Raw genomic sequence first — 57,671 nt, forward strand, 5'->3', positions numbered from 1 at the left:
TTAACGCATTGACGGTGGCGGCATTTAGGCGCGCTTCTTCGATTCTATGAGGCTGAGGGGTTAAGTCGTTAACTGGGTGAAAAAGCTGACTCTTGGAGTCAAGGTAATTCGCCAGTTGAAGAAAGACGGTTGCCAGACTTTGTTGGACAGGCTGCATTGGCCAAAACGCCGACCAGATCATCGACATAAAGAAATACCATGCGGCACCAGACAGCAACATCAATGGTTGAAACCAAAGGTTAGTGCTTTCGTGAGCGCCAAGCATTGCGTAGATGGCAATCAGCAATGAACCAAATGCGATGCTGGCATAGCGAGGGCCAATGGCGCCCAGCATAATAAAGCCGAAGGTTGAGGTAAATAAGCCGATCGCAAAGAAAACAGGCGTATTGAACAGCAGTTCAATCGAGAAAGCGGCGATGGCGAAACAAATCAGTGTGAGCGTGATCGACTTAATCCTGCCCGTGAACTTATCATCACTCTCTGCAAGCGCCGCGGCAATGATCCCGAGAATCAGAGGAATGATGAGGGAGTTCAGCTCATAATACCAAGTTGGAATGACGACACCTAACAGCGTCACAAGGATAAGTAAGCTATAGTTAACGGTTTTGTTGGCCCAGTACAGGCGTAACTGACTAAATAATTGCACGTCTCATCTACTTGTAAGTTTTGATGCAGGCAGTATAGCCTGTTCGTCAATGGTAAACTTCTGATACAGAATAAGAAACCGGTTCGTTTGTTTATTGATTGCTCAACGTGAACTTGACGGCGGATATTGACAGGATCTTTTCAAACTCAATGCGTGTTGAGTTATCATACCCGCCATGAAAAACATGGATACGGCACAATGCAGCTAATTGCAAACAAGACTGCACAGTTTTTGGTTCAAAACGAATATCATCGAGTCACTCTAGAGTCCGACTATCTCGTTCTCGCGTCTGAACGAAGCGAAGAGCGCATTCCTTTCAATGTTTGGAGCGGAAAAATAAAACTCAAGCGAGGCCTCTTCTGGGGTGGTTTGCAGTTTTTCGCTCATCAAGAAGAAGGCGTTGAAAAATCTTGGCTAGTGCAAGGACTCGATTGGGAGCGTTGCCGTGAGTTTGCTCGATTTGCGGTGGCATCTTACCAGCAATGGCATCAAACCCAGTGCCAGCACCTGATTGAGTATTTGCCAAAGTGGGAAGCGAAAGTTCGTAGTTTCGAGCGCCAACCTGCCTTTTTGACCCACTCTGCGGTCAACGCTTGGCTTGCCGAATTAGATAACGACTTCAACAAAATGGAAATGGACTTGGAAGATTCGATGCTGCGTATGCCGGATCGTGTGAATAGATTGCTTCCTTGGATCCTAGAAACCAACCAAACCTTGGCGAAACGCAATGAAGATTGGATGGTTAACGAACTTGAAAATTGGAAAGTGCTGTTTTCCCAGATCGAGTCTTCTCCTCTCAATCATACCCAGCAGCAAGCTGTGCTGCTTAATGACGACAATAATCTAGTGCTCGCAGGGGCAGGATCAGGAAAAACGAGTGTGTTGACGGCTCGCGTTGCGTACTTGCTGCAAAGCCATTTGGCGCAGGCGGAGCAGATTCTAATGCTAGCCTTTGGTCGTGAAGCCGCCAATGAAATGAAGGCGCGGTTAAACGACAAGATTGGTTTAAGTGCAGAACCAATCCGTGTGAATACCTTTCATCAACTGGGCCTTTTTATTCTTAAGCAGGTTGAAGGCAATGGCGTAACCATTTCACCTATGGCGCTTGATGACGGTTTACGTACTGCATGGTGCGTGGATTGGCTGAAGAAACACTGGATGACGCCGACCGCCTTCAAGCGTTGGCAAAAGCACCTCCAGAAATGGCCAATAGCCTATTTAGCTGGGGATGAAGAACTGGGCAGTCATGTCGAAAACCCCAAACTCATAGCTTGGTTGGAAAAACAGCTTTCTCAATTGAGTGCAATGGGGACAACCAAAAAAGAGATCCAGCAGTCGCTTATTGAACATCCTGAATACACTCGCCTTAACAGTGAACTCGCTTTGGTGTGGCCTTGTTACACCGCTTGGCAGGAGATGCTCAAGAGTGAAGGGCATGTAGACTTCAATATCATGATCACCCAAGCGACAAAGTGGGTCGAAAAGGGCAAGTTTGTCTCTCCTTGGAAATACATCATGATCGATGAGTATCAAGATATTTCACCGCAAAGACTGGCGCTGGTTGAAGCTCTATGCAAACAAAGTGAGCATCAAGAGTGCGTGTTGTTTGCCGTTGGCGACGATTGGCAATCTATTTATCAGTTTGCGGGTTCAGATGTCGACCTTACTACCGGATTTAAAGATCGTTTCCCGCACTCGACGATTCACCACCTAAATACGACTTACCGCTTTAACAATCGACTTGGTGAAGTGGCGAACCAGTTTGTGCAGCAAAACCCGTCCCAACTTAACAAAGCGCTCAATAGTCACAAAGAGCAGAAGGCGAAATCGGTGGTGTTGGCACCAAGTGCAAATGTTGAGAAGATCCTTGATGATCTGAATCGCAAAGCCAAAGCGACGCAAACCGTGCTATTACTAGGGCGCAACCATTATCACAAGCCAGAGTTGTTAAGTGATTGGCAAAAGCGTTTTGCCATGTTGTCGATTGATTTCATGACATGTCATGCCAGCAAAGGCAAAGAGGCAGATTTTGTTATCCTCGTCTCAGTGGATGAAGGGCAGTTCCCAGCTCGAGTGAAAACGCTTCATCTTGATGGTGCACTCACTCAATCTATCGATACTTACCCATATGCTGAAGAGCGTCGCTTGTTTTATGTGGCGCTCACCAGAGCGAAGAAAAAGGTATGGGTAACCTATAAAGGGGATGGCTCGAGCTTTGTCAGGGAGTTGGTTGATGGCGATTATCCTGTGATTGTGCAACATTAACGAATAGAACAACAGATAGGCGGAAAAATGAGCGGCCAATACTGCATCGTGCTAACGACAACCAACAATGAAGAGAATCAACAATCCATCATTTCTGGTTTGTTGTCCAAAGGCTTGGCAGCCTGCATTCAAGCAATCCCGATTCAAAGTCACTACATGTGGAAAGGGGAGGTGTGTTGTGATGATGAATCACTGCTCGTCATCAAAACCAAGAAATCGTGTTATGCAGAGCTCGAACAAGTGATCGTCGAGCTTCATGATTATGAAGTCCCGCAGGTGGTTCAAGTGCCATTTGTTGAGGGCTTCAACCCTTATCTAGCGTGGATTGAACAAAATACACGTTGTTAATCATTGAATTAGAATTCTACTGCTATCCAATGGCGATGCGCTGCTGAGCAAAGACGTCGCCACTCCCTCCGATAACAAAATCTGTTGAAAGACCTTTTAACTGCACATTAACTCGTTAAAGTTGCTGTTTCATTTCATCAAAGTTTGATTTACCTATATGTCACACTTAGAATCCTGCTTCCAATATCAATAACTAAAAAAGTAAAGTCATGAAACTGGAAACTGTAGATTACCTTGCAAACGATGCCGCAGAGCAATTTGTTACCTCGCTGCGTGAAACCGGCTTTGGGGTACTGAAGAATCACCCAATTCCCAAAGAGCTTGTCGAGTCTATCTATGACAACTGGTACAAGTTCTTTATGTCTAAAAGAAAGAACGAATTTACCTTCAATGTTGAAACTCAAGATGGTTACTTTCCGCCTTCTGTGTCAGAAGTAGCCAAAGGCCACTCAGTTAAAGACATTAAAGAGTACTTCCATGTTTACCCGTGGGGTCAAATGCCGGAAGAACTTAAAGAGCAGATCATGGAGTACTACCAACGTGCTAATGCGTTTGCTGAAGAACTCTTAGGCTGGGTTGAAGCGCATGCGCCAAAAGAGGTTCAAGAGAAGTTCTCAGTAGCGTTGTCTGAAATGATCAACGGCAGTGATAAAACCCTACTGCGTATTCTCCACTACCCGCCGATGACAGGCGATGAAGAGCCAGGAGCAATCCGCGCAGCGGCTCACGAGGACATTAACTTGCTTACCGTGCTTCCTGCTTCCAATGAGCCGGGTTTACAAGTTCTGGGCAAAGATGGCGAGTGGATTGATGTGCCATGTGATTTTGGTAACTTGATCATTAACATTGGTGACATGCTGCAAGAAGCATCGGGCGGTTACTTCCCATCGACAACACACCGAGTGATTAACCCAACGGGTGAACGTCAAGAGCAATCGCGCATTTCGTTGCCATTGTTCCTTCATCCTAAGCCTGATGTTGTATTATCTGAGCGTTACACGGCGCACAGCTACCTAATGGAGCGCCTGAGAGAGTTGGGTGTAATCTAATCTTCTCATTGCGTGAACGAAAGCCAAGAGTCATGACGACACCGTCATCTCTTGGCTTTTTCGTTTTCCAAGGTCTGTGATGCCTTGGAGTAAACTCTCAATCTGATAGAAAACCCTGCGAATTGATCGATTGCGACTCGACAAATCGGTTGGAGTGGCTTTCAATTAGAGTATCTCCAACAATCAGTGATTCGTATGCCACAGCAATCAGGACTTGCCGCACAATTTCAGCAGTACATGGAAAATCCGCTACTCTGGCCCATTCTTGAAGTATTGAGAAAACAACCGAGCGGCTGGAAAGTTCACACCCTAGCGTCTCATTTAACCGAAATTGAGATCATGCCTTTGCTGGATGCATCTCCAGACAAAGACCTATTTAAGCGCAATTTTCTAATCATGAACGCTCTGTACCAGCTGCAAGAGACGCTCTATCCCGACAACTGGTTACAAGTCCAAGCGATGGACATTATTTTAATGCCCCAAAGCCAAGTGTTTGGCCATGAAGTTGATCATCACGATCCACTGCGAGATTACTATTTGGACTGGCAAAACTACGAAGCCGAGGAAGGGGAGATCAAGCGGCTACTTAACGAGTTCTGGACACGTTATCGCGAGTTTGTTGGCGGTTCGGACGGTAAAGACATGGATAGAGCCAAAGCGCTCAAATTGTTTGAACTGCCTCACGATGCAACCCACACTGAGATTCGTAAAACATGGCGCAAGCTAGCGTTGAAATGGCACCCCGACCGAGACAACGGCGACAGTGACCGATTTCGAATTCTGTGTGAGGCATGGAATGTTCTCAGACATTAAAAAAGCGCCGTTATCGGCGCTTTTTACTTAGCGAGCTGGCTTGAATTGAGCCTTACGCATTCGGTTTAATGCGGCCATCACATCCACCACGCGAGGTTTGGCAAGGTCACCATGATTTGGCATTGAAGCGTGCCAGTTGTCATGAAGCATTTCGCTGAACTCTTTGGCAGGGTTAGCGGACCAACCTGGTAACTGGGCAAGCTGGAACCACAACCAGCCGATGGCATTGATTTCTGCGCTAGATTCAAGCTGTTCTAATGCGGAGAGGTCGGTGAACTCTTTACCGAAACGCAGTGATTCAACACCTTTCGCGGAGACTCTAAACTTGCCGTCGGCCAAAATGCTCTGTAGATTTGCTCGGTTTACCGAACGAGGTCTGTAGGTTACCAATGGTGATTCACACTCGTTGTCACGTTGACTTGGATGCTGAGCAATGACTTGCTGTGCTTTTTCCGTCACGTCTATGGCTTGATAGTCGTGCATTTGGATCACGGTATCAGCAACGTCGAGATAGTCGCCAGATCCCCCCATTACAATGACAGAAGAAATATCGAGTTCGTCACGGAGCTGACCAATGCGGTCAACAAGCGGTGTAATCGGTTCATCACCTTTACTCACCAATGCCTGCATTCTTTCGTCACGAATCATAAAGTTAGTGGCCGATGTATCTTCATCGATCAGCAAACCCGTTGCGCCAGATTCAATAGATTCTTGTAGCCAAGCCGCTTGAGACGTTGATCCAGACGCATCTTGTGTCGAGAAGTTTTCCGTATCTTTACCCATTGGCAAATGGTTAATGTAATTGGCCAAACTTAGGTTGTGGACACAACGACCATCCTCAGCTCGAATCTTCATAGCATTTAGGTTGGTCACGATACGCTCACGGCCGTCACCCGGGATGTGATCGTAAATTGAGCGCTCAATCGCAGTGAGTAGGGTGGATTTACCATGGAAACCGCCACCAACGATCAAGGTGATACCTTTGCGAATACCAAGACCAGTAATAGGGCCTTGGTTTGGCGTTTCGATCGTCACTTCAAGAGATTTCGGGGCTGTGATAGCGACGGCGTCTTTCATTGGTAAGTCACAGTTGCCAGCAATACGTGGCAGAACAGAGCCGTTAGCGACAAAGGCCAATAGATCATGTTCATCCAATTTGCTGCGCAAGAATGCTTGATCTTCTACCACTTCGCAGTGGTGAACGAGCGCTTCAATGTCTAACTCACGCTCAAGTGTCGCGCGTCGAATATACTTAGGCAGGTGGAAGGTTAAAATATTGTCGGCTTTTTTGCCAAGCACGCTTCTCCCTTCTGCGGGTAGGTTGATGCGAAAACGCAGTTCAATACCTTCATCGGTGAAGAGCACGGCAGTGCTGTCTAGCACCACTTGCCCTGACAGCGCAATGCTGACGCTCGACTCTTGCTTGGCTAACTGGGCAAAGCTGCGTGCGATGAAGTCACGTGCTGCGACTTGGTAAGCCGCTGATTTTTCTCGTAGCCATTGGAGGCCAGTCACCGACCAAGGACGTACAGCTCTTACACGTGTAGGGGAGGCGTACGGGTCAGCTTGAACGTAATCAATATAGAAAGTGAAGTCGCTAAAGTCATAGCAGCCTTTAATTTGCTGATACGCGCGATAGTTCTGTTTTTCAATTTTTTTTAGTGCAGCGGTTAACTGATCCATAAGACGTTCACTTGGTAGAGAAATAAAAGGCGCGATTATATACGTGAAGATCGCCTATTGCGAGTAAATTGGGCCTTTCAGGCCTTGCGTCAGTTCAAGACTGCTCAGAGGGATGTCTGAGCAGAGTCATCGATTTGATTGGTCAAATGTTGCTTTAAAAAGCTCGCTTCGAAAAGATCGCAAGGCATCGGTTTTCCATACAGGTAGCCCTGACCAACCTCGCATTCTTCTTCGAGAATAAAGGCTTCGTGAGCTTCGTTTTCAATCCCTTCTACCGTCACCGTCAAATCAAGCTTTTTCGCAATGTTGATAATCGAGCGAACGATTTCTCGGTCTTCGTTGCTCTCATCTAGGTGGTGGACAAAGCTTTTGTCGATTTTTATCGCATCGAACGGAAACTTCTTCAAATAATTGAATGAGGCATAACCAGTACCAAAATCATCAAGTGACAGTGTCACCCCCAATTTACTCAGTGCTGTCAGCGTGTTACGCGCGACGACCTCATCGGCAATAAGACCACTTTCTGTCACTTCTAGCTCAAGATAATGGGCAGGGAGTTTATACGTGTTGAGTAAATCTCTTACCTGATGGACAAACTGAGGGCTTTGCAGTTGTACGGCAGACACATTGACGCCAAGTTTGAACTCTTGCACATGGTCGACCCACTCAGACGCTTTCTGTATTGCGGAGCGAAGAACAAAACTGCCCACTTCGAAAATCAGGCCATTTTGTTCCGCTAAATGAATCAATGTTTCATTGGATATATCGCCGAGAATTGGGTGGCGCCAACGCAGCAGTGCCTCTGCTCCAATCCACTGGTGAGTAAGCGGAGAGACTTTCGGTTGGAAGTACAGCAACAAGTCGTCGTTGCGTACGGCTTGTAACAGATAGCTCTCAAGCTGGTTAATGTTTTTCTGCACATCGGAAATATCTTGCGAATAGAAACTGAACTTGTGCCCAGAATCCTTGCAAGACTGCATCGCTTCAACCGCGAACTTCAATATGCTGGAGGTGCACAAAGTATCTTTGGATGTTGCGATACCGATGTAACTGTGAAGGTGCAGTTTTTCTCCCTCAATATCAAAGTGAGACTGACTCACGTCAATCAACAGGTTACACAATTCTTGAATGTCACCATCGAGGTTTTTTGATTCGAACAGAAAGGCTAAATCGGTAGAGGTTGGTCTTGCCGTCAGTACGTTGAACTTTGTTAAATCTCCCAATCGATGTCTAAATTGGACCAATATATGGTCCCACACCGAATAGCCATATTTTGATTGGATACGGCGACCGTTTGCAAAGCCGATATGCACAACGGCGACATCGGTCGTAACGTTATCGGTAATCGACTTGAGAAGCGTCTCAGTCTCAAACTCTAGTGCTGAACGGTTTAAAAATCCGGTGCCAATGTCATGTCGTTGCTGGTAGCGAATTTTTTGCTCTGCCGCTCGGCGTTTATCAATCTCGACGTTCAGTTCGTAGTTCAAATCAACTAAATCTTGAGTTCTGGTGTGAACTCGAGATTTTAACTCGTCGTTAAGCTGTTTTAGGCGATGGTTTTGATACAGCGTTTTTAAATGCGATTCGACAGAGTCTCGAAACGAGGTAAGCAAATCTTGATAGGTCTGTGTGAAGTTGTTTTCTTTGTTGTCGAGCACACAAATGGTGCCAAAGACATCGCCATTTGGCCAACGCACCGGCAACCCGCAGTAGGCCATAAGACCGTGCACCATATCGGGATTGTTTTTCCAAGCCGGATCATTGTTGGCATTCGGTACATGGAGCATACGCATTTCGTTGACTACGGTCTCACAGTAGAGCCCTTGATTGAGAGACTCTTTATCTCCGGGTTTATATGGGTGAGACGCGTTGTTATTGGCAGTGAATACTTCAATTTCATCGGAGTGAATACGCATCACCAGAGCAGCAGGCACAGAAATGATGTCAGCAAGAAGATTTACAATGGTCTGCCAGCTTTGAAGTATCTCATCAGGAATACTCACATTGGCAGTGTTAATTTTTGTCATACGGTATCCATATTGGAAAAGGCAATAGAGTGTGAGCTATCCGTGCTCTTGTTATAATAATAGTCTTTATTCAGCAAACGTTTTAGGTATGAGTCGTCTACTGTCCTAAAAATAAGAATTAACGATATTACCGCTAAAAAAAGCTCGCTGGAAACAGCGAGCTGGAGGGATTAATGATTTCTCAAAAATGAGACAAGTGAGCTAGTCAGCATCGCTGTTTATCCATGACTCAAGATCGATCTCTTTACCGTAGTCAACGTCACTAAACGAGAAACCGTTGAGTCGCAAAAACTCTTGTTTGAACCCTTGATAGTCACCGAGTTGCTTGAAGTTATCGGCGTTAAGCTGCGATACCAATTGATTCACTTCGCGCTGGGTCTCAACGTCCAGTTCCCAGTCATCCATGCGCAGCAGGCGTTCACAGTCGACAGGAATCTTACCTGTTGAATAGACTTTGTCTCTAAATAGACGCTGCATTTGCTCAATGCATCCCTCATGGGTGCCACGTTCTTTCATGACTTTGTAGAGCGCAAGAATGTACGGCGTTAAACCAGGGATAAACACACTGGCTTTTGTCACGAGCGCCTTACAGACCGTTGCGTATGCGCCGCCATTAAAGTTGGCAAGCTTAAGATTTAGGGAGTGGCTGGTTTGGTGAAGATCAATTTTTGCCCTGCCTAATGTTCCATCTAGGTAAATCGGATGGGTCAGCTCTGGGCCAATGTAGGAGAATGCGAGCGTTTTGCACCCTTCGCCGATGGACTCTGAATTGATTAGCGCATCAACCCAGGCTTCCCAATCTTCGCCGCCCATGACCTTGATCGTTTCGTCAACTTCTTGGTCTGTGGCTGGTGGGAGAGTCGTTTGCTGCCATGTGTCGGTTTCGAGGAGAATACTAGCGCCCGATACCGATTGACCGATTGGTTTGATAGCCGAGCGCCACATTTCGTCGCTGTTTGGTTTTGGACGCACGCCGCTGGCGAGGCTATAGACGATAAGGTCAACCTCGCCTTCGAAATAGGTTTCAACCGCCTCGATGACTTGTTCTTTGATGGAATCAGAGAAGGCATCACCTTGAATGTTGACTGCGATGCGACCTTCCTCTTCGGCGAATTTTTTAAAGGCGATATTATTGTAGAAACCAGCCGAACCGACGCCTTTCGAGGAGGGACCATGTTCGTATGAGACACTGATTGTATCGGCTTTGCTTCCACCGAAGGTGAGGGCGATGCGTGTGGCGAGCCCGAATCCAGAAGAACCACCAATAATGAGAACCCTTTTGGGGCCATTTGTGATCGGCTCAGATTGCTTTACGTATTGAATTTGTTGGAGAACCGCTTGCTCACACCCAACAGGATGCGCAGATTTGGCAACAACGCCTTTAATAACAGGTTCAATTATCATTGTTATGTCCTTTTCCAACGAGGATTGAACCAGATTAACGTAAAGCTAAGTAAATTTTATTGAGCTAGACCAATTAGAGGTGATTAAGTAACTCTTTTGCAACAAACTCTGCAATCCAAGGTTGCGCTTCTGGTTGCGGATGCAGGCCATCTTGCATCATCCACTCCGGCTTGATGATTACGCCTTCTAAGAAAAAGGGCAAAAGAGGCACTTGAGTTTTGGCTGCCGTTTTTGGGTAGAGTTCGGCAAACGCCTCTGTATAACGTTTGCCATAATTAGGTAACACGCGGATTTGCATAAGCAGCGGCTTAGCATCAGCGTCACGGACCATACTGATTAGGGTCTCTAAGTTGTTTTGGATAAGGTTAGGCGGAAAGCCGCGCAAACCATCGTTAGCCCCAAGCTCTATCAATACGTAGTTGGGTTGATGTTGTGACAGCAGTTGAGGCAAGCGTGCGATACCGTTGCCGGTGGTATCTCCAGAGATACTGCCGTTGATGACGTCGACATTTTGACCTTTAGCGAGTAACACATCTGGTAATAAAGAAGGCCATGCTTTTTCAATTGGCATTTGATAGCCTGCACTCAGGCTATCTCCTAAGATCAACAATTTGCTCGCGTTGGCTGAGTACGAAAACAGAAGAATAAAAGCAAGGGAAAGTAAACGAAACATGCAAACATCCGTAATTAAAGCAAATTCAATAACCAAAACAGTCTCTACTAATCAAGAGCAATTAACAATCCTTGAAGAGATAAATCTTGATATCAAAGAGGGTGAGAGTGTTGCGATTGTCGGTAGCTCCGGCGCAGGGAAATCGACGCTAATGACCTTGATGGCGGGCTTAGATACGCCAACCTCTGGTACTTTGGAGTTAATGGGGCAAGAGCTCTCTGCCTTGGACGATGAAGCTCGCGCGGCAATTCGAAGTGAATCGGTCGGTTTTGTGTTTCAAAGCTTCTTGTTGATTCCGAGTTTGAGTGCGCTTGAGAACGTGACTCTGCCGTGTCTTCTGAAAGGTGAAGCGGAAAACGTGGATCGAGCTAAGTCATTGCTTGAATCGGTTGGTTTGGCTCACCGTATGGACCATTCACCAGCACAGCTATCCGGCGGCGAGCAGCAGCGTGTTGCCTTAGCAAGAGCCTTCATGATTGAGCCCAAGGTGCTGTTTGCGGATGAACCTACAGGTAACCTGGACCAGCAAACCGCAGAAAAGGTGATAGAGCTGCTTTTCGAGCTTAACGAGCAACATGGCACTACACTGGTTCTTGTTACCCATGATATGGCACTCGCCCAGCGTTGCCAGCGTCGAATGAGAATACACGCTGGACGTATTGAGGAGGCATAATCATGTCAGAGGTCAGCTCACCACAACTCAATCGCCGCCTGTTAAGTTGGAGTTTGAGTGAAATCAGACATGGGCAACTGTGGCCCGTTTCAATCGCGCTAACGCTTATCATCGCGTGTATATTTGCCCTTACCGCACTTGCCGAGCGCATGGAGCAAGTGGTTGTAAAACAAGGGAAAGAGGCGTTAACTGCCGATACCGTTTATTCTTCCTCAAATCCCATTCCTCAACCGCTTTTAGAAGCGGTAAACCAGCAGCAACTGACGATTTCATCACAGACTCGTTTTGCGACAATGGCATTTAGCGATCGCGGCATGAAGTTGATTACCGTGAAGTCCGTTGACAGCGCATTTCCGTTACGTGGTGAGATGGTGCTGTCAGACGACAAATCAACGTTCAATCACGTTCAACCCGGCGAGCTTTGGCTTGATGGGCGATTATTTGCACAACTGGATGTTTCTATTGGTGACGCTGTCACGGTGGGCGATGCGGATTTTGTCGTTTCCGGGCGAGTGGTTGAAGAGCCGGGTTTGAGTTTTAACCCTTTCCAACAAATGCCAACCGCGTTTATCCACAATACGGATTTGGAAAGAACGGGCGCCGTTCAATTGGGCAGCCGAGTTCGCTTTAACCTCTTCATTAATGGCGACCAAAGCCAAATAGAGACCGTCAAGTCGTCAATTGAACTGACACCAAGCGACCGTTGGCGCGATCAAAACAGTGCCAGCCGAACTAATGAGGTCTTTCAACGCACTGAACAGTACTTATCGTTGACTGTGGCGATTGTTGTCATCATGGCGGCGACGACTTTAGTGCTTACCTGTCAGCACTATGTCTCAACCCGTAAAAAGACAATAGCTATGCTCAAAAGTTTGGGCGCAAGCAGAGGGTGGATTGGGCGTTGGTTGTGGAGCCAAGTGGCGATTCTATTGATTAGCGCTTCGATACTTGGGTTAGCGATCGGCGTTGGACTAGAAATACTCCTGAGAGTGCCACTAGTTGATTTATTGCCCAATCCATTGCCGAGCTATGGCCTTAAACCCGCGCTTGTGGCGGTGTCTACCAGCGTACTGATTGCAGTGCCTGCGTTGGGCATTCCACTGCTTGGTTTACTTCAAGTGAGCGCTGCCAATGTGATGCAGTCAGATGTGGCTTACAATCGCAGTCGACATTACTACTGGTTAATCGCTGTGCCATTGTTGCCGATGCTGTTTGTCTACTACCAGAACACGTTAGTCTGGATAATCTTAGCCGGTATCGTTGCGCTGTTCCTCGTGTTAGCGCTGCTCAGCATTGGCTTGACTAAGCTGCTGAGTAAAATGCCATTGCCGACATCGGTACGTCTCGCGTTGAGCCGAATTAATCGTTCTGCCATGTCGACAGGGATTCAGTTTGGTGCGTTGGCGCTATCTTTGATGTTGTTAGCAGTCATGTGGTTGGTAAGAACAGACCTATTGACTGATTGGCAGCGTACATTACCTGCTGATGCGCCAAATGCGTTTGCCCTCAATATAGCTCCGTATGAAAAGGACGCGTATCTGGAGGTGCTCGATAGCAATCAGATTGACCGATCTGACGACTACCCGATTATTCGCGGTCGTTTATCAACAATCAATGGTGAAGATGCAAAAGAGTATGCGCAAGGGGGCGAAGGTACCGATGCGTTAAGGCGAGAGATCAATTTCACGTTTGATGATGGTATTCCAGAGCACAACGACGTGCTCGAAGGGGAGTGGACCGACGCGAATGGCGTCTCGGTTGAAGCCGATGTTGCTCAGGATCTCGGCTTAGAAATCGGCGATGAGCTTGGCTTCGTTATCAACAGTCAAACAGTCACAGCTAAAGTAAACTCGATTCGTCATGTCGAATGGCGAGACATGAAACCGAACTTTTATTTCATATTCTCACCTGATGTCCTGCAGTCTATTCCCGCGACCTATTTGGTCAGTTTTAGACTTGAAGACAGACATAATGATCTGATCAACCAGTTATCTCGTAATCATCCAACGGTAAGCCTAATGGATATCAGGAGTATGGGAGCCAAGATCCAAGGTCTGCTGGAGCAAATCGTGTGGTCGATTACCGTCTTAGCGGCACTAGGAGTGGTTTCAGGCGTGATGTTGATCTTCACCTTGTTACGTTTGAGCTTAGGGCAGCGGCAGAGCGAAATTCAGCTTTATCGAACTCTAGGAGCGAGTAAAAAACGTGTCGTTCGTACCATATGGGCGGAATACGGAATTATGTCCTTGGTCGCTGGATTTATCGCTGCCATCGGAGCAGAACTGGTTGTTGGCGCTCTGATGAAGTTTGGTTTTGAACTTGAGCCAAACCTGCATTTGGTGCTTTGGGCTGCGCTCCCTGTGGTGACTTTCTTTACTTTAGCATTAGTTGTTAACAGTATGATAAAACGTCTACTAACCCCTATAAATAAAGCGTTTAGCTAACTTAGGCTTGGCTGACTTTTCCACTTATCCACAAAATCAGTGGATAAAGTTTGGGATAAGTCAGCCTGTAGATAACTTCAAAATTGTCGTAGCCCTTGTAGGGGTAAAGCGTGGCGAAGTTTTGTTATTCACACAATCGATAATTGAGAAATTCACAGATATTGAGTCAAGCATTTTTTTCATTTTTTTGTCGTTAAAATGTCATTAATTTTCCTTGCAAAAATTGTGTTTTTCTTCTTGTCCCGTAAACAGTAAAATGCACTCAGAATGAATGGATTAACCATACGAATGCAGTCAAAACAACTTCAAACCAGTGCATCTTCCGTCGCAGTTATTGGTGGTGGTATTGCGGGCGCAACCGCTGCCTTACACTTATCTGAGCTAGGAATCAAAGTCACTCTTATCGAAAAGAAACCAGGGCTGGTTTATGGTCCTCCAATTTGTCATCTACACGCAGGTGGAAACCTCTATCGAGAAATATCGAGGCAGCAGTGCCTAGAGCTTCTCAAGCAATCGGTGGACACAGCACGCTTGTATCCACATACCATCAACAATCGCCCAACTATTATCGCCGTCCCTTATGCCGATGGCGGAACGCCTGAAGAGCTTTACGAGCGTTTGTTGTTCATCCAAAAAGCCTACCAAGAGTTGGTAAATGAAGATGAGCGAAACAAAGTACTGGGTGAACCGGAAGACTACTACCGTTTCTACGGACGTGAAGAGCTTGAGACGCTAGCAAACCGGACTCAGCCAAGTGAACCTTCCAGCTTCGACGATTGGATGATTCCATTTGCTAAAGACGCCGATCTCGATTCGCTACGTTTTCCTGTGGTCATGGTCCAAGAGCCGGGGTGGAGCGTTTTTCGTATTGCTGCATCTGCAACGTTGGCGTTGGAGCAAAGCGAAAACTGTCACTTAATGCTCGACACTTATGTCACTGACCTTACCCATGATGAAGGGTGGACAGTGCACTGTACCGATGGCTCTGGGCGAAGTGTTCAAGTCAAAGCTGACTATTTGGTGAATGCGTGTGGTTACGAGACCGGACACATTGATGATTTAGCAGATAAACCGAGAAACCGCTTGGTGGAGTTTAAAGCCGCATACGTGACGAAATGGAGCCAGAGTGATGAATTGTGGCCGGAGGTGATCTTCCATGGTCCACGCGGTACACCTAATGGCATGGCGCAGCTAACCCCATACCCAAATGGTGTGTTTCAACTTCATGGCATGACCAAAGACATTACCTTGTTTGAAGATGGTTTGGTCTCATCTGATGCCCAATCCTCGCAGCCACAACTGCCAATGCGTCTACGTAAAAAGATCATCGAAGGTTGGAATGAAGACGTTGTTATTGAGCGCTCTCGACGAGCGATTAACCATATGGCGCGGTTTGTTCCAAAATACCAATCAGCGGTTGAGTTCGGAACGCCTTTGTTCGGCGCTCAGCAAATCCCTGGTAATGACGAGACGTTACGCGCCGCAGATGTGACTTTTGCTGGCAACGATTACGCGCGTTTAGAGGTTGTGAAAGGCTCATCGGCACTCGAGGCTGTGACTAAACTGGTTGAGCATTGGCATCTATACGACTACCGCGATCAATCGATTGAGGAGCTGCATCCTATTAGCATGTCATTAGCTTATGAACAGGTTGAAGAGCGAGCGAAATATTTAGCCTCAAGTCGAGACTATCCTGAAGAGTTAGCAGAGTATTATGGACAATAAAAAAATGGGCGTGTGACGCCCATTTTTTATGAAAACTGCCACCATTTTAGTACCCAAAATACCTTGCCCATTGGCTCCATACATCTTGTAACCCAAGTAAGTCGCCTCTCACAAAACGTACTTTTTGACCCGGTTTAGCTTGCGCTAGACGCGGCAGGTCAATGCGCGCAACACAGCCGAGTTTTGGGTAGCCACCAATGGTTTGTCGATCGTTCATCAATATGATGGGCTCTCCATTGGGTGGAACTTGAATCGCTCCGAGCGCGATGCCTTCGCTTAGGTACTCTTTATTCGGAGGTTGGATGCGTCCGCTGGTCAGTCTGTAGCCCATCCGATCGATCAATTGGCTTACTTCAAACTCCTGTTGGAAAAACAGCTCGACTTGCTCACTAGAAAACTCACTGACTTGATAGCCTTCGATGACGCGAAGTTCAAGCCTTCTGTCGTAATCAGGTTTATAGCGAAATGTCATTTGGATCGGTTTGGTTGACACTAAGTGAGGCACGATACCCAGCACATCGCCTGCTTTGAGAGGCGCTCCATTGATTAGTCCGCCAAGTTTGTCACGATGAACACTCGCGCAGCTGCCAAGTTGCGTGTCGACAACGAAACCGTTTTTAACCGCAAGATAACTGCGTAACCCATTTTTAGGCAGTCCAAATGTTAGGCGTTGTCCGGGCTTAGCATCGAACGTCGACCAGTTGGTTAGGGGGATTCCGTCCAATTGGGCGTTCAAGTCACCGCCAGCAATCGCCATCTCACAGCGGTGGTTAATTTCAAACTCGGCTTGGCCTAAGGTTATTTCCAATGTTGCCGCGTTTACAGTGTTACCAAGAAGATGATTAGCCCAACTATACGCGTAATCATCAAGTGGTCCACCTTGAGCAATACCAAAATGCGCAAGACCAAATCGGCCAAAATCTTGAATCAGTGTTTGCTGTCCGGGCTTTATTACCGTGATGGATTCTTGTACGTTCATGTCCACTCCTGTTGCACTTTGCCACCTAAGCTAAAAAACTCTTCACGGCTAATGGGTTTGAATCGAACGCTATTGCCAATCGAAATCGGAAGAATCGACGCACTTTGTGGATCATACAAGTCAATTGGACAATTGCCGATAATGTTCCAGCCACCTGGACTTTGGGTTGGATAGATAGCGGTTTGATTATTGGCAATGGCTACGCTGCCTTTTGGCACATTGACCCTCGGTTGTTCCCGCCTCGGCCTTTGTAGTTTTGGATCAACCGTGGTTAGGAATGCGAAACCTGCGGTAAAACCAATAGCACCAACGCTGTACTCGACAGATGAATGTAGTGAGATGATCTCTTCTAAGCTAAGTCCACTACTTAAGTAGGCGTTAAGGTCGGGGGCGACTTCGGGGTGATAGTAGACCGGAAGTTCAATGATTTTAGGTGAGGGTTTTTCAGGTAAATGGAGGAGAGATTCGGTGACAATTTTTTCTAAATAGGGGATAAACTCAAAGATCGAAATTCGGTGCGGCAGGTAATCAATTAATATGGTGTTAAACGAGGGGGTTACGTTCATTACCCACGCCCCCAGTTGGTTGCGTAAATACAGGCTGATCTCGCCAATGACCCAAGAGAGCTCAGGGCTTGGCTCGGCCTCAAATTTGACCAAAACAGAGCATTCAGCCACAGGGTCGACGGATGTTTCTATTTTCACTATCCTTCCTCCGAATCTATCACTTTACGTATTTTTTCAATCATTAGCACCGCGTCTAGATTGTCCCCGTGGACACAAATGGTATCCGCATCAATCGATAACGTGTAACCGTCCAGCGTTCTTACTTTTCCGTATCGGACTATCTGCGTCACTTGGTCTAAGATCGCTTGCTCATCGTGTATAACGGCGCCAGCCATAGAGCGAGGTGCTAAATGCCCGTTGGATAAATACCGTCGGTCGGCAAACGTTTCGAACAAAAGAGGGACATCATAATCGTCAGCAATGTCGAGTCGGTCTTGATTATCTTGGGTGGCTAACGTCATTAAGGGCACGTTAAAGCAAGAGACAGCATCTACAACCGCTTCAAATACACTGGTATTTTTTAGCATATCGTTGTAAAGCGCACCGTGAGGTTTGACATAGTGAAGGGTGGTATTTTCACTTTCACAGATCGCTTTTAGCGCACCGACTTGATAGATCACCATATTGGAAATCTCGTTTTTCGAGAGCGTCATGCTTCTGCGGCCAAACCCTTGTATGTCTGGGTAGCTAGGGTGCGCACCGATTGCAACATTGTGATTAATGGCCAGTTTCACCGTTGAACTCATGATCATCGGATCGGATGCGTGAAACCCACAGGCAATGCTTGCTTGATCAATATGGGGCATGGCGAGCTCATCACACCCCATTGTCCACTGACCATAGCTTTCACCCATGTCGCAATTTAATTTAATGTTCGTTTTGTTCATTGCAAATAAGCTCTCCGAAATTGCCCCTACCACCTTGTTTCAATTCTATACTTGAAACAGTGATCAGTTTCATTATTTGATCAACAACTTAGCAAAAACATAGGCTTCTAAATATGAATCTTTACTGATAAGTGGAATAATATAGACTGCTAATATAGCAAGGAACCTAGATGTACAAGCGCTCAATTCTTTTTACTTCTCTCTCTCTCGCAGGATGCGCCGTATTCGCAGATGACAATTTGGACGAACTTATGTCAATGAGTTTAGAAGAGTTGTCGATGTTGGATGTTGCCGTGGAAACTGCCTCTAAATTCTCACAGAAAGTGTCAGATGTCCCCGCGTCTGTCTACGTGTTATCAAGCGAACGAATTCAACGTAGTGGTGCGACCAATATCCAAGAAGCTCTTGCTCTAGTTCCCGGTATGTACGTCACTAAATGGAACGAAAACACCTATCACGTTTCATCACGGGGTTTTCATGATGGCTTGTACAACAAAATGCTGGTCATGGTGGATGGGCGAAGTGTCTATAGCCCAGTCTATGGCGGCGTTTATTGGAGCGCCCTCGATTATATTTTGGCAGACATCGAGCGTATCGAAGTGATCAGAGGGGCCAGTGGAGCGATCTGGGGCGGCAATGCGGCGAATGGCGTTGTTAACATCATCACCAAATCTGCTCAAGATACTCAAGGCACCTACATGACCGGCACAGCGGGTCGGTACAATGCTTATGATTATTCGCTCCGTCATGGCTTGAAATTGGATGAAGATTTGTACGCGCGCGCGTTTTATAAGTCCAAAAGCAACCCAAGCTATTTGAATAATTCAGCGTCTAAGTGGAAAACGGACACGGCGGGGATAGAAGTGAGTCGGAAACTGACCGATTCCTCTTGGCAATTTAGAGTGGGCGGCACCAAACTGGCGCATGATGCCGAGGTTTGGACTGTCGCCTACGATAGAAATGATCCGTACAACCAGCCCGTTACCATTACGTTTGATAACGAGCGTATTCAAGTGGATAGCGCCTATGTTCAGCTCAATCATCAAAAGCAGTTAGATTCATCGAGCTTGATTAATACCAGCTTTTGGGTTGATCACGTGAAAGATGAATCCCCCGATGCGCCCGGTGAATACACGACTGTGGATCTCGAATCTAACTACTCGACAGCTTTGAGCGCCAAACATGATCTTATCGCAGGAATCGGCTTACGTTATGTTGGCTTAAGGTTTACGGAAAGCTGGCAAGATGCCGATTTATTCACGCTCACAGGTTACTCTCGTAGTTACGACATCGATAAAGCCAATGACTACATTGCGAACGTTTTCGCCCAGTCCACTTACCAAATATCTGACCAGTTGAGTAGTGTTCTTGGTGTAAAAGGCGAATACTTTGAGCAGAACAAAACCTTTGAGCTGTCACCACAGCTTAGGTTGCTTTACACACCTAGCGATGCGCACCGTTTTTGGACTGGCATCGGCAGAGCGGTTGTCACGCCGTCTTATATGGACTCAAACTCCATTTATCAACAATCCTACATTGAATGGTACGGCGGCACTCCGTATGGCTCCACTTACCTGACATTGCCAAATGAAAAGTTAAAAAATGAGTCAGTGTGGACGGGTGAGCTAGGGTATCGCTATATGCCGTCCGAACGTGTTGAGTTGGACGGCATGGTTTTTTACAGCCGCTACGACAACATTCGCGGTAATGACTGCTTTGATTCTCTGGTCTATCAAGGATACGAGCATCTTTGGTTTTGCTTTGTCTCAGATGATTATCAAGCGACAACCTCGGGTATAGAGCTCGCTGCGCATTATCAGGCGGCGGACAATTTGAGCTTCTATGCCACCTACAGCTATCTGCGTGTTGACGCCGATTGGGACAAAGGTACCTATTCGAACGGCGGCAATGAAAGTTCGCTGTCACTACCTAGCCAACATCTTGCCACCTTGCAAACCTTGTGGTCGATTAACAAGAATTGGCAATGGGATTTCGCCCTGAAATATAACAATACCCGTTACACTGACGAAATGAGGACTGATTACGACATACCCGGCCGTGTAACGCTGGATGATGTCAAGCCTCATGTGACCTTGGATACCCGTTTGGGCTGGCGTAAAAACGACAGCGCTCCGCTTGTCGAGCTGGTGGTGCAAAAGATGTTTGCCAACGAAATCTACGATTCTTGGAGCCTCTATCCAAATGAGCAACTGGCTTATGTGAGGCTATCCCATGAATTTTAGACGTTGGGTGACCACTGCCTGCCTCGCTGCCGCCTTTGTTTCTCCTCTGGCAAACGCCAAATTTACCCCAGAGCAGGTTAAAGCTGTATACATCTATCGTATTGCCAGCTTTGTGTTTTGGGGCGCGGACGAGCAGATGAACGAAATCAGTATTTGCGCTCCTGATGATGAGGAAGTGCGTGACATACTGACGGATATAACGAAAGATAAGTTGATTCGAAATAAACCGCTGCATATTTCTAACTCGGGGTGTGACGTTTTATACATCACCAAAAAAGAAAGCTTAGACCTGATTAAACTGAACCCTAACCGCACGATTTCAATCAGCGATATTCAAAGTTTTACTGAGCTAGGAGGGGTGGTTGAACTTAGTACGCTAGGTGGACGAATTAAGCCAAGAGTGAATTTAGAAAACGTCGGCGAGTACACGCTGTCGGCTAACTTTTTAAGGGTCGCTGAAATTGTTGGAGGTAAGCAATGAAACTTCTCCACAATATGTCGCTGAAAACCAAGCTTATTCTGCCGATCGTGATCTTCACTGGCCTTATTTTCTTCTCTTCACAAGGGTATGCGCTTTACAGTGCTTTTGAAACTCAAAAGGATAATTTGATTGATCGCGTTAGCGTACTTGCAAAAGGGGTGGCGTATAACCTTCAAGCGGCAATTTTGTTCAACGATAGCTACAGCGCCAATCAAGTTCTAGACGCGTTTTCCGCTGACGAAGAGATTGTCAGGGTTAAACTGTATACCGCAAACGGACAGTTGTTTGCCATGTACGAGCGTGAAGGAAGCGCGGCTCCTGTTCCCAATGAAAAAGAGCGTACTCAAATTCGTGAACAGAAGTTTGCTATCGGTGACGAGTACATCTTCATTTTGATTCCCGTTGATATGGAAGGGGAAACCATTGCTCAATTACGAATTATTGTCTCTAAAGCGTCTTTCCAATCCTTATATAACTCCGCATTAAGTAACGGATTCGTATTCTTAGTGTTTCTGATCTGCTCGGGGATCGTCCTTTATATGACGGTCGATAAGTTCATTGTGGGGCCGGTTTATAACTTGAATTTAGCGATGAATGCGTTTATCAACCGCAAGCAGCGAGACTTCAATGTTGCGCCAGCCGCCAATGATGAAATTGGTGATTTGGTTCGAGCGTTCAACACCATGCTCGATAGACTTAGCCAACGTGAACAACAAGTTGCCTACACTTTAGATAAGCTAGAAGAAGAGAAATCATTTGCTAATGAAGTTGTTGAGACGGTCAAACATGCGTTAGTGGTTGTCAACAATAAAGGCGAAATCGTGCATTTTAATGGCGCAACGTGCAGTGTATTTCGATGCACGAGCGCTTTTCTAAAGGGCGCAAACCTAGAAGATCTGGTTGAAAGTGAAGAGGCAAACGTCGTACGAAAGGCCATTTATCGCGGGCTAGAATTTACCGACCGGAAAATCTGGATTCGAGATGTGTTTAAGCAGTATCAATTGCTACAAATCAGCTGTACTAAGCTGACAAAAGCGGGGCAGATACTGTTCGCCATTCAAGATATTACCGAAGTGGACGCAGCGCTCAGTCGCCAACGTTTAGCGGCGGGTGTGTTTGAGAACAGCCAAGATGGTTTGATGGTCACGGATCAAGATGACGTTATCACCATGGTCAACCCATCGGTGACCCGACTACTGGGTTACACTCAAGAAGCGCTGTTGGGTAAGAAGCCTGAAGAAACGTTGGAATGGCAACAGTTCCGTTCGCTTATGCCAACGATTAAAGAATCCGTGATGCAGTATGGTCAATGGCAGGGTGAAATCTGGGAAAAACATTTATTTGGTCATAATGTACCAATGTTCGTTAAGGTCTCTTGTATCTACAACAGCGAGGACGAATCGCGTTGTGATTATGTGTACATCTTGTCCGATCTTTCCAGCGTAAAAGAAATGGAACGCTTAGAATATCTTGCTCACCACGACTCTCTGACAGGGCTAGCAAACCGCGCTCATTTGTATCGTGTCTTAGATGATTCTTTGAAAGATGAACGTGAGGCCAAAAATGGCTTAGCACTACTTTATCTCGATCTTGATGGTTTTAAACAAGTGAATGACACTTATGGCCACGACGCGGGTGATGAGGTGTTAAAGCAGGTGGCTGAACGATTACTGTCTCAAGTGAGAAGTCAGGACTTAGTCGCCCGTTTATCTGGTGATGAGTTCGTGGTACTCCTGACGTCAACCGACCGCAGCAGTATCACTGTTTTGGCGCAGCGCCTCATTTCGCTTATTAAGCAGGATATTGTCTATCGTGGGCGAGTGCTCAACGTAGGGGTAAGTATCGGTGTTCACTATATTGAGCAGCGCGATATCCCGATGGATCAGTTAATTAGAGCGGCGGATACCGCCATGTATCAGGCGAAAAGTTTGGGCAAAGGACAATTTGTATTGAGCGAAACCGAATGAAATTAAGTCTCAAGTTTGAGCTGTATTTTCGTTCTCAAGTCCGATAACATTTACGCCAAATTATTCAAAAGGTTATAAGCATGAACGTCTTGGTTACCGGCGGTATGGGCTACATTGGCAGTCATACTTCGATTCAAATGATTGACGCGGGTATGACTCCCGTTCTTTTCGACAACTTGTACAACAGCAAGTCTTCTGTACTTGAGCGTATTGAGAAAGTGTCAGGGGTAAAACCTGAGTTTATCCAAGGCGATATTCGAGACAAAGCGCTTTTAGTTGAGGTGCTTAAGCAACACAACATTCAAGCAGTGATCCACTTTGCGGGTTTAAAAGCGGTGGGCGAGTCGGTTGAAAAGCCACTTGAGTACTATGACAACAACGTAAATGGTACGCTGGTCTTGGTCGATGCGATGCGCGAAGTGGGCGTGAAAACCTTGGTATTTTCCTCTTCAGCGACGGTTTATGGCGATCCTGCTTCTGTGCCAATTACGGAAGATTTCCCAACTAGCGCAACGAACCCTTACGGCCGCAGTAAGCTGATGGTAGAAGAGTGTTTAACGGATTTTCAAAAAGCAAATCCAGATTGGAGTATTACTCTGCTTCGTTACTTTAACCCTGTTGGTTCGCACCCTACCGGTGAATTGGGCGAGGACCCGCAAGGTATTCCGAATAATTTGATGCCGTTTGTTTCGCAAGTCGCGGTTGGTCGTCGCGAGTACTTATCAGTATTTGGTAATGATTATCCAACCGTAGATGGCACAGGCGTACGTGACTACATCCATGTCATGGATCTCTCTGATGGTCATATTGCCGCGCTACAAAAAGTGGGTGATAAGTCAGGTCTGCACATCTACAACTTGGGTACTGGCAACGGGTCAAGTGTACTGGAGATGGTGAAAGCGTTTGAAAAAGCGTCAGGCAAACCGGTACCTTATAAGATTGTTGAACGTCGACCAGGTGACATTGCAGAATGTTGGGCAGATCCCGCGAAAGCGATGAAAGAGTTGGACTGGAAAGCAACCCGCTCATTAGAGGAAATGACCTCTGATACGTGGCGCTGGCAATCAAACAACCCGCAAGGCTATCCTGAAGTCTGATTTTGCTTTAGATACAAGAAAGCCACCGCAACTGCGGTGGCTTTTTTACGCGTGATACAAAATAGGCAAAAATTGTGTCAGCGTCAGGAAGTCTTAATCAATCGACTTCCTTATCTTTGCCAAGCGATAGTAGCCATATAGAGATTGCAGCGACGACCGCGAAGCCAGATAAGATGATGAAAGGCATTGCTCCATAACCGAGGATGTGCCAGATAACGGATTCTAATGTACTCATTGCCTGTCTCCTTATTGCCAGCCTTCAACGCCATGCATGTCTGGCAGTTTGTGTGCGATACCTTTGTGGCAATCTACACATGTCTTTTCGCCAGATGCTAGGGCAGTAGAGTGTTGTTTGGCACTACGAGAACCTTGCTCTGAGAAGTCCATGTATTCGAACTCGTGACAGTTACGGCATTCCAACGAGTCATTTTTCTTCAATCGAGCCCATTCGCGTTCAGCTAGATGAGCGCGGCGCTCTTGAAATTTCTCCGGCGTATCGATCGTTTTGGCAATGAAATGAGCATACAGCTCTTTTGATGCCTGAACTTTACGTACAATCTTATCCGTCCATTCGTGTGGTACGTGACAGTCAGAACAGATTGCTCTAACACCAGAGCGGTTGGAGTAGTGAATGGTTTCTTGTATTTCCGCAACAATCGGTGCGTGACAGCCCGAACAGAACTCTTCGGTGTTGGTTGCTTCCATACCGGTATTGAATGCGCCCCAAAATAGAAGACCACCAGCGAATCCCATAAACAAAACCACACCTACGGCAGCTTTGCTTGGGCTCGTCAGTCTCTTCCAAAACGCTTTTAGTATTTTCATATGCAGCCTCTTAATTACTCACGAACCGCTTATTTAAGCGAGTCTACGCTTTTGAATTCGTTCCCAATCAATGGCTGAGCATTCGCTTGAGGAACGTGACATTGTAGACAGAAGTAACGACGAGGAGACATGTCTGCCAGCACCGCATCTTCGCGGTTCACGTAGTGCGTTACACTGATTTTGGTTGCGCCCATCTCTTTGGCATTTTTCCAGCTGTGGCAGGCAAGACACTTGTTGGCATTGAGAGACACTTCATAGTTACGAATGCTATGAGGGATTAACGGTGGTTGATAGACAAAGCTGCTGTCGAGAACTTGCTCCTTTGGATACTTTTTAAACTCATCCGCAGGACGCGTTGATTCAAGCTCGCTCGCTCCACGTAGCGACTCCAAACCGCCGATACCACCTGGGTTATCAAGTTCTGCTACCGCAACACCGCTCACAAGTGCGCCCACAGATAACAGTGCAATCAGAAATTTTTTCATTATTTTATCTCCGCCTAATGGCTAAATTCTTAGATGTGGCTGCCAATAGTTAGGCAGCCAAGCTCTGATAATTAAGCGATCTTGGTGATCTTAACTGGACACTTCTTAAAGTCTGTCTGTTTAGACAGCGGGTCAGTAGCGTCTAGGATCAGTTTGTTGATCAAGATGCGAGCATCAAAGAATGGTACGAATACCAAGCCTTCAGGTGGACGGTTACGACCACGTGTTTCAACGCGAACACGAACTTCACCACGTTTGTTTGCAATCAGTACTTCTTCACCACGGCGAACGCCACGTTTTTTCGCATCAGCTGGGTGCATGTAACACACTGCGTCTGGTACTGCTTTGTATAGCTCAGGTACGCGGCGAGTCATGGTGCCAGTGTGCCAGTGCTCAAGAACACGGCCAGTACATAGCCACATATCGTACTCAGAATCCGGCGATTCTGGTGGCGCTTCGTATGGTGCAGAGATAATAAACGCTTTACCATCGGGTTTACCGTAGAAGTCCCAACCGCTGCCTGGTTTCGCATACGGATCTGAGCCTTCTTTATAGCGCCAAAGCGTTTCTTTGCCATCAACGACTGGCCAACGTAAGCCACGAACTTGGTGATATACGTCGTAAGGCGCTAAGTCATGAGCTTTACCTCGTCCGAACGTTGCGTACTCTTCAAATAGACCTTTTTGCACGTAGTAACCGAAGTGATGAGCGTCGTCGTTTAGCTCGCGAGATTCCTCGATAGGGAACTTATTGACCACGCCGTTAGCAAACAACATGTCATACATGGTTTTACCACGGTATTGAGGCGCTGCCGCTAGTTGTTCTTCTGTCCAAACTTCTTCCATTTTGAAGCGCTTCGAGAATTCCATCACTTGCCACAAGTCAGATTTCGCCTCACCGACAGTACCCACTTGTTGATACCATGCTTGAGTACGGCGTTCAGCATTACCGTATGCACCTTCTTTTTCGACCCACATGGCTGTTGGAAGAACAAGGTCGGCAGCTTGTGCGGTCGCTGTTGGGTATGGGTCAGAACAGACGATAAAGTTTTCTGGATTGCGGTAACCTGGCAGACGCTCACCATTAATATTTGGACCCGCTTGCATGTTGTTGTTACACATAACCCAGTATGCGTTTAGCTTGCCGTCTTTAAGCATGCGGTCTTGAAGGACTGCGTGGTAGCCTGGTTTTGGCGGAATGACACCATCAGGGATATTCCAGATCTTCTCTGCTACTTTACGGTGTTTAGGGTTCGCGACGACCATATCGGCAGGTAGACGGTGCGCAAAGGTGCCTACCTCTCGAGCGGTACCACATGCCGACGGTTGACCTGTTAACGAGAATGGGCTGTTACCTGGAGTAGAAATCTTACCCGTCAAAAGGTGCAGGTTATAAATCAAGCTGTTCACCCAAACGCCGCGAGTATGCTGGTTGGTACCCATAGTCCAAAGTGACATCACCTTGGTGTTTGGATCGGCATACTGCTTCGCGAGCTCAAGTAGTTTTTCTTCTGATACGCCTGACATCTCAGCTGATCTTTCGAGCGTATATGGCGCCACGGACTTTTTGTACTCTTCAAAGGTGATTGAAGATAGCTTACCTGAGTTAGGATTTGCTGCCGCTTTTTGTAGAGGATCATCGTCACGCAAGCCGTAGCCGATGTCCGTTGCAGTTTGCTTGAAGTTGGTATGCTTATTAACGAAATCCCAGTTAACGGCATCTTTTTCAATGATGTAATTGGCAATGTAGTTAGCAATGACCAAGTCTGTTTGTGGCTTGAAAATGTAGCCTTCGTCTGCCAATTCAAAAGAGCGGTGGTAGTAAGTCGATAGAACATTGACTTTAACGTGTGGATGGCTGAGGCGGCGATCTGTAATACGTGTCCACAAGACAGGGTGCATTTCTGCCATGTTTGAACCCCAAAGCACGAAAGAGTCGGCAGCTTCGAAGTCATCATAACAACCCATCGGCTCATCGATACCAAACGAACGCATGAAAGCACCTACCGCAGATGCCATACAGTGGCGTGCGTTCGGATCAATGTTGTTAGAGCGGAAGCCCGCTTTCATCATTTTAGCGGCCGCATAACCTTCCATGACTGTCCATTGGCCAGAGCCAAACATGCCTACACCGGAAGGACCTTGCTTTTTCAGCGCTTCTTTCCATTTCTCGGCCATAGTGTCAAAAGCGACATCCCAGGAAACCGGCGTGAATTCACCTTCTTTGTCGTATTTGCCATCTTTCATACGAAGTAGAGGCTGAGTCAAACGGTCTTGCCCGTACATGATTTTTGAAAGGAAGTAACCCTTAATACAGTTAAGACCTTTGTTTACTGGTGCTTCAGGGTCACCTTGTGTCGCGACCACTTTACCGTTTTGAGTGCCAACAAGAACTGAACAGCCTGTACCACAGAAGCGACAAGGTGCTTTGTCCCACGTAATTTTTGTTTGGTCTTTGCTTGCGATCAGGTTGGTCGCTGATGCTGGTAGAGTGATACCTGCGACAGCGGCTGCTGATGCTGCTGCGTTTGCTTTCACAAACGCGCGTCTTGTCATCTTCATACTTCACCCTCGATTTGGGAATAGTTGGTTCCAGTGTTGTTATTGTCCGTGTCTTCGTCTTCTAACCCAGTTTCGATCTGGTGGTAGACGAGGGCGGTGCTCAATACGTTAGGTAGGTTGTTTATGGTCTCAATGGTATCGGTGATGAAGCCTTGATTTTCGGTCTCCAAAACCACCACGATTTTCCCTTCAGGGCTATCGCCATAAATCTCTGCGTTGTCGTTCTGCTCGATTTGTGACTTCACCTGGCTAAGGTGTTCTGGCGCGCAGTGTACGACTAGGCTAGAAATGTGCACTTCGTTAAGTGACATACAATGTTTCCGTTGTTGTTCTAATTGCTCACAATGATTGATGATGTTGGGCAAACAGAGACACATGCTCCACAGCCTGTACAATCATCAAGCTCGATGTTCGGTTGTGCGACTTTGCCAATTTCGAGTTTGAATTTAATGGCCATGGTCTCGCACATATCTCCACAGCTTCGGCATTCGACATTTTGGTGCGCCAAACAACTTTCATTGATGGTCGCGTTTGCATTCCACGGTCTATCTTCCTTGGATAGAAAAATCGGTTCAGGGCAGACTTCTGCGCATTGATAGCAGAATGTGCATTCATCGATTGAAAAGTCGACGGTAGGGAACCCGCCATCGCCTTTTCGAATGATGCTTGTTTCACACGCTTGCTCACACTTGCCGCATCGGGTGCACAAATCGGTAAAACGGACGCTTTCCTTAACCCAAGGTAAACGAATCATTGAATCGTCAACTTTAGTTCTAGAGAAAAAACGACGTTTTGCTAAATCGACCACGAATGCTCCCGACCAGTATGTTCTGAAATAAGCCCAGTTGTTATGGGATAAGCATAGTTCAGAAGTTTGTTAATAAGCTGTCATTTACCGACATATAAATTGTAGGTTTTGACATATTTGTATAAATACCCCTTAGGGGTTAATCGCTATGGGTTCTTGTTTCAGATCAATAAATTCCAGCAGGTTTGATCACATATTGGGCGTGTGAGTTAAGATATGGGAAGAATTTGTGATTGTTCAAAGCCTTCCAAACGGTGAAAGAGTGTTTAAAAGTGTGAAAAACTCGGTGACGAGAACCGTTGCCAAGGCGATGGGACTGATCTTGGCTTTGTCTGTTGCGACGACGAGTTTTGCGATCATTACCTTAGCCTCAAGTCTCAATGATGCGGAAGCCGTCAACGTGGCAGGCTCGATGCGTATGCAGAGCTATCGTTTAGCCCATGATATTCAAACCCAGTCTGTCGATTATCCTTCCCATATTCAGATGTTTGAACGCTCAATCTATTCGCCCTCAATGAAGGCGCTGCAAGGGTGGACCGTCCCAAGTGATATCACCCATGATTATTACAGCCTAATCATGCGTTGGCATGAGCTTAAGCAGGTACTAAAAAGCCAAGATCGAGAGCGCTACCTCGTGTTGGTGGAAGGCTTCGTTAACCAGATCGATGCGTTCGTCTTTAAGTTGCAGAATTTTTCTGAACAGAAATTGATCAAACTTGCTTGGGTCGGTGGTTTAGGCCTGGGTGGGATTTTGATCGTCAGTTTGTTTGTCGTTCATTACATTCGCAAGCAGATTGTTCGCCCGTTAAATGCACTGGTGCGTGCCAGTGAGCAAATTAAATCACGGGCATTTGATGTAGAACTGAATGTTTCTAGCGACAATGAAATGGGAATTTTAACGCGTACATTCAATACGATGGCAGCGGATCTTGGAAAGCTCTATCGCGGACTTGAAAAAGCGGTCAATGAAAAGACCCAAAAATTACAACACGCCAACGACTCGCTCAAAGTACTTTACAAATCTTCCCAAGAACTCACCGCATCGCGTATTGGTCAGGACAATTTCGAAGCGATTCTAGCTCATATTGTCAGTCTCGAAGGGATCAGTGCTGTGAAACTCGAAATTACTGCTGAGGGTGAGCGACCGCTTGTGTTAACGCAAGGCGAAGCGTGCAGTGGCTGCGAGAATTCTTGTCAGAGTAAGGCGTTATCATTAGATGGCGTTGAACTCGGGACCTTGTATTGGAAAGTCGCGCTACCGTGCCCAGATCAAGCTTTGATTGATAATTTTGTTCAGATACTGTCGCGTGCCGTCTATTATAATCAGGCTCAACGTCAAGCTGAGCAGCTGTTGTTGATGGAAGAGCGTGCCACGATCGCAAGAGAGCTGCATGACTCGCTTGCGCAATCTCTTTCCTATTTAAAGATTCAAGTGTCACTGCTCAAACGGAGCATGGCAAAACTTCCAGATTCACACCAATTGGAAAAAACAACGCCAATCCTCGCTGAGCTCGATACTGGTTTGTCTGCGGCTTATACTCAGTTACGTGAGTTGCTCACCACCTTTAGGCTGACAATCAAAGAAGGCAGTTTTGGCCACGCATTAACGGAAATGACAGAGCAACTGGCGGAGCAAACTAACGCCGAGATTAAGTTGAGCAATGAATTATCGTCCATTGAGCTCGATGCCAATCAACAGGTTCATTTGTTGCAGTTGATCAGGGAAGCCACCATCAACGCAATCAAACACGCAAATGCGAAAAATATTACTATTCAGTGCCATGAGACAGAGACTAAAGTTGTCGTATCCATCCTTGACGATGGACAAGGGTTCGATCAATCGGTTGAGAAGTTGAATCACTATGGCATGAGTATTATGCACGAGCGAGCGTCTCGCCTTTGTGGCACGCTCGCGGTAACGAGTCAAGCCAATCAAGGCTGTGAAGTATTGTTAGAATATCCGAAAACTAAGGAACCAAACATTGACCGAATGTAGAGTATTACTTGTGGATGACCATCCACTCATGAGGCGAGGAATCCATCAACTACTTAGCTTTGAGGATGAGTTTAACGTCGTCGCAGAAGCGAGTAATGGTGCCGATGCCGTGGCGAAAAACCACGAGTGCAAACCCGATCTCGTGCTACTTGATTTGAATATGAAAGGCATGTCTGGCTTAGATACCTTGAACGCTCTCCGTGCTGATGGCTGTGACGCTACCATCGTTATTTTAACGGTGTCAGATAGCCCCGCGGATATTGAAGCCATTGTTAAAGCGGGAGCAGATGGCTACTTGCTAAAAGATACCGAGCCTGATGAGCTAGTTGAATTACTAAAAGTATCGTTACGCGGTAACAAAGCGTATAGCAAAGAAGTCGCCAAGTACCTTGCTGATCGTGAAAACAGTACTGATGTCTTTGATGAGTTAACGGATCGTGAGATGCAAATTTTAAAAGAAGTGGCGAAAGGGTATCGAAACAAGCAGATTGCTGACACGCTGTTCATTTCTGAATCTACGGTCAAAGTTCATATGAAAAGCTTACTCAAAAAGTTGAGCGTACCGTCGCGTACGGCGGCTACTGTTATGTACTTAGAGCGCTACGGCGAAATAAAATAGCCATTAAACACAAAAGGGCGCATCGAGCGCCCTTTTTACTGCAATAGGGATTACGCGGCCATAGGTACCAATACGAGCGTGCCAAAGATCACGGTGATCAAGCCACACAGCACTGGGACAGAAGTACGTTTCACCACCTCAAACGGGCTTATTTTACCCATTCCCGATGTCGCAACCACAACGCCTGACACAGGAGAAACGGTGCGACCAAGGTTAGAGGCTTGAAGCATCGGGATAATCAAAAACGCTGGGTTTAACCCCATCTTGGCGGCTAGCGCAGGCGCAAGCTCAACAAACGCATAGAATGGCGCGTTGCCAGAGCCCGTTGCAATAGCAGCAGCAACCGTTAAGCCAGTCAAGATGAGCATCAGTGCAATGCCACCTGCGCCAGCAGTTTCCGCAAGGTGAAGCAAGTTATCAATTGCGCCAATCGACATTAGACCTTGAGCAAATACACCAGCCGCTACCAATAGCATGACAACGCCTTTAAACGCATCAGCCATCCCTTCATAACAAGACTCCAAATCTTCGAGCGTTTCCTTGCCCTTGAAGCGCTTAGTGACGAAGTCTACCAAGGCACCGAGGAAAATCGACAACACGACAATGGTGTAAATATCGAGCTTTAAACCTTCAATCGTACGACCGTTAAACAGAAATACCCCAACAATCGGTAAGAAAGGTAATACCGCGTAGTACGCTGGTGCTTTTACTTCGATTGCTGACACATCCACGCGTTCCATTGGTGAATTGTCTTTTTTATCTAAGTATTTGTTCCAGAAGAATGCCGCAGCAGCCATGACGATAATTGCGCAGATCGACACAGGTAGAACGGTTTGAACTGCGAAGACATCCAAATCTAATCCGGATTTTTCAGCGGCAATCACCACGTCACCAGAGGTAGGAGATAAGATAATAGCCGCTGGCGAGGCGCACACAGCAACAGCCGCAGGGCGCGAAATACCCATTGCCGTCATCATAGGGAACAGGGTTGCCATTAATAGGACACCAAGCCCAGTCGCTGAACTGACCGCAAGAGACATCAAACAAGCGACAATGTAAGCGGCAACGAGCAGTACATAAGGTGATTTGATGACTGACAACGGCTTGGAAAACTGTTTAACAACGACATTGTTTGCGCCAATGTGAGTCATGTAGGATGCGAAACCACAAAGCAACATGATTTGCATACCCAAACCGCCACCACGATATTGAAGCATGTATTTCACATACTCCAGTGAATCCGTGACCATATTGCCGGTCGACGCGATTTTAGCAGGGAGGACGGTATGTCCGAGTAAACCTGTAAGAATAAGAAGAATTAAACCGGCAGTTAGAAGTACACCTGCAGGCTTGTAGCCTTTAACGATAAAGTAACCGACAGCCACTGTAACCGCTAAGCCAATGAGAAGCTCCAGCATAGTAATCACCCTAGTATTGTTGGATTTGTATAAAACTGTTTCAAACTATGAACAGCAATGTACAAAAATTCGCTAATCAGTACGAGTGCAACTTCTAGTGCTCATGATCTAGAACAATAAATTAATAAAAGTAAAAATAGTGGACATAATAACTGTATTGTTATTGTTTGTTAGATGTTACTAAAACGCTGCTTTGCTGTCTGAAATCGATAGAAGAGAGCGTTAATTAGAAGGTACAACAATCTTGGCGGGTAACATGACTGGCATCGCTAGGTGAAAGCCTTGGTAAAGGTCAATGTTAAGTGCGCGCATCGCGTTCAGTTGCTGCGCGGTTTCGATACCTTCAATCACGGTTTGGGCACCAATACGTTTCGCAAGCTGTAAGGCACTGAGTAGAGGGGCGTGATCACCAGAACAATACTGGACGAGCAGTGATCGATCCATTTTTAATATGTGCGGTTTTACTTGAAGCACACGCGCTTCGGTAGACGCATTCGCGCCAAAATCATCAATGGCGACATTGAACCCATTTTGGTTGAGCTTTTCCATCGCCGTTTCCAAATAGCGCAGATTTTCACAATCGAGTTCGATGAGCTCCATAACGATTTGAGAGTTTTTAAGCCCTAGGTGCTGAATTCGGCTCGCGAGCAAACCGTTTTTAAGATCTTCTGTCGCTAGCCTCTCTCCGGCAATAGGCAATACATTGAGAAATAGCTGCTTATGGCGGAAATCGGACTGAGCAAAGTTGCGAAGATGGATAACGCGGCTAAGGCGTTCAACATTGATCTTGTCTTCGTAGCAAAAGGTATCAGAGCAAAAGAAGTGGTCAGGTCGGATAGGGTTGCCGTTGGCATCTTTGATTCGGACTAAGGCTTCGACACCGAATATGGACTCATCGATGTCAAAAATTGGCTGATAAACACTCGAGAGAGTGAGCCCGTTATAGTTTGCGATAAACTGGTGCTCGGCGGTCGTTTCTAAGCAGTGTTGGAATTGACTTTTGCTTGTGAGAATCATTAAACAGCAGACCTCGGTCCCTTAGCGTATGACATAATGCGTGTCGTTCGACATAATATTGACAATGTCGTAAATTTGTCAATTCTTTCTTCAGTTTGTTGTCTTATCTACAGCGCTCGTCGCACTGGAAACAGTTTTCAAGACATTAAACAGTCAAACAACCACGGCTAGCGTTCATCGAAGTAATCTTTGTTGCGAATGTACTTTGACATTAGATGATAAGAGAACGGTCTTATTACCCAAGATGCAACAGAACGACCTAAACGAATCAGCGTCGGTGTGTTCTCATAAATCTTACCATTGTAAAGCCACAATTGTTTACCCACATGCAGGTATACGCCGGGTAGAGGTGGAAGGAATGTCACGATATCGAGATCACAACAAATTCGATACGTCTTGTGGCTCAATGAGTACTGCTTTTTCATCATGAAGCCGCCAAATGCTGGCTGACCAAAGGTGACCACACGCTTAACCGATTTCGCACGCTGTTTTTCGAGCGCATCAGCCAAAATGCAGGCGATCGCGCCCCCGGAAGAGTGCCCAGTAAAGGTAACGCGCTTTCCGTTTTCTAATAGAGGCTGCAAAATGTTGGACAGTGCTTGGTAAACATTTAGCGGATGGGGAGAGTGGCCATGTTTAGCAATGCTCGGTTGGGTAATTTGTTGCAGGTAGCCAGAATGAACGGGATAGTTAAGCTTCAAACAGTGGGCCTTGCGTTGCCACAAATGCAGATTGAGCAACCAATCTTGCGGGTTGTGAGAGCCCTTAATGACGACAATGACTTCATCATGATCGTTTTTCCATAAAACGCGCATCATGGGGTGGCCGAATCGATTGTAGACAATACGCTGACCTTTTGGTGCAAAGCCGTAGCGCGTGTGTTTTAGCACCCTTGAATAGGCTAGGTTACAGAGTACGGCGTATTTTTCGTATTGGTATCGCTTGAGTTTCTTCACATGGCGTTTCAGTGGTCAGCGCATAGCTAACAGTATGCGAGTGCTACGTGACGCATTTGTGACAGGCTAACTGAGCTGGATGACAGAAAACAGTTGGATGTACTTCCTAACGAGTTGTTGATCGTTTGAGCGTTTAAGTGGGTGCGTAAACTTTACGTAGTAGGGGCTAAGGGCAAATTGTTGTTCTAACGTTCGTGACAATTGTGATTCGCTCTCAAATAGACTGATACCTTGGGTCTTGTATTCGTCTATCTCATCGGGCAGTTGTCCTGTCCACCAATGGAGTAGCTCTCGGCTAGGTTTGCTTCGAGTTATCCAATGATCGGTCAACAGCAATAGAAGATCATTCGGCTGAACGGCATAGCCATACTCTGCTTGCCACTGCGCAATGGTTTTAAACTGTTTGTTTCTACATGAGTTTCCAGCACTGACCAAATGGGAGGTAAGAATCCAAACGGTGCCGACTTCCGAAGTGACCCGATAATGGTGTGGATAGTCAGTGGAGGCAGCGGTTTCGAGGGACTGGTAATCGTAACTGTGGCCGAACTCTTTTAATGTTCTAGACAGGCGGCGTGCAAAAGCCAAACCCAAATGATGTTCACTCATTCCGCGATTATGAATGGTTGGATAGTGCTTTTCACACAGTTTCATGCAATCTGCTTGAAACTCATTCACGCTTTGAATCAACACATCCAATAACAAGGCAACACTCTCCCTAGGTCCCAGTTTTCGCGCTTACAGTAACATGGCGTTGATAAACTCAGTTACACTTATTGTCCAAAAAATTGCATAGAGTTAGGGGTTTATGTCTAAGATTGAATTTACGTCACAACAAAAACAAGCGATGGCTAAAGACCTTCAGGACTATCTCGAACAAGAGCTTGATGTCGAAATTGGCCAGTTTGATGCCGATTTTTTGCTGGATTTTATCTTTGATAAGTTTGGTGCCACCTTTTACAACCAAGGTGTAAAAGATGCACAGGCGATTATGGAGAGAAAGATGCTGGATATTGCTGATGAGCTTTATGAGATAGAACAGATTAGCCAATATTGAGGTGCCTTTTCTATCACGCAATTCGTTCCATCAAATTTTTCGAACGAGATCATCAAGGGTAAGAGATTTCCCCAGTGTAAATAATGGTAAATAATCTGTTACACACAAGGGGAGATAACTATTCTCATGTGATAAAGAGATTCATTTAACTTGGAAACTGCAATGAAGTCGGAAGTCAAAAACTATAATGTGGTTGCTCGTGCTGTGCACTGGTCATCTGCTCTGGTCGTGATTGGTATGTTTGCTGTTGGGCTGTGGATGGTTGATTTGTCCTACTACAGCGAATGGTATCGGACAGCACCACACTGGCATAAATCGATTGGCATTTTACTCGCCGCATTGACTCTATTCCGTTTGGTTTGGAAGCATGTTACGGCGTCACCAAAAGTAGAAGGCAGTGCGATTGAAAAAGCGGGAGCGAAGATTGTTCACCTCGCAATGTACGCAACTCTACTATTGTTGTTTGTTTCCGGTTACTTAATCTCGACAGAGGATGGTCGTGGTATTGATGTGTTTACATGGTTCACCGTGCCTGGCGCGGGAGCGTTGTTTGAAAACCAAGCAGACACCGCAGGCCTTATCCACTTTTACGCTGCATGGGCTCTGATACTAATGGCTGCTGCCCACGCCCTTGCTGCATTGAAACACCACTTTATTAACAAAGACAACACGCTACGCAAAATGATAGGAGCTTCAAAATGAAAAAAACGTTATTTGCTACAGGACTGGCTATGGTGATGGCACTGCCTTTTGGTGCAAGCGCAGCGGACTACGTTATTGATACAAAGGGCGCACACGCGTCAGTAAACTTCAAAGTTAGTCACCTTGGTTATAGTTTCATCAAAGGTCGTTTTAATAAATTTGATGGCGAATTCTCTTACGACCCAGCGAATGTTGCGGCATCGAAGGTGACGGTAAACGTTGACACTCGCAGTTTGGATTCAAACCATGCAGAGCGTGACAAGCACATTCGCAGTTCAGATTTCATTGATGCATCGAAGTTTTCAACCGCTACGTTTAAGAGCACGAGCGTGGTTGACAAAGGCGACGGTAACTTAGAAGTAACAGGTGATCTGAGCCTGCACGGTGTAACTAAGCCAATTACCATCGATGCGGAGTTTATCGGTGCAGGTCAAGACCCATGGGGTGGTCAACGTGCAGGTTTCTACGGCACAACGCGTCTAGAGTTGGCTGATTTCAACATCGCAGTGATGGGTACTTCAAGCTACGTTGATATGGAACTGCATGTAGAAGGTATTCAGAAGTAATTCCACTTACCTCCAAAAAATAAAGAAAGCCCTCAACCTAAGTGGTTGAGGGCTTTATTGGTCAAGCGACTTATTTCCCGACCAAATTTCCTAGCGTTTTTGACGTTGTTTTCCTATTCGTTATGCACTTTCTAATTCACGTTCTGTGTCGACCAACGTTACGCGGTCACCGTAAACATTGCGTAGTGAAGAAAGTACGTTTTCACGGGTGACCACACCAACAAACTGACCATTCTCAATCACAGGGAGTACATGTGGTTTGCTTACTTTCATACTCTTTGCGCGTTCTTCAAGAGATAGCGTGGTGAATTGTGTTGCGATGCCCATGCTGGTGGTTGGGTAAAGCTGCTCTTTATCGATACACAGGTATTCAGCGACATCGACCAGTTTATCTTTCGCATCAATTGCCACCACATCACGCGACATCAGATCGACAACTTTTTGTCCTTGAGTAGGAATGTAGTCTTGGCACCACAAATCGACCATCACATCATGCGCTGAGAAGAAACCAACCAAGCGTCCTTCGATATCAACAACCGGTGCGCTGATCAAATGGTTATCTAATAATGTGTCGATTGCAGCAGGTGTTGTCATTTCTGCGCCCAAAGTAATTGGCGCAGGGTTCATGATATCTTTTACAAGGATAGTTGTGTTCATAGTGGTTTCCTTAACTGACGTAATGTTAGTGGTTTTGGTAATTGAAGCGACTTGCGCTGCTTTTAGTTGTGGTCGGCGGTAGATACACCAGTTGGCAAGCCCAACCAGAACAGCACCACCAACGATGTTGCCAAGTGTCACGGGAATAAGGTTCGCTGTGACAAATTGATAGATATTTAAGTCCGCATATTGAGCGGGGGTTGCGCCGATTTGAGTCCAAAATGGCTCGGGCGCAAAGTTTTGAATCACGATACCTAGCGGGACCATAAACATGTTTGCGACGCAGTGTTCAAAGCCACTGGAGACAAACATAGCGACGGGCATAATGGTCATTGCTGCTTTGGTCATCGCGTTTGCGCTACTGAACGTGAGCCATATAGCTAAGCAGACCAGCAAGTTACACAGTACGCCTAATGCAAAGGCTTGGACTGTCGTGTGGTGCAATTTGTGTTGCGCGATATTAAGTGCATTTAATCCCCACTGGCCGTGGTCCATCTGATACAAACCTGCCGCCGATACGATGGTGAGCAGTAACATGGCACCAATAAAGTTACCAACGTAGACCTTGCCCCACACACTCAGCATCTTGGTAAAACTGATCTGTTTATTCGCCCATGAAATGCTCGATAGCACAGAGCTCGTAAACAGTTCACCGCCGCAAATCACGATGAGGATTAAACCCATACTAAATGCCAGTCCGCCTGCTAATCGGCTTAGGCCCCAGCCCGTCTCGGTGCTACCCGTTGTCACGGTTATATAGAAAAGAAAGGCGAGTCCTATAAACGCCCCTGCCATGACAGCAAGGCTTAACGTCATGCCACTACTTTTCTTTGCTTTGCTTAACGCAAACTTCTCGGCTTCCGCCATCATCTCGATGGGAGAGAAGTATTGGTGGTTAGTTTGAGCTTGTGTCATTGCCGCTCCCCGGTAAAAAACATACATACCTCCTGATGTTCACAAGGCTTTATCGCCGTTGCCAATTCAGATTACGGTTGGAGTAGGTAGAGGTAAAATTGATAATTTTTAAAATCCTCATCAAAAATATTGATATGGATTGGAGAGGGCGTAAAATGAAACCCAATGCGTATTTGTCAGTGTTTTCAAATACGTGCTGAAGCTAGGTAAAAGAGATTATAAGAACAGGGATAGGAGTCCTATGCGTTACTCATTAAAACAACTTGCTGTCTTTGATGCCGTTGCAGATACGGGGAGTGTGAGCTTAGCGGCTGACAAACTCTCGCTGACGCAATCGGCGACAAGCATGTCGTTATCGCAACTCGAGAAAATGTTGGGCAGACCGCTGTTCGAGCGTCAAGGAAAACAGATGGCGCTGACACACTGGGGAATGTGGTTACGTCCGAAAGCAAAGCGCCTTCTCCAAGATGCGCAGCAAATAGAAATGGGCTTTTATGAGCAGCATTTGCTCAGTGGTCACCTCAAACTTGGTGCCAGCCAAACGCCCGCCGAACACTTAGTCCCAGACCTTATCAGTATTATTGATAACTCGTTTCCTGAGATGAGAATTTCCTTAAAGGTCAAAAGTACCGACAGCGTGATCCAAGGGGTTATCGACTACAAATATGACTTAGGCATTATAGAAGGGCGCTGTGATGACAACCGACTGCATCAAGAAGTGTGGTGTCGAGACCACTTAACCGTTGTGGCCGCGGCTCATCACCCCTTCGCGCTGCAAGAAAAGGTCAGTTTGGCGCAGTTAGAGCAAGCCAAATGGGTACTTCGAGAGCACGGAAGTGGCACTCGCATGATTTTTGATAGCTCCATTCACCATTTGATTGAGGATTTGGATGTCTGGCGTGAATACGAACATGTACCTGTACTACGTAGCATGGTCGAGCATGGTCAATATCTTACCTGCTTACCTTATCTAGACGTTGAAAGGCACATCGACAGCGGTCAACTGGTCGCCCTGAACGTGCCTGAACTCAATATGGAGCGTACGCTTTCGTTCGTGTGGCGTGCAGACATGGTTGAAAACCCGTTGGTTGAATGTATTAAGCGCGAAGGGTTAAGGATGATGAAGGGGAAACCCAGCGTTTTATAATAAATTCGGTATTACCGATATCTGTTGAAATATCGATTGCATCACGTAATTCTTGGTAAATTTGATATTTGTTACCTAAATAGTGTGATCTAAGTATTACTCATTGCTATCAATTCTTCTTAATATGCGTACTTGTACTTTTGATGTGTCTGAGCACACGTAACGAGGCGTTATGAGCACACTAGTCGCGATTGCATTAACAACGGGTATTCTTTCTGGCTTATGGGGATGGCTTGCCATTTCACTTGGACTTCTTTCTTGGGCTGGATTTTTAGGGTGTACCAGTTATTTTGCTTCACCTACCAGTGGGTTTAAGGGGTTAATACAAAGTTTGCTAACCAACATGACAGGTGTATTTTGGGCAATGGTTATTATCCATGCTTCACAATATGCGTCGTTGGAAATTTTGGGTTACGTCATCACTGCTGTTGTCGCATTTCTAATGTGCATGCAGGCGACGCAAAGCTTACTTACTTACATTCCTGGTACGTTCATTGGCTGTTGTGCAACCTTCGCCGCTTCAGGTGACTGGAAACTGGTTATCCCTTCGCTCATTTTGGGTGGCATTTTCGGTTATTTGATGAAAGCGAGTGGCTTATGGCTACATCAAAAGGCTCACCAAACGCAATCAAGTGCTGAGCTTGCGCCTAGAGCTTAATTGTGTGATCAAATTCTGCCTGATGGATTTGGTCAACCCCCGATTGATTTGTATCTGATTCGATACGCGGCATTGATGTTAATCATCAATGCCGCTTTTTTATGTGTTGCCGTTGGCCATGGTAACCACACGTTTTAACGTCCAGCGAAGCAGTAGTGGAATGCACTCATTACCTAACTCTTCACAGTGGCTCACTATCGCCAGTGCTAAGTCAGGTTTTGCGTATTTTTTCAGTACCTTGGTGACCACTTTTTTGGCGGGAATAGGGTGATCCGCGGGGATATGTACCATCTGTTTGAAGAAGGTCTCGAATCCATTATTGTAGAGAAAATGTTCAATGTCTCTATCAGGCAGTTCTGTCAGACGATGACGCTCTTGATCATTACCCAGCAGAGCTCGAACCGCTGTGGAGTATTTTTTCCCTGCAGCATCACCGTCGGTGACAACATGCCAGTCGATACCGAAAGCCTTCGCAACTTTAAGCAATGACTTCAATCCCGATTGGGCAAACTCGATAATCTGAACTCCTTCCGCGGCAAGGTTATAACCACACTGATTGGCAAGTTCGTTAAACAGCCAAACTTCTGTTTCTCCCTCTACTAACAGCCAACAACGTGCGAATAAGGCGCCAGAACGATGGAAACGGATATGAAAGCCAATTCGACGAAGCTCATCACGACTTAACCCGTGATCCGGCAGTGACGTGGTGATCGTCTTGTCTGATTGGCGAACAAGTCGGCGTATAGAGTGAAGCGGCACTTGACCAAGAAGTTCGCCACTGTTTGTGGTGAGAATTTTCTGCATTGGCAGCAGTTGAAGCAATCCCCATGCGCGAGCAAGGTGGGTAGGATGAAGGCGACCTTCAGGATCTTCAATGATCAACAGTGGTCGCGCACATCGGCGCAACTGATTTGGTCCTTTCGCTTGCAGGTAGGCATTGAGCAAGCCCATGAAAAGTAGCCGAGTTTGTTTGTCGTTTTCTTCAACCACTTGCGATAAACGCTTGTTGCTCGTTGTACTGTTGAAGAAGATCCCATCTCGCTGCTTACGAAGGTTTTTTCTGGTGTTCGATTTGAACGAGAAGTAATGGTCGACCAAAATACCCATCGAGTTGAGGCTACTTTTCATTTCGCCTTTATTCACGTGGCCAGGTATCGCCATCAGACGTCGGCAAGTATTGTTGATGCGCTTTTCGATACGAACATTGTTATCGCCATTTGAGCCAATAGGGCGTTCAAAACGTCGAGAATCCTTAAGGCGAATAACAGGGTGAAGTGTCATCAGTTCTTGCGCGAGTTTTTCCGAGTGGTGCAACTGCTTTGGGTTGCCTTGCTCGTCAAGAAACGCATAGCGCGTATTGATCTCGTAGCCGTCACGACTTGCACTCAACCGATAAATGATTCGATTTTTCCCTTGATCGTCTTTGATCCAAACGGGCTTTAACTTTCTATAACGACCTGAGTTCACCTCATGTTTATCGGTGGACACCAAACTCAACACAATTTGTAGGTGTTGGCTTTGAGGATGAGCAATCGAATAGTCGACGTGGAAGTCGGTCATCTCAAATTGATAGGGAATGCCCTCAGAAGGCAGGGCGACGGACAGGGCATCTAACAGGGACGATTTACCCCAAGTATTTTCGCCGATTAATGTGGTGAGTTCATCAAAGGCGATAGAGAGCCTTTTGATTCCACGAAAGCCAGAAATTTCAATTCGTTCTAGCTGCATATAGTGACTCCGTATGAGCTATTTCTCATTAAGCATAATAGAAAAATGCCGAATAAGCAGAAGGTTAGCTCACACTCTTGGATTAATGACCAGTAATTCATAAGGTTAGCGCCTTGATGAAGTTCATAATAAACGATGTATCAGAAATGGTGTTTTCAATAAAAATGTGAAAGTTAATGAATTTGTCACATGGGATGCGTTAGGATGTAGCTGAAAAGAGAGAATGAAAATATGACAGATAAAAACAATAAGCCGGCGAGAATCAAGCTGGCACACATCAACGATACGCACTCCTATTTTGAACCAACTTCACTACAGCTTACCCTGCATGTCGAAGGCCAAGAGCTCGAGCCCTACGTCAGTGCGGGTGGGTTTGCTCGCATTGCAACGAGGAAGCAACAGCTCGAGCAACTCGCGAAAGAGAATGATCAGCAGTTTATCTTTCTTCATGCGGGTGATTGCTTCCAAGGTACGCTCTATTTTTCTTTGTTTAAAGGCGAAGCTAACGCAACCATGTTAAACGCGCTAAACATCGATGCGATGGCGTTAGGCAACCATGAGCTTGATATGGGAAACCTTCCCGTTGCCCAGTTTGCCCAACAAATCACTTTTCCTTTGTTGGCTGGTAATTGGGATTTGTCCAACGAGGATTCAGCGAAGAAACTTAGACTCAGCGATAACGCCAAAGTGTTTTCGTATGATCCAAGCGTTCAAGCAGCAAGGTGGATCGTCAAGTATGCACAAGAAGAACCTATTGCGATCTTTTCACTTGCGCTAGATAAAATGGCTGACATCTCAAACCCAGACGCCGACACACCTTTCGTTAGTGCTCGAAAAACGGCTATTGAGACGGTCGCTCAAATACAAAAGTCGGGGATCAATAAAATTATCCTACTTAGCCATATGGGTTACGAAGCGGATTTGGATATGGCGAACACCGTTGATGGAATTAGCCTCATCGTTGGCGGTCATAGCCACCGATTACAAGGGGATTTTTCTGGACTCGGTTTAAAAAAAGATGACCCATACGGCATTGAGATTAACGGAACGCGTGTTGTACAAGCTGGCTATCACGCATTAAGTATGGGCCACTGTGACATCGAGTTTGACGAGAGTGGTCACGTGATTCATTTCAGCGGTAAGAATGAACTGCTGCTTGGTCGAAGACTCTTTATTGACGCGAGTATGAGCGAAGTACGTGACGATGAGTGTTACGCGATCGCACGACGCTACGTTGATCAGCACCCAAATGTGCACGTTTGTAAGAAAGACCCACATACGCAGGAGATTTTGTTGCAGCGGTACACCACGCAAGTGCGAAAACTGCAAAGTGACTATATCGCGTGCGCCAAACATGCGCTTCGTCATGTACGCGTACCTGATGACACCGGAGCGAGTGAGCTAGCACCGTTGGTAGCGGAATCTTTTGCCTACACCATGAATGAAATGGGCTATGACGTGGAGTTTGCCATTCATAACGCGGGTGGAGTGCGTACATCGCTCAATCCTGGTGATATCTCTGTGGCAGACATCGCGGGTAAACTGTTGCCCTTTGCCGTACCCATTGGTGTTTACGAGCTCAAAGGGAAAGACATTGCCGCCACTTTAGAAGGGGCGATCAACAATGCATTGAACAATGGGGTAGAAGGAACGGGTGACGGCTCATACCCCTACACATATAACTTGAGTTATGACTACGATTCAATGGCGCCTATTGGCCAGCGCATCCACAATTTGGCGATTTATTCGGCGACAAATGGATGGCAAGCGGTTGAAAGAGAACGCTATTACCGAGGCACGTCGTCAGCGTATACCATGAAAGGGAAAGAAGGCTACGAGGCCATTCAAAACATGAAAGGCGAGGGAACAGTCACGGATCGTTCTATGGCGGATTGTTTTATTGCTTTGCTAACTGAGCATCCCGAAACGATAAATCGCACCAAGTCTGCTACCAAGCACAATGCATGGCATAAAGGTTGCTAATGACTTACTGATTGTTGATTGTTCAACAGCCAGGGGGAAATCATGTGGAAAGACTGGATTGACGTAGCGGTCGTTATCAGTTGGGTTGGTGTTTGGTCTGCTTTGGTCTATTTTATCCCAATGTCAGGCGTTTAGAGCCAAAACCCCAGTATAAAAGGGAGCAAATAATATTTGCTCCTTTTTTGATTTTTTTACTAGACGAGGCGCTCAAGCAGGCATACAATCCGCGCTGTTTGGGGAGTAGTCGCCTCTGGTTTACTTATCGTCATCTCGTTAGGAAATCTCCTATCCGGTAAGTATAAATGGTGTTGAAATGTCTGTTTCAATTCACCATTTCGACGAGACCAACGTAATCAAATATTCTACGCCATTGAATCGGTGTAGGTTGTTTTGTTTGCGGTGGGTTCGTCTATTACTTCTCGATCCCTCCGCCTTTGGAGGTAACATGACCCCTTCTACATACATCGGCTTCGCACTATTAACTCTGACCATGGTTGCATTAGATATTTGGCAAACCCGTGGCGGGAACGTGACGATCAAAAAAGCCGCCGTTTGGAGTATCTTCTGGTTTTTACTCGCATTCTTGTTCGCTGCGAGCATTTATTTTTTCTGGGACTTTTATGCACCAGACAGTGCTTACAGCGCTGAAAAAGCGACCGTTTCATTTCTAACGGGTTATTTGCTTGAGAAATCTCTGAGCGTCGATAACTTATTCGTTTTTGCGATTATCTTCCATCAATACCTGGTGCCTGAGCACTTGCGTCCAAGAGCTTTGCTGTGGGGCGTAATCGGCGCTTTGATTTTACGTGCCATCATGATCGCTGTGGGCGCTCAGTTACTCGCGCAATACCATTGGTTATTGTATGTATTTGCGCTGTTCTTAATCTGGACGGGTATACAACTCGCTCGCGATAAAGGCGAGGAAGAAGTCAATCCGCTGCCAGAAAAGCTAATCCGCAAGTTCGCTTCTGTGACTGATGATTTTCGAGGCAACGCATTAACTGTTGTTGAAGGCGGTAAACGTTGGTTGACGCCTATGGCGATTGTAATTGGTGTGATCGCGTTTATGGACGTAATGTTCGCGCTAGACTCAATACCAGCGATTTTTGCGGTAACACGAGAGCCGTTCCTTGTGCTGGCTGCCAACGTGTTTGCGTTGCTAGGTTTGCGCTCACTGTACTTTGTTTTGCAGGGGATGATGGATAAGTTTATCTATTTGAAACCTGCGCTTTCATTCATCATGGTGTTTATTGGTATCAAGATGATGCTTGTCGGTTCGGCTTGGGAAATTCCAACTCCTGTATCGTTATTAGTGCTTCTGGTGACCATGACCATAGCAGTGATTGCATCCGTGATGAAGAAACGAAAACAGCAGCTGCCATCCGAACTAACTATCAGATAATTAATCTAATTGTCTGCCAAACAAGTTCGACGATTTTAATCAGTGAAAGTGTAAAAGTTTTGTGAATAAAAAACGTGCACATCTACGCTGGTGAAATATTAAGTCGAAAAAAATGGGTATTTATGCGCAAAATTGCCGGTTTTGCGCATAGTTTTAAAAGTCAATTGTTATGGTGTTGTTTTATTAGAAAAACTTATCTGAAAGTCGAAAGTTTTTCATTTTTTGGTGTGTAAATTATTGCTTATTATTAGCCCATCGAAACGAATTAAACGATTTATAGAGAGGCAATCATGGCACAAGCAATGCAGATCGGCACAATTAACGCTCCTATCTCTATGGATAAAAAAACCTACGCGGTTTCTTTCAAAGGATTGATTGCACACCTATTAGATATTCTATTCACAGATAATACTCCTCGCGCGTACTACGCGAACGATTTATCTGGCCACATTCAAAAAGATATTGGCTTGAATCGCTAATCTAACAGGCTCTAAAAAACGTAAGCGCTGGCAGTGATGTCAGCGCTTTTTTTGTGCCTTGTGAAATGGACACCCTGCATAAACGGTCTTTTTGAATACAGAGCAAACACTGCGCTTAGAAACATCCAGCTTGTTTACAGGTTTGGTCACCTATGGGCAGTTGAGAATGTTGAATGTGAACAATGGAGCCGATTATGCACTCGTTACTTGCCATCTCGATAGCGTCCAGTTTGTCAGCGGGGCAAATTTGGATCCACGAAGGACAACCCGCTCAAGTGGTTGAGCTATTTACGTCTGAGGGGTGTTCCAGTTGTCCACCCGCCGATCGTTATCTATCAAAGCTAGAAAATAGTGAAGGGCTTTGGACATCGATTATTCCCATCGCGTATCACGTCGACTATTGGGACCATCTAGGTTGGAAAGATAAGTTCGCAAAGCCAGAGTACTCTCAGTTGCAACGTCTTTACTATGCGTATGACTTGGTTGGAAGCGTCTACACGCCCGGTTTTGTGGTTGATGGTCGAGAGTGGCGTGGATTTTTCAACTGGGTGAATCGTGAATTACCGGCTGCGACGCCACGCGAATCACAACGATTAAAACTGATTCGCAAAGGCAATACGTTCTCTCTACAGTTTGATAAAGCAGGCAGCTTTGATGCCACGCTGGTATTTTTGGCCAACAACCAGTACACGCAGGTTCAACGTGGTGAGAATAGAGGACGTAAGTTGGAACACGACTTTATTGCGGTCAAGAGAATGCAGCAGCGGTCAACGGATGGTAAATGGGAGTTTGAAGCTCAGTTGCCGTTGGAAACGATTGATGCAGTGGCTGCATGGGTGAGTGAACCGGGGCGGTTTGAGCATATCCAAACTGTGGCGGGCAAAATAGAATAATCAGCTCAAAGAGCCCATTTCTGGGCTCTTGCTCTGATTACTTGCGCATTGCGCACGCATAGGCAGTGGTGAAGGCTTGCTCTTGGTATTGTTTAAGTCCGGTATCTTTAAACGCAATCGCAAGGGGATTTCTCTTCAAGCTTTCCTTGATAGCCGTTGTTGAAACAAGCTCAACATGCAAGCCTTCAATCAGTTGAATGATGGCTTCTAGTTTAAAACCAACGCTGCCACCTGCAAACTTACCCTTAGTTTGACGTTGGCGGATCATCACTTTATCCACTTGGTAGTCTTGCATCAGTTTCGCGAACGAAAACTGAAATTTCTTCAACTCTTCACCAGAATTCGCATCACCAATCGTCAGTTTTGCCACTCGGCAATCTGGCAAGTGAACAACACCTGATGTGTTTTCTAGTAGACAAATAACGGCATCGTTGCCTTTTAGCTCTACGCCACAAATTTTCATATAAGTACCTCGGTTGGTTCCGATTGAGTATAACAGCCTGAAGCGAAGCGAGTTATTCAATATTGCACATTCGGGTATTAAATAATCGTCTCTTGCGTAAATCTTGTCTGAGTGGTTTATTAATAACCATATACTCAATTTATGGAGTCTGATTATGTGTCGATGGCTAGCGTATCAAGGTCCGGCTATCTATTTGGATGAACTGGTTTATGAACCTGAGCACTCGCTTGTTCACCAAAGTTTGGAAGCGAGAAAAGCAGTGACGCGGGTAAATGCGGATGGTTTTGGTTTGGGTTGGTACACAGAGCGAGAAACACCAGGACAGTTCCATGAAGTGCTGCCAGCGTGGGGTGATGAGAACCTGCGGTCGCTGACACACCATATTCGCTCTCATCGGTTTATGGCACATGTGCGATCCTCAACTGGAACGCAGGTATCGCGATCGAATTGCCATCCGTTTATCATCGATAATTGGATGTTTTTACACAATGGCCAAATCGGCGACTTTGAAAGGGTGAAGTTTGAGTTAGAACGGATGCTTCCGGAGTCGCTCTATCTTCTTCGACGTGGGACAACCGACAGCGAGCTCCTCTTTTTATTGGCGTTGGCGAATGGATTAAAAAACGATCCTGTACATGCACTCAAGCGCACCATTGATACTGTGCAGCAATGTTTAAACAATAAGTCTATTGAATCACCTTTCAAAGCCTCGATTTGTGTCTCTGATGGAAAGGCGTTTTGGGTGGTTCGTTACAGTACAGATGGTGAGCCGCCAACCATCTTCATTCGCAGTGATGATGAAAGTGTCGTGTTGGCGTCAGAGCCGTTAGAGAGCGGTAAAATGTGGAACAAGATCGAGCCTCAGACGATCAGTAAGATTCAGGGCTGTGAGCGTACGGTTTGGAACTTAACCGATATCACCAATCAACCCGCCTAAAGACTAAGCGGGTTGATAGATGTTTTGTTAGTTTGCTTGCCAGCGCTCGACCATATATTCAGCTAAATCTTTGGAACGAAGCAGCAGGTTTTCACGAGCGATTGTCAGCGTTGAGGTCATTTCTATTACGAGTGCGTCATCGGCACTTGCCATTACACCGAACTGAATCATGTCTTCGCCGCGTAATGATTCGATTGAGCGTTTGTCTTCTGGAAGCTCAATATAGACGGATGTAAACGATCGGTAATCATCAACAAAGGGTCTAATGTGCCAACTTGCTGTGAATGGTTCGGCATTGGGCGCTGTGATTTCAACTTCGTTAGCATTTTTGAAGTTGAGGCTAACCATGGTTGGCTTAGGACCCGAGTTGGCATCACTGTTAATGTCTCTAACCCAGTACCACTGTTTGCCGACGAACCAACCTCGTTCGAGCGTGATATTTCGGTTTGGTGTGTCACGTAGCCAGATGCTTGGATAATTGTCTTGGTTTAATCCGATAAAGAACTGGTTACTGCGCCTAAAGTTAAAGTCGTAAGTCCCTTTGTGAGATAGGCGCATATCATTAAACAATGTGCTGTAATTGAAGTCACACACCCAGTTCGATGAGTAGTCTGCTTCGCAAAGGACATTGTCGTCCTTAAATTGATAAGCCGTAATAACGTCATCAGACTCTAGCGAATTTGTCATCGGGAAGTAGGCGAATTCGCTACCTTTGACGGTGTCAGCCAGTGTGTAATGACCTTGAAGAAAACGGTCGTTTCGAGTCCGCCAGAAGTCAAAAAGGGTATGGGCTAGATTGGTATCGTTGAGCACCAGCGCGTAACGTCCATTGAGTGACAGGTCACGAGCGAGCCAATGCTGCGCTGCATCTTCCATGATGCCCAATCGGATAGTTGGAGCTTTAGAGCCTTCAGGGGGATCGATACGTATCACATCGGGCACGTCAGGAGCTGACTCAATCGTCCAAGTCGCCATAACATCGGGTGTCGCATCAGCAAAGTCGACGCTGACTTGATTTCCTTCTTTAGCAAAACTTAACGTGACGAGCGCTAGGTCGCCTTGGTCGGCGCTGTTGATAGAAGGGCGCAATAACGTAAGAGTTTGCGATCGCAATAGATCGTCTGAGATCACTAAATCGTATCCTGAAGAGAGATCTTTATGCGTCCACACTTGGTAAGTTTTGCTTGAGGACTCATAGCTAACAGAGAGGTGGTGAGATAAGTAAATGAACTGATAAGTGCGCGCTGAACTTGAATCGGTTGCATCTAACACCAGTCGGTTATTTTCTGTGGTATAGGCTCTTTGGGCGGCACCTACGAAGCTGCCTGCCACATGAGTACCGTCGAAGTTTGCTCTTGTCGACTCACCATCTTTGCTCAGTGGCGTGACTTGAAACTCACCGTTGTTTTCTAAGTAGTCAGACAGGTTGGCCACCATTTGATTATCACTAGAAACGCTGCCATCAGGAGCTTGGTGCAGTAATCGTTTGTTTAGATCATGGATGTCGAGTTGATTGGCGAGCTCATCTGCTTTGTCTTTGTAAGCCATTAAGGTCGCTTGCAGATCCGCTGGTGTGGCATCACTTAGGGCTGGCGGAAAATCACGGGTGATTGATCGAGCAATGAGATGTGATATCGCTGCGTCAATACTTGTTGAACGGTTAGCTACAAAATTACCTGTTAACACGTCTGCAGGTAAGTTGAGTTCCGCGGCGATTTGCTCCAACGACTTACCAGAAAGGTGAGCTATGGAGGTGAAGGGGTTAATAGTATTGATTTTTGCTGGAGCAATCATTTGGTATGACTTGCTTGCTAGGGCTATTTGGTCTGAATCTTTGGTTTCTCCAGCAATGATATTGGCGATGAGGGGATAATTCGCGTCAGCGGCCGCGACTTCGATTCGACCCATTGAATCCGTTGTGCCCTCGATAAACTCGTTGGGAGCGCATCGATTGTCGAGATTTCGATCGACACATACGGTCGCATTTTCCAAATATCCGTCGACAACTTGTACGGTTCTCGATGTCGGAGGCGCTTGGGGCGTATCCGAACCTGAACTGCCGCCACCACAAGCCATCAATTGCGCGGCTGATAGACAGACTAACGTTGTTTTCTTAATCATGCATTTTCCCTAGCTCTAATTTTATAAATTATTCATTAACGATTGAATAACATACAGAATTTAGCTGTTGCACGATAGTGATGTGCATCATGGTTTAACGTAGAATAATTCTCATTTACGTGACAAGGATGGAAATTTGCAAAAAGCGCGTTGGCTTGAAGCGTTTAAAATAGAGCTAAAAGTCAAATTTGACCTATGAAACAATTATTGTGATTCCAATCGCGAAATTAAACCTATTGTGATGACCTCAACTTAAGGTGAGGTTTTAGCCTGAATTCCACTTTACAACTCACCATAAGGGAATAACCGATGTTGGCTGAAATCTTAACCAGAGCGCAACGTTATACAATTGAAACTAACCAAAATGGCAACACGAACCATTTACCTATGGCGCTGGTGGCATTGAGTGAAATGGGAGCGAATCATGATCAGCTAGAGGCATATTACGCGAAATACGCCCATCTACTGGTTGCGAGAAAGAGTGTAACGACAACTACACACTTTGAATGGGAAGCTCACTTAGGGGATAAGAGCGCTTTTGAACACTATCTCAATTACTTTCTTCGCCAAGTGGAACGTGAAGGTATTGAGGGCACCTTACGCACCTATCTTGATCGACTGATGCCAGGTTGCGGCGCATCAGCGTTTCATGCGGTGATCCGCTTAAGCTACGGCGTTCAAGTCAAAAATAATAGTGAGGTTGCGTTTGGATTGGCTGATTTGGCAAGCAGTTATTTGCCTATTAGCGAGCCGCTGGCATGTACACGAAATCTTAGAGAGGTGCTCGAGAACGCATTGCATACGTATGAGGGGATAAATGTTCGAGGAAGGTTGATTTCCGCCCGTATGTTGTCTGTGGTAGAGAATCCACGCTTTGAAAGTGTCAATTACGCGCCACATACACTGGATATTGCGCAAATCAGTGAGCTTGTGGCAGAACTTTATCTAAAGAGTCGCGACTTTACTGTGTTGCATGCTGTGACAAGCTGCCATGCAATGCGCTATCTCAGTGATTATTTTGTCCAACCAGAGCGCTCTCTGCGTTATTACTGGGCTGCATTGATTGCAGCGGTACTTTCTGTAGAGGATTTACGCTTAGGCTCTCTACCTACGATAAAGCTAAAACCGTTATCTGACATGAGTTTTAATGCTGTATTAAACAGCGATGATAGCCACGTTATTAAGCTTGCTTGGAGCTGTTTGGATGAGTTTAGACATTATCAATCTGAACATCATTTGAAGATTCTAACCATGTTGATGGAGGAGTATTGCTGATGAACAACCTGCCGCAAAGGGTGTTAATGCGCTAAGTCAGTCACTTCAAAGTGAGTTTTAGCCAAAAATGGAACGATAAAGAAAAAGCGCTCAGATGAGCGCTTTATCAATGTGCTTCGGGGCAGATGTGTTATTTCTTACGGCAGTACTCTGCGATAACATACATTGACTGGCCACCATTTGCTTTACCCGATACCAGTTTTGGATTGTCACCGATGCTGATGCCGCGAATAACGGTACCTTGTTTGATGACTTGGTTTGTGCCTTTCACTGGAAGATCTTTGATCACCGTTACGTCGTCACCTTTTTTCAGTTCAACGCCGTTACAATCCAACGGTTTGTCGTCCGCCGACATTCCTTGCATCGCCCAGTTCATTTGTTCTTCTTCCATGTACATCATGTCGAGTGCATCTTGCGCCCAGCTTTCAGTATTAAGACGAGTCAATTGACGCCACGCCGTAACTTGAACAGCAGGGACTTGGCTCCACATACTGTCATTTAGACAACGCCAGTGGTTGATGTCCTTTGGATCATCAATCTCACCTAGACACTTGTCACACACCATGATGCCGTAATCTACTGTCACGTGGCTGTGTGGCGGTACCGCGTATGCCGTTAGTGGCGCGTCAGCAGCACAAAGTTCACATTTAGATTGGCAGCGTTCTAGCATAGTAGCTTCAGAAGACATAGTAGACTCACATTGTTTGGGTGTTGATAAGGGCGGCTATTATGCACGTTATCCGCAGAAAATAAAGGGGCATCCGGTAAAGCAAAGGTTTTAATTATGGAAACTGACAGAACTCTTACGTTTGTAATGAGAAATGAAACATGTGGAACTATTTCAATAACCTATGTTGAGTGACATTGTCACAATTTGAGTCATTTCTTTACCTTGTTAGTCGTTCTAGGCATAATCCGCTTTGTTGTTATAGCAATTTAATAGGTTAGGCGTTGGAACTACTTTCTATCGATTTTCTTGGAAAGCCGCTACGGCTGGAAGGGTCAATGGCAGGCTGGCAGCAGCTGTTTTGGGATAATCAGGTTGTGTCACAATTAAATGCAGACTCGGAACGAGATGAGAGCATTCACCAGTTCACCTTGTTAAGCGGGGAACAAGAGTTTACGTGCAAATTGGAAGTGGATTTGCAGTGGCAGCCTTTTGTTTTGTCATATAAGGCGACAATGAACGACCAGATGGTTGCCGAAGGTCAAAGAGATACCAAAGATATCGAGCGACAGGTTCCATTTAATCCACCCAAACCCGAACGACGGTTCAGTCTAATAGGCTTGATCTCATTGGGTATGAAAGCACTCAAAAGTGCTAAGCTAATCAAAGTTGTCCTCGCGTCGGCAAGTCTTGCCGCTTATTCATGGTTGTTCTCGTTTCAATTTGCTCTCGCATTGATCGCATGTTTGGTGTTTCACGAGTATGGCCATGTGCGGGCGATGAAGTATTTCGGAATGAAAACTAAAGGAATCTATCTTGTTCCTTTTTTAGGAGGATTAGCGCTTAGCGACGAGAAGATCAATACTCGTTGGCAAGACGTGTTCATTTCAATTATGGGGCCGATGTTTGGCTTTATTCTTTCGTTGATATTGATGGTTGCTTACTGGATCACAGGGGAGATGTTCTTTGCGGGATTAGCGGTGTTTAATGCCTTTTTGAACCTATTCAATTTACTGCCGATCTTGCCGTTAGATGGCGGTCATGTACTCAAAAGCATCAGTTTCTCGATGAACAGCTTGGCGGGTATTGTGCTTTGTACATTGGCCGCTCTCGGTGGTGTCGTGCTCAGCTACAGCTTGGGACTGACTCTTTTCGGCTTCTTGCTGATTATGGGGACACTTGAAATCGTCTTGGAGTGGCGTGGTCGACATCACAGTCATCTGTTACCGCTTGACCGCTACGGCCAGTTAGTTTCCGCAATTTGGTATTTGGCGCTGGTGGCCGGGCTGATTGGAATCATTTGGTATTTCGCCGGCACGGGCGATCAGTTACTGCAATTGCCATTGTTGATACTTGGCACTTAATGGAAAGGGAGCATGGCGCTCCCTTATTATTTCTCACAGTTTGGCCGAGTAGTATTCGTTGTTGGCAAACGTGCGATTGTCGACTTTAAATCTTGAATTCGTGTTTTGTGTGATGGGTGAGTAGAAAGTAGTTCAGGCGGTTGATTGCCCCCAGACGCGGCTGCCATGTTCTGCCACAAACTGACACTCTGGTTAGGATCAAAACCCGCGTTCGCCATCAACTCTAAACCCACAATGTCAGCTTCTGATTCTTGGCTTCTGCCATACGGGAGCAACACGCCATATTGCACGCCTAACCCAAGTGCTGCCATAGTGACGTTTCGGTACTGGGCGTAATCTGAGGACCCTAAGGCAACATTGGTGATCTGCAATCCGGCGCTCGCCAATTGTGATTGAGATAAGCGCTCATTACTGTGATCAGCCAAAACGTGGGCAATCTCATGTCCGATCACAGTCGCCAGTTGATCTTGGTTTTTGGCAACATTTAATAGCCCTGTATAGACACCAATTTTACCCCCCGGCAGCGCGAACGCGTTGACTTGGTCGCTATCAAATACCACGACCTCCCAATCACTAAAACTGGCTTGCTTAGGGACATGTTGAGTGACACTTCTGGCAACACATTGCACGTAAGCATTCACGCGAGCATCTTTGCTAATCGGCTGTTGCTGCTTCATTTGTTCAAAAGACTGTGCACCAAGTGAGTTCATGTCGGAATCGGAGAAGAGCAACACTTGGTTTCTTCCCGTTGGAGATGCAGTACATGCCGTCAAGGTAACAGCAATGAGAATAGATGAAAGCTTATTGAGAGTGGGCATGGAGTTCTCCGCTTAGCGACTGTATTCAGCAAATAATAACATTAGGTTACAATCGCATGCACAGAAATAAATGGAAATAAGCATGAGCACTATCTGGAAACGCAAAATCGACCTAGAACGTTTAAACGCGACGTCAAAAAATACCTTGATAGATCACTTAAATATTATTTATAGCGCAGTGGGTGATGATTACATTGAAGCTACCATGCCAGTTTGTCATTTTACCCACCAGCCTTTGGGCATGCTCCACGGCGGCGCGTCAGTGGTGTTGGCTGAAACGCTTGGCTCAGTCGCAGCCAACTTCTGCGTTGAGGAAGACGCCTACTGCGTTGGGCTTGATATCAACGCAAACCACGTACGGTCGATGCGCACAGGTCAGGTGATTGGTCGTGCGTCACCCATTCATCTTGGGGTTTCGACTCAAGTATGGCAAATCAATATCACTGATGAGAGGGAGCGCTTAGTGTGTACCAGTCGATTGACCATCGCCGTCAAGAAAAAGAAAAACGACAAGCAAACCATTAAGGCGAATCAGAATGGTCATTGATTTTAAAAGCGGTAAAGTGATTGTCACACCGCACGAGCTTGTAGTGAAACTGGTGGGTGAGCACATGGTGACACTTCAGGCGCAAACCGATGCCCTGCAACTGATTGGCCGCGGTGCAAATGTCATCGCCGCGAATGGCAGTGAAACGAAATGGTCGATAAAACTGGATGATGAGCAGCAGCTTAGAGCGATTGCGAATGAAATCGGCATTGAGATTCAATAGCGCTGCATAAACGCTTGATTCTTTCCACTAAATAGGGAAACTTAGTGACAAAGAAAAATAAGTGAGTTTCCCCTTTATGAGTAGCCCTCGACTTCGCGTCCAGTTTGAAACCCTATTTGAACACTACAATGGCCAAGATTGTGGTGTTCAGCTCGATGAAATCACAGATGTTCTGTTTTGTACCCGCCGCAATGCACGTATTGTATTGAATAAGATGGAAGAGCAGGGCTGGATCGAGTGGCACCCAGCGCCTGGACGAGGAAAGCTCTCGCAGCTTATTTTTAAGCGCAGTCGTGCAGACGTTAGTGAAAACCTAGCCAGACGCTATCTTGAAGAGGGCAAGATCGGCCAAGCGCTCCAAGTGTTAGACCAAGATACCGCCAAATTGGCTCAAGTTGTCGAAAGCTATCTGGGTGTTCAACATCAAGAAGGGCAACAAGTTGTTCGCTTACCCTATTATCGTCAACTGTCGATGCTTAACCCTCGCAAGCCGATTCGTCGTTCTGAACAACATATCATCAGACAGGTGTTTAGTGGCTTAACTCGACTTGATGAAAACGATCAGCTTCAACCAGACTTAGCGCACACCTGGGAAATGCTGAGCGAAACGCACTGGCGCTTTTACCTGCGACCAAGTGTTCGTTTCCACAATGGTGATCTACTCACCACGGAGGCGGTACTCGAATCTCTCTGCTCGTTACAAGACAAGCAGCTTTTTTCCCATTTACGCCAAATCGATTCGCCAAGCCGCTACGTTATAGACATACATACAAGCCGAGCTGATTATCATCTTCCATTGTTACTTTCTGAAGCTTGCGCAAAAATTCTGTTACAGGGTAGCGAGCAAAGTGACGATTATGACGTTTTCCCAATCGGGACTGGCCCCTACAAGATTACGCAAAACGATGAAAAGCGTTTAGTACTGCAAGCCTTTGATGGCTATTTTGGCTTTCGACCGCTACTCGATAGTATTGAAGTTTGGGTGATCGATGATGTTCACTCGTCGATGGTATTTCCCAGTCTTAGTGGTCCCATTAAGCCTGAAACTGGTACGTTCTCTGAAGAGGTCGAACTCGATCCCGGTTGTACCTACTTGCTTCTTAATCGAAAAGCAGGCTTGGCGAAATCGAGTGAGTGGGCGAACTACTTTAGCCAAAGGTTAGGGGCGTTAAACCTTTATCAACAGTTGCCTCAGGAGAAAATCGTCGAGCTGGGTGTGCTTCCTGCTCACGGTTTAAAGCCTGGTTGGTATCACCATACACGACAAGGTAATTACACCTCTCCTCCGTCTTACCACACCGTAAAAATTGCTTACCATGGTGAACATCCCATGTTCCCCACGCTAGTTAAATGTATAGAGACGATACTCAAGCAAGATAACTTGGATGTTGAGTTGGTCAAATACAGTGTTTTTGCACCAGATATTGATGATATTGATATTTGGGTGAAGCCAATGGGTATCGCAAACAATCGAGATGATGCGCTGGCGGGTTGGCTGCTGAATTATAGCGATATTTCTCTTTTTAGCCGCAGTGATGATTTTGAGTATTGGACTAAAGTCGTAGAACAGTGGCAAGCCAAAGAAAATGCTGCTTTCCCAGCCAGAGAGCTAGGAAAATCCTTAGTCGAAAAAATGCAGATTATCCCAATGTTTCACTGTTGGTTAGGCGTGAGCAAAGATCAATGTGGCTCATTGCAAAATGCAAAATGTAACGCCTTGGGTTGGTTTGACTTTAGCCAAGTTTGGATAAAACCTGAATCACTGAGCGAGGACGAGACGGGTAATGGCGAAACCTAATAAAAAACAACCGTCTAAAACAGTCTGTATCTATTGCTCCAAATGCAAAACTCAGCTGTTTAAATATCGCAAAGGGGGCAAGGGCGCTCTGGTAAAGTGTTTCAAAGAGCGCATTGTGGAAGACTTCACCCAGCAGCCATGTATTTGCCCTTCATGTGGTATCGAATTTGCGCGCGATACACTCGTCCGAGGAACGCCTGCATTTAAGATGATTGGCGGTAAAGTCACTATGAAATAGCAGAATAAAAGAATTAAATATTTAACAACTTATCAACCATAAAGGGTGGTGATTAGTGTTGAAAACGAGTCATTGGGCGTCGTTTTAGAGGTGAGTCGATAAAAAACGTAAAAATCTCGTTAAAGTGTATCATTGTTTTTCAAACCTGTTAGAATATCCGCAGTTTCGATTCGGTTTTTCCAACAATTTAACAGGGGTCTACAATGGAGCTAGCTCTAATCATCACTTTCATCGTCGCATCAGCTGTAATGGTCAAGAAAGAGATGACAAGCTCAAAATAAGCCTTCATTCGTTACATTTTTTATTTCCTTTTTACGAATGAATAGTAAAAGCTCTCAGTTTTGAGGGCTTTTTTGTTTTTGACGCTAGGAGACGAAAAAA

Annotated in this window: 53 protein-coding genes (1 of these 53 only partly in view); 29 read left to right on the forward strand and 24 right to left on the reverse strand. The window is 46.0% G+C overall.

The window, feature by feature from the left end:
• Positions 1–646: the 5' portion of a YccS family putative transporter gene (yccS, locus tag U9J37_RS20675; protein ID WP_322414117.1), read on the reverse strand. It extends 1,451 nt beyond the left edge of the window; the window shows 646 of its 2,097 coding nt (coding positions 1–646); the start codon lies at positions 644–646; its stop codon lies beyond the left edge, outside the window.
• Between the two features lie 198 nt (positions 647–844).
• Here yccS and helD point away from each other — a divergent pair, with 198 nt between their 5' ends.
• The 4 genes from helD (at position 845) to U9J37_RS20695 (ending at position 5,121) form a co-directional block, all read left to right on the forward strand.
• Complete coding sequence (gene helD, locus U9J37_RS20680) at positions 845–2,911, forward strand: DNA helicase IV (protein ID WP_005473170.1); 2,067 nt, start codon at positions 845–847, stop codon at positions 2,909–2,911.
• Positions 2,912–2,938: 27 nt separating this feature from the next.
• A complete protein-coding gene (cutA, locus tag U9J37_RS20685; protein ID WP_005473225.1) occupies positions 2,939–3,259 on the forward strand; it encodes a divalent-cation tolerance protein CutA in 321 nt (106 codons plus the stop codon).
• Between the two features lie 209 nt (positions 3,260–3,468).
• Positions 3,469–4,308 carry an isopenicillin N synthase family dioxygenase gene (locus tag U9J37_RS20690; protein WP_005473292.1) on the forward strand — a complete coding sequence of 280 codons (840 nt, stop codon included), beginning with the start codon at positions 3,469–3,471 and terminating at the stop codon, positions 4,306–4,308.
• A gap of 195 nt (positions 4,309–4,503) precedes the next feature.
• Positions 4,504–5,121, forward strand: coding sequence for a DNA-J related domain-containing protein (locus U9J37_RS20695; RefSeq protein ID WP_005473173.1), 618 nt, complete (start codon positions 4,504–4,506; stop codon positions 5,119–5,121).
• A 27-nt stretch (positions 5,122–5,148) separates the two neighbouring features.
• On the opposite strand, the gene U9J37_RS20700 is transcribed toward U9J37_RS20695, so the two are convergent.
• The 4 genes from U9J37_RS20700 to tesA all read right to left on the reverse strand — a co-directional run bounded on the left by U9J37_RS20700 (position 5,149) and on the right by tesA (position 10,908).
• Positions 5,149–6,804 carry an ABC-ATPase domain-containing protein gene (locus U9J37_RS20700; RefSeq protein ID WP_005473180.1) on the reverse strand — a complete coding sequence of 552 codons (1,656 nt, stop codon included), beginning with the start codon at positions 6,802–6,804 and terminating at the stop codon, positions 5,149–5,151.
• A gap of 104 nt (positions 6,805–6,908) precedes the next feature.
• A complete protein-coding gene (locus U9J37_RS20705) occupies positions 6,909–8,831 on the reverse strand; it encodes a sensor domain-containing phosphodiesterase (protein WP_005473197.1) in 1,923 nt (640 codons plus the stop codon).
• Positions 8,832–9,032: 201 nt separating this feature from the next.
• Positions 9,033–10,235, reverse strand: coding sequence for an enoyl-ACP reductase FabV (gene fabV, locus U9J37_RS20710; protein WP_005473204.1), 1,203 nt, complete (start codon positions 10,233–10,235; stop codon positions 9,033–9,035).
• Between the two features lie 73 nt (positions 10,236–10,308).
• The gene (gene tesA, locus U9J37_RS20715) at positions 10,309–10,908 is read right to left on the reverse strand and encodes a multifunctional acyl-CoA thioesterase I/protease I/lysophospholipase L1 (protein WP_005473191.1); all 600 of its coding nucleotides are present in this window, start codon (positions 10,906–10,908) and stop codon (positions 10,309–10,311) included.
• Here tesA and U9J37_RS20720 point away from each other — a divergent pair.
• The 3 genes from U9J37_RS20720 to U9J37_RS20730 all read left to right on the forward strand — a co-directional run bounded on the left by U9J37_RS20720 (position 10,907) and on the right by U9J37_RS20730 (position 15,750).
• The gene (locus U9J37_RS20720) at positions 10,907–11,581 is read left to right on the forward strand and encodes an ABC transporter ATP-binding protein (protein ID WP_005473293.1); all 675 of its coding nucleotides are present in this window, start codon (positions 10,907–10,909) and stop codon (positions 11,579–11,581) included. The genes tesA and U9J37_RS20720 overlap by 2 nt on opposite strands.
• Before the next feature lie 2 nt (positions 11,582–11,583).
• Positions 11,584–14,025 (forward strand): ABC transporter permease, encoded by a 2,442-nt coding sequence (locus U9J37_RS20725; RefSeq protein ID WP_322414119.1) that lies wholly within the window; start codon positions 11,584–11,586, stop codon positions 14,023–14,025.
• A gap of 288 nt (positions 14,026–14,313) precedes the next feature.
• Complete coding sequence (locus U9J37_RS20730) at positions 14,314–15,750, forward strand: FAD-dependent oxidoreductase (protein WP_005473258.1); 1,437 nt, start codon at positions 14,314–14,316, stop codon at positions 15,748–15,750.
• A 46-nt stretch (positions 15,751–15,796) separates the two neighbouring features.
• On the opposite strand, the gene U9J37_RS20735 is transcribed toward U9J37_RS20730, so the two are convergent.
• Genes U9J37_RS20735 through U9J37_RS20745 form a run of 3 tightly spaced genes read right to left on the reverse strand, consistent with a single transcriptional unit; the run spans position 15,797 to position 18,182 of the window.
• A complete protein-coding gene (locus U9J37_RS20735) occupies positions 15,797–16,729 on the reverse strand; it encodes a 5-oxoprolinase subunit C family protein (RefSeq protein WP_005473240.1) in 933 nt (310 codons plus the stop codon).
• A complete protein-coding gene (locus U9J37_RS20740; protein WP_005473298.1) occupies positions 16,726–17,433 on the reverse strand; it encodes a 5-oxoprolinase subunit B family protein in 708 nt (235 codons plus the stop codon). Before U9J37_RS20740 ends, U9J37_RS20735 begins: the two co-directional genes overlap by 4 nt.
• The gene (locus U9J37_RS20745) at positions 17,433–18,182 is read right to left on the reverse strand and encodes a 5-oxoprolinase subunit PxpA (protein WP_043887095.1); all 750 of its coding nucleotides are present in this window, start codon (positions 18,180–18,182) and stop codon (positions 17,433–17,435) included. Before U9J37_RS20745 ends, U9J37_RS20740 begins: the two co-directional genes overlap by 1 nt.
• Positions 18,183–18,352: 170 nt before the next feature.
• On the opposite strand from U9J37_RS20745, the gene U9J37_RS20750 reads away from it, so the two are divergent.
• The 4 genes from U9J37_RS20750 (at position 18,353) to galE (ending at position 23,970) form a co-directional block, all read left to right on the forward strand.
• Positions 18,353–20,425 (forward strand): TonB-dependent receptor plug domain-containing protein, encoded by a 2,073-nt coding sequence (locus U9J37_RS20750; protein ID WP_043887097.1) that lies wholly within the window; start codon positions 18,353–18,355, stop codon positions 20,423–20,425.
• On the forward strand, positions 20,415–20,906 hold the full coding sequence (locus U9J37_RS20755) for a YfiR family protein (protein WP_038136785.1): 492 nt from the start codon (positions 20,415–20,417) through the stop codon (positions 20,904–20,906). The genes U9J37_RS20750 and U9J37_RS20755 overlap by 11 nt, the downstream gene beginning before the upstream one ends.
• A complete protein-coding gene (locus U9J37_RS20760) occupies positions 20,903–22,873 on the forward strand; it encodes a sensor domain-containing diguanylate cyclase (protein ID WP_043887099.1) in 1,971 nt (656 codons plus the stop codon). Before U9J37_RS20755 ends, U9J37_RS20760 begins: the two co-directional genes overlap by 4 nt.
• An 80-nt stretch (positions 22,874–22,953) precedes the next feature.
• Positions 22,954–23,970, forward strand: a complete 1,017-nt coding sequence (gene galE / locus U9J37_RS20765) for a UDP-glucose 4-epimerase GalE (RefSeq protein ID WP_005473232.1) — start codon at positions 22,954–22,956, stop codon at positions 23,968–23,970.
• A gap of 97 nt (positions 23,971–24,067) precedes the next feature.
• Here the strand turns inward: galE and U9J37_RS20770 are convergent, their stop codons facing one another.
• From U9J37_RS20770 to napF, 6 genes are all read right to left on the reverse strand, one after another.
• Positions 24,068–24,205: a TIGR02808 family protein gene (locus U9J37_RS20770; protein WP_005473113.1), complete on the reverse strand. Its 138-nt coding sequence runs from the start codon at positions 24,203–24,205 to the stop codon at positions 24,068–24,070.
• A gap of 11 nt (positions 24,206–24,216) precedes the next feature.
• Positions 24,217–24,795, reverse strand: a complete 579-nt coding sequence (locus tag U9J37_RS20775) for a NapC/NirT family cytochrome c (RefSeq protein ID WP_005473261.1) — start codon at positions 24,793–24,795, stop codon at positions 24,217–24,219.
• A gap of 29 nt (positions 24,796–24,824) precedes the next feature.
• Complete coding sequence (locus U9J37_RS20780) at positions 24,825–25,280, reverse strand: nitrate reductase cytochrome c-type subunit (RefSeq protein WP_005473252.1); 456 nt, start codon at positions 25,278–25,280, stop codon at positions 24,825–24,827.
• A gap of 71 nt (positions 25,281–25,351) precedes the next feature.
• A complete protein-coding gene (napA, locus tag U9J37_RS20785) occupies positions 25,352–27,841 on the reverse strand; it encodes a periplasmic nitrate reductase subunit alpha (RefSeq protein ID WP_005473294.1) in 2,490 nt (829 codons plus the stop codon).
• Entirely contained in the window at positions 27,838–28,152 is a 315-nt protein-coding gene (locus U9J37_RS20790; protein WP_038136794.1) for a chaperone NapD, read from the reverse strand. The genes napA and U9J37_RS20790 overlap by 4 nt, the downstream gene beginning before the upstream one ends.
• Before the next feature lie 20 nt (positions 28,153–28,172).
• A complete protein-coding gene (gene napF, locus U9J37_RS20795) occupies positions 28,173–28,649 on the reverse strand; it encodes a ferredoxin-type protein NapF (protein ID WP_038136797.1) in 477 nt (158 codons plus the stop codon).
• Between the two features lie 262 nt (positions 28,650–28,911).
• Here napF and narQ point away from each other — a divergent pair, with 262 nt between their 5' ends.
• Positions 28,912–30,645, forward strand: a complete 1,734-nt coding sequence (gene narQ, locus U9J37_RS20800; RefSeq protein ID WP_322414272.1) for a nitrate/nitrite two-component system sensor histidine kinase NarQ — start codon at positions 28,912–28,914, stop codon at positions 30,643–30,645.
• A complete protein-coding gene (locus U9J37_RS20805) occupies positions 30,632–31,264 on the forward strand; it encodes a response regulator (RefSeq protein ID WP_038190528.1) in 633 nt (210 codons plus the stop codon). Before narQ ends, U9J37_RS20805 begins: the two co-directional genes overlap by 14 nt.
• A 50-nt stretch (positions 31,265–31,314) precedes the next feature.
• Here the strand turns inward: U9J37_RS20805 and dcuC are convergent, their stop codons facing one another.
• The 4 genes from dcuC to U9J37_RS20825 all read right to left on the reverse strand — a co-directional run bounded on the left by dcuC (position 31,315) and on the right by U9J37_RS20825 (position 35,357).
• Positions 31,315–32,682 (reverse strand): anaerobic C4-dicarboxylate transporter DcuC, encoded by a 1,368-nt coding sequence (gene dcuC / locus U9J37_RS20810; RefSeq protein ID WP_005473305.1) that lies wholly within the window; start codon positions 32,680–32,682, stop codon positions 31,315–31,317.
• A 222-nt stretch (positions 32,683–32,904) separates the two neighbouring features.
• On the reverse strand, positions 32,905–33,699 hold the full coding sequence (locus U9J37_RS20815) for an EAL domain-containing protein (protein WP_322414130.1): 795 nt from the start codon (positions 33,697–33,699) through the stop codon (positions 32,905–32,907).
• A 167-nt stretch (positions 33,700–33,866) separates the two neighbouring features.
• Complete coding sequence (locus U9J37_RS20820) at positions 33,867–34,655, reverse strand: lipase family protein (protein WP_005473264.1); 789 nt, start codon at positions 34,653–34,655, stop codon at positions 33,867–33,869.
• A gap of 66 nt (positions 34,656–34,721) precedes the next feature.
• A complete protein-coding gene (locus U9J37_RS20825) occupies positions 34,722–35,357 on the reverse strand; it encodes a hypothetical protein (RefSeq protein WP_038136811.1) in 636 nt (211 codons plus the stop codon).
• Positions 35,358–35,460: 103 nt separating this feature from the next.
• Here U9J37_RS20825 and U9J37_RS20830 point away from each other — a divergent pair, with 103 nt between their 5' ends.
• From U9J37_RS20830 to U9J37_RS20840, 3 genes are all read left to right on the forward strand, one after another.
• On the forward strand, positions 35,461–35,709 hold the full coding sequence (locus tag U9J37_RS20830; protein WP_005473236.1) for a DUF2164 domain-containing protein: 249 nt from the start codon (positions 35,461–35,463) through the stop codon (positions 35,707–35,709).
• A gap of 162 nt (positions 35,710–35,871) precedes the next feature.
• Complete coding sequence (locus U9J37_RS20835) at positions 35,872–36,411, forward strand: cytochrome b (protein ID WP_005473171.1); 540 nt, start codon at positions 35,872–35,874, stop codon at positions 36,409–36,411.
• A complete protein-coding gene (locus tag U9J37_RS20840; protein ID WP_005473202.1) occupies positions 36,408–36,977 on the forward strand; it encodes a YceI family protein in 570 nt (189 codons plus the stop codon). Before U9J37_RS20835 ends, U9J37_RS20840 begins: the two co-directional genes overlap by 4 nt.
• A 120-nt stretch (positions 36,978–37,097) precedes the next feature.
• Here U9J37_RS20840 and focA read toward each other — a convergent pair whose 3' ends face one another.
• Entirely contained in the window at positions 37,098–38,549 is a 1,452-nt protein-coding gene (gene focA, locus U9J37_RS20845; protein ID WP_322414136.1) for a formate transporter FocA, read from the reverse strand.
• A gap of 241 nt (positions 38,550–38,790) precedes the next feature.
• Between focA and U9J37_RS20850 the strand changes: the two genes are divergently transcribed.
• Positions 38,791–39,696 carry a LysR substrate-binding domain-containing protein gene (locus U9J37_RS20850; RefSeq protein WP_005473250.1) on the forward strand — a complete coding sequence of 302 codons (906 nt, stop codon included), beginning with the start codon at positions 38,791–38,793 and terminating at the stop codon, positions 39,694–39,696.
• Between the two features lie 172 nt (positions 39,697–39,868).
• Positions 39,869–40,354, forward strand: coding sequence for a DUF1097 domain-containing protein (locus U9J37_RS20855; protein ID WP_005473221.1), 486 nt, complete (start codon positions 39,869–39,871; stop codon positions 40,352–40,354).
• Between the two features lie 99 nt (positions 40,355–40,453).
• Here the strand turns inward: U9J37_RS20855 and U9J37_RS20860 are convergent, their stop codons facing one another.
• Positions 40,454–42,082: an ATP-dependent endonuclease gene (locus U9J37_RS20860; protein ID WP_005473218.1), complete on the reverse strand. Its 1,629-nt coding sequence runs from the start codon at positions 42,080–42,082 to the stop codon at positions 40,454–40,456.
• A 231-nt stretch (positions 42,083–42,313) separates the two neighbouring features.
• On the opposite strand from U9J37_RS20860, the gene U9J37_RS20865 reads away from it, so the two are divergent.
• The 4 genes from U9J37_RS20865 to U9J37_RS20880 all read left to right on the forward strand — a co-directional run bounded on the left by U9J37_RS20865 (position 42,314) and on the right by U9J37_RS20880 (position 46,839).
• Positions 42,314–44,065 carry a bifunctional metallophosphatase/5'-nucleotidase gene (locus U9J37_RS20865; protein WP_322414139.1) on the forward strand — a complete coding sequence of 584 codons (1,752 nt, stop codon included), beginning with the start codon at positions 42,314–42,316 and terminating at the stop codon, positions 44,063–44,065.
• Positions 44,066–44,510: 445 nt separating this feature from the next.
• The gene (locus U9J37_RS20870) at positions 44,511–45,467 is read left to right on the forward strand and encodes a TerC/Alx family metal homeostasis membrane protein (RefSeq protein WP_005473297.1); all 957 of its coding nucleotides are present in this window, start codon (positions 44,511–44,513) and stop codon (positions 45,465–45,467) included.
• Positions 45,468–45,757: 290 nt separating this feature from the next.
• Positions 45,758–45,946 (forward strand): hypothetical protein, encoded by a 189-nt coding sequence (locus tag U9J37_RS20875; protein WP_005473141.1) that lies wholly within the window; start codon positions 45,758–45,760, stop codon positions 45,944–45,946.
• 194 nt (positions 45,947–46,140) lie between these two features.
• On the forward strand, positions 46,141–46,839 hold the full coding sequence (locus tag U9J37_RS20880) for a DUF1223 domain-containing protein (RefSeq protein WP_043887101.1): 699 nt from the start codon (positions 46,141–46,143) through the stop codon (positions 46,837–46,839).
• 37 nt (positions 46,840–46,876) lie between these two features.
• Here U9J37_RS20880 and U9J37_RS20885 read toward each other — a convergent pair whose 3' ends face one another.
• Complete coding sequence (locus U9J37_RS20885) at positions 46,877–47,302, reverse strand: DUF3010 family protein (RefSeq protein ID WP_005473307.1); 426 nt, start codon at positions 47,300–47,302, stop codon at positions 46,877–46,879.
• 154 nt (positions 47,303–47,456) lie between these two features.
• On the opposite strand from U9J37_RS20885, the gene U9J37_RS20890 reads away from it, so the two are divergent.
• Complete coding sequence (locus U9J37_RS20890) at positions 47,457–48,239, forward strand: class II glutamine amidotransferase (protein WP_005473275.1); 783 nt, start codon at positions 47,457–47,459, stop codon at positions 48,237–48,239.
• Between the two features lie 27 nt (positions 48,240–48,266).
• On the opposite strand, the gene U9J37_RS20895 is transcribed toward U9J37_RS20890, so the two are convergent.
• Positions 48,267–50,360: a hypothetical protein gene (locus U9J37_RS20895; protein ID WP_005473266.1), complete on the reverse strand. Its 2,094-nt coding sequence runs from the start codon at positions 50,358–50,360 to the stop codon at positions 48,267–48,269.
• Positions 50,361–50,669: 309 nt separating this feature from the next.
• Between U9J37_RS20895 and U9J37_RS20900 the strand changes: the two genes are divergently transcribed.
• On the forward strand, positions 50,670–51,635 hold the full coding sequence (locus tag U9J37_RS20900) for a questin oxidase family protein (protein WP_005473112.1): 966 nt from the start codon (positions 50,670–50,672) through the stop codon (positions 51,633–51,635).
• A 130-nt stretch (positions 51,636–51,765) separates the two neighbouring features.
• Here the strand turns inward: U9J37_RS20900 and U9J37_RS20905 are convergent, their stop codons facing one another.
• The gene (locus U9J37_RS20905) at positions 51,766–52,323 is read right to left on the reverse strand and encodes a PhnA domain-containing protein (RefSeq protein ID WP_005473169.1); all 558 of its coding nucleotides are present in this window, start codon (positions 52,321–52,323) and stop codon (positions 51,766–51,768) included.
• A gap of 263 nt (positions 52,324–52,586) precedes the next feature.
• On the opposite strand from U9J37_RS20905, the gene U9J37_RS20910 reads away from it, so the two are divergent.
• Entirely contained in the window at positions 52,587–53,666 is a 1,080-nt protein-coding gene (locus tag U9J37_RS20910; protein WP_083794669.1) for a site-2 protease family protein, read from the forward strand.
• A 26-nt stretch (positions 53,667–53,692) separates the two neighbouring features.
• On the opposite strand, the gene U9J37_RS20915 is transcribed toward U9J37_RS20910, so the two are convergent.
• Positions 53,693–54,484, reverse strand: a complete 792-nt coding sequence (locus U9J37_RS20915) for a M48 family metallopeptidase (protein WP_005473205.1) — start codon at positions 54,482–54,484, stop codon at positions 53,693–53,695.
• An 82-nt stretch (positions 54,485–54,566) separates the two neighbouring features.
• On the opposite strand from U9J37_RS20915, the gene U9J37_RS20920 reads away from it, so the two are divergent.
• The 4 genes from U9J37_RS20920 (at position 54,567) to U9J37_RS20935 (ending at position 57,290) form a co-directional block, all read left to right on the forward strand.
• On the forward strand, positions 54,567–55,031 hold the full coding sequence (locus U9J37_RS20920; RefSeq protein ID WP_043887102.1) for a hotdog fold thioesterase: 465 nt from the start codon (positions 54,567–54,569) through the stop codon (positions 55,029–55,031).
• A complete protein-coding gene (locus tag U9J37_RS20925; RefSeq protein WP_038136860.1) occupies positions 55,021–55,254 on the forward strand; it encodes a DUF3389 domain-containing protein in 234 nt (77 codons plus the stop codon). The genes U9J37_RS20920 and U9J37_RS20925 overlap by 11 nt, the downstream gene beginning before the upstream one ends.
• Positions 55,255–55,330: 76 nt before the next feature.
• Positions 55,331–57,052: an SgrR family transcriptional regulator gene (locus U9J37_RS20930; protein WP_005473302.1), complete on the forward strand. Its 1,722-nt coding sequence runs from the start codon at positions 55,331–55,333 to the stop codon at positions 57,050–57,052.
• On the forward strand, positions 57,039–57,290 hold the full coding sequence (locus U9J37_RS20935; RefSeq protein ID WP_043887103.1) for a hypothetical protein: 252 nt from the start codon (positions 57,039–57,041) through the stop codon (positions 57,288–57,290). The genes U9J37_RS20930 and U9J37_RS20935 overlap by 14 nt, the downstream gene beginning before the upstream one ends.
• Positions 57,291–57,671 lie beyond the last annotated feature (381 nt).

It is taken from the genome of Vibrio sp. 16, assembly GCF_963681195.1.
Lineage (GTDB): Bacteria > Pseudomonadota > Gammaproteobacteria > Enterobacterales > Vibrionaceae > Vibrio > Vibrio sinaloensis_D.

Bases quoted from the DNA above. Each gene is read 5' to 3' on its own strand.
- U9J37_RS20890 (WP_005473275.1), top strand. From the start codon at position 47,457: ATGTGTCGATGGCTAGCGTATCAAGGTCCGGCTATCTATTTGGATGAA.
- U9J37_RS20695 (WP_005473173.1), top strand. From the start codon at position 4,504: ATGCCACAGCAATCAGGACTTGCCGCACAATTTCAGCAGTACATGGAA.
- U9J37_RS20840 (WP_005473202.1), top strand. From the start codon at position 36,408: ATGAAAAAAACGTTATTTGCTACAGGACTGGCTATGGTGATGGCACTG.
- napA (WP_005473294.1), bottom strand. From the start codon at position 27,841: ATGAAGATGACAAGACGCGCGTTTGTGAAAGCAAACGCAGCAGCATCA.
- U9J37_RS20850 (WP_005473250.1), top strand. From the start codon at position 38,791: ATGCGTTACTCATTAAAACAACTTGCTGTCTTTGATGCCGTTGCAGAT.
- U9J37_RS20870 (WP_005473297.1), top strand. From the start codon at position 44,511: ATGACCCCTTCTACATACATCGGCTTCGCACTATTAACTCTGACCATG.
- U9J37_RS20705 (WP_005473197.1), bottom strand. From the start codon at position 8,831: ATGACAAAAATTAACACTGCCAATGTGAGTATTCCTGATGAGATACTT.
- U9J37_RS20760 (WP_043887099.1), top strand. From the start codon at position 20,903: ATGAAACTTCTCCACAATATGTCGCTGAAAACCAAGCTTATTCTGCCG.
- U9J37_RS20930 (WP_005473302.1), top strand. From the start codon at position 55,331: ATGAGTAGCCCTCGACTTCGCGTCCAGTTTGAAACCCTATTTGAACAC.
- U9J37_RS20750 (WP_043887097.1), top strand. From the start codon at position 18,353: ATGTACAAGCGCTCAATTCTTTTTACTTCTCTCTCTCTCGCAGGATGC.
- U9J37_RS20875 (WP_005473141.1), top strand. From the start codon at position 45,758: ATGGCACAAGCAATGCAGATCGGCACAATTAACGCTCCTATCTCTATG.
- focA (WP_322414136.1), bottom strand. From the start codon at position 38,549: ATGACACAAGCTCAAACTAACCACCAATACTTCTCTCCCATCGAGATG.
- U9J37_RS20835 (WP_005473171.1), top strand. From the start codon at position 35,872: ATGAAGTCGGAAGTCAAAAACTATAATGTGGTTGCTCGTGCTGTGCAC.
- U9J37_RS20865 (WP_322414139.1), top strand. From the start codon at position 42,314: ATGACAGATAAAAACAATAAGCCGGCGAGAATCAAGCTGGCACACATC.
- U9J37_RS20730 (WP_005473258.1), top strand. From the start codon at position 14,314: ATGCAGTCAAAACAACTTCAAACCAGTGCATCTTCCGTCGCAGTTATT.
- U9J37_RS20880 (WP_043887101.1), top strand. From the start codon at position 46,141: ATGCACTCGTTACTTGCCATCTCGATAGCGTCCAGTTTGTCAGCGGGG.
- U9J37_RS20690 (WP_005473292.1), top strand. From the start codon at position 3,469: ATGAAACTGGAAACTGTAGATTACCTTGCAAACGATGCCGCAGAGCAA.
- cutA (WP_005473225.1), top strand. From the start codon at position 2,939: ATGAGCGGCCAATACTGCATCGTGCTAACGACAACCAACAATGAAGAG.
- U9J37_RS20915 (WP_005473205.1), bottom strand. From the start codon at position 54,484: ATGCCCACTCTCAATAAGCTTTCATCTATTCTCATTGCTGTTACCTTG.
- U9J37_RS20830 (WP_005473236.1), top strand. From the start codon at position 35,461: ATGTCTAAGATTGAATTTACGTCACAACAAAAACAAGCGATGGCTAAA.
- U9J37_RS20720 (WP_005473293.1), top strand. From the start codon at position 10,907: ATGCAAACATCCGTAATTAAAGCAAATTCAATAACCAAAACAGTCTCT.
- fabV (WP_005473204.1), bottom strand. From the start codon at position 10,235: ATGATAATTGAACCTGTTATTAAAGGCGTTGTTGCCAAATCTGCGCAT.
- U9J37_RS20920 (WP_043887102.1), top strand. From the start codon at position 54,567: ATGAGCACTATCTGGAAACGCAAAATCGACCTAGAACGTTTAAACGCG.
- U9J37_RS20895 (WP_005473266.1), bottom strand. From the start codon at position 50,360: ATGATTAAGAAAACAACGTTAGTCTGTCTATCAGCCGCGCAATTGATG.
- U9J37_RS20755 (WP_038136785.1), top strand. From the start codon at position 20,415: ATGAATTTTAGACGTTGGGTGACCACTGCCTGCCTCGCTGCCGCCTTT.
- U9J37_RS20770 (WP_005473113.1), bottom strand. From the start codon at position 24,205: ATGAGTACATTAGAATCCGTTATCTGGCACATCCTCGGTTATGGAGCA.
- U9J37_RS20775 (WP_005473261.1), bottom strand. From the start codon at position 24,795: ATGAAAATACTAAAAGCGTTTTGGAAGAGACTGACGAGCCCAAGCAAA.
- U9J37_RS20815 (WP_322414130.1), bottom strand. From the start codon at position 33,699: ATGATTCTCACAAGCAAAAGTCAATTCCAACACTGCTTAGAAACGACC.
- U9J37_RS20925 (WP_038136860.1), top strand. From the start codon at position 55,021: ATGGTCATTGATTTTAAAAGCGGTAAAGTGATTGTCACACCGCACGAG.
- U9J37_RS20905 (WP_005473169.1), bottom strand. From the start codon at position 52,323: ATGTCTTCTGAAGCTACTATGCTAGAACGCTGCCAATCTAAATGTGAA.
- U9J37_RS20885 (WP_005473307.1), bottom strand. From the start codon at position 47,302: ATGAAAATTTGTGGCGTAGAGCTAAAAGGCAACGATGCCGTTATTTGT.
- U9J37_RS20900 (WP_005473112.1), top strand. From the start codon at position 50,670: ATGTTGGCTGAAATCTTAACCAGAGCGCAACGTTATACAATTGAAACT.
- U9J37_RS20780 (WP_005473252.1), bottom strand. From the start codon at position 25,280: ATGAAAAAATTTCTGATTGCACTGTTATCTGTGGGCGCACTTGTGAGC.
- U9J37_RS20935 (WP_043887103.1), top strand. From the start codon at position 57,039: ATGGCGAAACCTAATAAAAAACAACCGTCTAAAACAGTCTGTATCTAT.
- U9J37_RS20745 (WP_043887095.1), bottom strand. From the start codon at position 18,182: ATGAACAAAACGAACATTAAATTAAATTGCGACATGGGTGAAAGCTAT.
- helD (WP_005473170.1), top strand. From the start codon at position 845: ATGCAGCTAATTGCAAACAAGACTGCACAGTTTTTGGTTCAAAACGAA.
- U9J37_RS20790 (WP_038136794.1), bottom strand. From the start codon at position 28,152: ATGTCACTTAACGAAGTGCACATTTCTAGCCTAGTCGTACACTGCGCG.
- U9J37_RS20735 (WP_005473240.1), bottom strand. From the start codon at position 16,729: ATGAACGTACAAGAATCCATCACGGTAATAAAGCCCGGACAGCAAACA.
- U9J37_RS20700 (WP_005473180.1), bottom strand. From the start codon at position 6,804: ATGGATCAGTTAACCGCTGCACTAAAAAAAATTGAAAAACAGAACTAT.
- galE (WP_005473232.1), top strand. From the start codon at position 22,954: ATGAACGTCTTGGTTACCGGCGGTATGGGCTACATTGGCAGTCATACT.
- dcuC (WP_005473305.1), bottom strand. From the start codon at position 32,682: ATGCTGGAGCTTCTCATTGGCTTAGCGGTTACAGTGGCTGTCGGTTAC.
- U9J37_RS20725 (WP_322414119.1), top strand. From the start codon at position 11,584: ATGTCAGAGGTCAGCTCACCACAACTCAATCGCCGCCTGTTAAGTTGG.
- U9J37_RS20860 (WP_005473218.1), bottom strand. From the start codon at position 42,082: ATGCAGCTAGAACGAATTGAAATTTCTGGCTTTCGTGGAATCAAAAGG.
- U9J37_RS20855 (WP_005473221.1), top strand. From the start codon at position 39,869: ATGAGCACACTAGTCGCGATTGCATTAACAACGGGTATTCTTTCTGGC.
- tesA (WP_005473191.1), bottom strand. From the start codon at position 10,908: ATGTTTCGTTTACTTTCCCTTGCTTTTATTCTTCTGTTTTCGTACTCA.